Source organism: Acinetobacter sp. ABJ_C1_1, from assembly GCF_044684115.1.
In the GTDB taxonomy this organism is placed as follows: Bacteria; Pseudomonadota; Gammaproteobacteria; order Pseudomonadales; family Moraxellaceae; genus Acinetobacter; species Acinetobacter nosocomialis_A.
Genome location: NZ_JBITPU010000002.1, coordinates 288,358 through 345,385, shown reverse-complemented (window position 1 = coordinate 345,385; position 57,028 = coordinate 288,358). Strand labels below are relative to the sequence as shown.

50 protein-coding genes, 3 tRNA genes and 1 pseudogene (1 of these 54 cut by a window edge) are annotated in these 57,028 nt (G+C 40.5%); 28 read left to right on the top strand and 26 right to left on the bottom strand.

The window, feature by feature from the left end:
• Positions 1-210 (top strand): hypothetical protein (locus tag ACG59Z_RS05765; protein WP_400198313.1); only part of this gene is annotated, 210 nt, incomplete at its 5' end.
• A 45-nt stretch (positions 211-255) separates the two neighbouring features.
• Here the strand turns inward: ACG59Z_RS05765 and fadA are convergent.
• A complete protein-coding gene (gene fadA, locus ACG59Z_RS05760; RefSeq protein ID WP_335864134.1) occupies positions 256-1,428 on the bottom strand; it encodes an acetyl-CoA C-acyltransferase FadA in 1,173 nt (390 codons plus the stop codon).
• 12 nt (positions 1,429-1,440) lie between these two features.
• Positions 1,441-3,594, bottom strand: coding sequence for a fatty acid oxidation complex subunit alpha FadB (fadB, locus tag ACG59Z_RS05755; RefSeq protein ID WP_311070300.1), 2,154 nt, complete (start codon positions 3,592-3,594; stop codon positions 1,441-1,443).
• A 572-nt stretch (positions 3,595-4,166) separates the two neighbouring features.
• Between fadB and lpxO the strand changes: the two genes are divergently transcribed.
• The 8 genes and pseudogenes from lpxO to ACG59Z_RS05715 all read left to right on the top strand — a co-directional run bounded on the left by lpxO (position 4,167) and on the right by ACG59Z_RS05715 (position 11,429).
• On the top strand, positions 4,167-5,081 hold the full coding sequence (gene lpxO / locus ACG59Z_RS05750) for a lipid A hydroxylase LpxO (protein ID WP_004699120.1): 915 nt from the start codon (positions 4,167-4,169) through the stop codon (positions 5,079-5,081).
• 87 nt (positions 5,082-5,168) lie between these two features.
• Positions 5,169-5,295, top strand: a pseudogene (locus ACG59Z_RS05745) (hypothetical protein).
• Positions 5,292-6,335, top strand: a complete 1,044-nt coding sequence (locus ACG59Z_RS05740; protein ID WP_396462679.1) for a DUF1311 domain-containing protein — start codon at positions 5,292-5,294, stop codon at positions 6,333-6,335. The pseudogene ACG59Z_RS05745 and the gene ACG59Z_RS05740 overlap by 4 nt, the downstream one beginning before the upstream one ends.
• Before the next feature lie 227 nt (positions 6,336-6,562).
• A complete protein-coding gene (locus ACG59Z_RS05735) occupies positions 6,563-7,093 on the top strand; it encodes a CHAP domain-containing protein (protein WP_077162870.1) in 531 nt (176 codons plus the stop codon).
• Positions 7,094-7,227: 134 nt separating this feature from the next.
• Positions 7,228-9,027, top strand: coding sequence for an excinuclease ABC subunit UvrC (gene uvrC / locus ACG59Z_RS05730; RefSeq protein WP_400198331.1), 1,800 nt, complete (start codon positions 7,228-7,230; stop codon positions 9,025-9,027).
• A gap of 120 nt (positions 9,028-9,147) precedes the next feature.
• Positions 9,148-9,942 (top strand): thioesterase family protein, encoded by a 795-nt coding sequence (locus ACG59Z_RS05725; RefSeq protein WP_400198310.1) that lies wholly within the window; start codon positions 9,148-9,150, stop codon positions 9,940-9,942.
• Between the two features lie 118 nt (positions 9,943-10,060).
• Positions 10,061-10,648, top strand: coding sequence for a CDP-diacylglycerol--glycerol-3-phosphate 3-phosphatidyltransferase (gene pgsA / locus ACG59Z_RS05720; RefSeq protein WP_002156973.1), 588 nt, complete (start codon positions 10,061-10,063; stop codon positions 10,646-10,648).
• Between the two features lie 169 nt (positions 10,649-10,817).
• On the top strand, positions 10,818-11,429 hold the full coding sequence (locus ACG59Z_RS05715; RefSeq protein WP_400198307.1) for an alpha-ketoglutarate-dependent dioxygenase AlkB family protein: 612 nt from the start codon (positions 10,818-10,820) through the stop codon (positions 11,427-11,429).
• Positions 11,430-11,623: 194 nt separating this feature from the next.
• Here the strand turns inward: ACG59Z_RS05715 and ACG59Z_RS05710 are convergent, their stop codons facing one another.
• Positions 11,624-12,397, bottom strand: coding sequence for an IclR family transcriptional regulator C-terminal domain-containing protein (locus ACG59Z_RS05710; RefSeq protein ID WP_263612792.1), 774 nt, complete (start codon positions 12,395-12,397; stop codon positions 11,624-11,626).
• Between the two features lie 494 nt (positions 12,398-12,891).
• Here ACG59Z_RS05710 and ACG59Z_RS05705 point away from each other — a divergent pair, with 494 nt between their 5' ends.
• The 3 genes from ACG59Z_RS05705 to ACG59Z_RS05695 are packed head-to-tail and all read left to right on the top strand — an operon-like array spanning position 12,892 to position 16,231.
• Complete coding sequence (locus ACG59Z_RS05705; RefSeq protein WP_400198305.1) at positions 12,892-14,991, top strand: FUSC family protein; 2,100 nt, start codon at positions 12,892-12,894, stop codon at positions 14,989-14,991.
• Positions 14,984-15,190, top strand: coding sequence for a DUF1656 domain-containing protein (locus ACG59Z_RS05700; protein ID WP_000503613.1), 207 nt, complete (start codon positions 14,984-14,986; stop codon positions 15,188-15,190). The genes ACG59Z_RS05705 and ACG59Z_RS05700 overlap by 8 nt, the downstream gene beginning before the upstream one ends.
• 39 nt (positions 15,191-15,229) lie before the next feature.
• Entirely contained in the window at positions 15,230-16,231 is a 1,002-nt protein-coding gene (locus tag ACG59Z_RS05695; RefSeq protein WP_001072475.1) for an HlyD family secretion protein, read from the top strand.
• 56 nt (positions 16,232-16,287) lie between these two features.
• On the opposite strand, the gene ruvX is transcribed toward ACG59Z_RS05695, so the two are convergent.
• The 3 genes from ruvX to recN form a co-directional block, all read right to left on the bottom strand.
• Positions 16,288-16,728, bottom strand: coding sequence for a Holliday junction resolvase RuvX (ruvX, locus tag ACG59Z_RS05690; protein ID WP_000127528.1), 441 nt, complete (start codon positions 16,726-16,728; stop codon positions 16,288-16,290).
• The gene (locus ACG59Z_RS05685) at positions 16,728-17,282 is read right to left on the bottom strand and encodes a YqgE/AlgH family protein (protein WP_001979301.1); all 555 of its coding nucleotides are present in this window, start codon (positions 17,280-17,282) and stop codon (positions 16,728-16,730) included. Before ACG59Z_RS05685 ends, ruvX begins: the two co-directional genes overlap by 1 nt.
• 126 nt (positions 17,283-17,408) lie before the next feature.
• Positions 17,409-19,076: a DNA repair protein RecN gene (recN, locus tag ACG59Z_RS05680; RefSeq protein WP_311070295.1), complete on the bottom strand. Its 1,668-nt coding sequence runs from the start codon at positions 19,074-19,076 to the stop codon at positions 17,409-17,411.
• A gap of 114 nt (positions 19,077-19,190) precedes the next feature.
• Between recN and ACG59Z_RS05675 the strand changes: the two genes are divergently transcribed.
• From ACG59Z_RS05675 to ACG59Z_RS05660, 4 genes are all read left to right on the top strand, one after another.
• Complete coding sequence (locus ACG59Z_RS05675) at positions 19,191-20,501, top strand: tetratricopeptide repeat protein (protein WP_400198299.1); 1,311 nt, start codon at positions 19,191-19,193, stop codon at positions 20,499-20,501.
• Positions 20,502-20,577: 76 nt separating this feature from the next.
• On the top strand, positions 20,578-20,904 hold the full coding sequence (locus tag ACG59Z_RS05670) for a pyrimidine/purine nucleoside phosphorylase (protein WP_000099685.1): 327 nt from the start codon (positions 20,578-20,580) through the stop codon (positions 20,902-20,904).
• 101 nt (positions 20,905-21,005) lie between these two features.
• A complete protein-coding gene (gene rlmB, locus ACG59Z_RS05665) occupies positions 21,006-21,755 on the top strand; it encodes a 23S rRNA (guanosine(2251)-2'-O)-methyltransferase RlmB (RefSeq protein ID WP_400198296.1) in 750 nt (249 codons plus the stop codon).
• A gap of 35 nt (positions 21,756-21,790) precedes the next feature.
• The gene (locus ACG59Z_RS05660) at positions 21,791-22,705 is read left to right on the top strand and encodes a DMT family transporter (RefSeq protein WP_311070292.1); all 915 of its coding nucleotides are present in this window, start codon (positions 21,791-21,793) and stop codon (positions 22,703-22,705) included.
• Here the strand turns inward: ACG59Z_RS05660 and coaE are convergent.
• Genes coaE through pilB form a run of 4 tightly spaced genes read right to left on the bottom strand, consistent with a single transcriptional unit; the run spans position 22,702 to position 27,126 of the window.
• Complete coding sequence (coaE, locus tag ACG59Z_RS05655) at positions 22,702-23,298, bottom strand: dephospho-CoA kinase (protein ID WP_400198293.1); 597 nt, start codon at positions 23,296-23,298, stop codon at positions 22,702-22,704. The two genes, ACG59Z_RS05660 and coaE, sit on opposite strands and share 4 nt — an antisense overlap.
• A gap of 1 nt (position 23,299) precedes the next feature.
• A complete protein-coding gene (locus ACG59Z_RS05650) occupies positions 23,300-24,160 on the bottom strand; it encodes a prepilin peptidase (RefSeq protein WP_400198291.1) in 861 nt (286 codons plus the stop codon).
• Positions 24,160-25,386, bottom strand: coding sequence for a type II secretion system F family protein (locus tag ACG59Z_RS05645; protein WP_400198289.1), 1,227 nt, complete (start codon positions 25,384-25,386; stop codon positions 24,160-24,162). Before ACG59Z_RS05645 ends, ACG59Z_RS05650 begins: the two co-directional genes overlap by 1 nt.
• A gap of 27 nt (positions 25,387-25,413) precedes the next feature.
• Positions 25,414-27,126 (bottom strand): type IV-A pilus assembly ATPase PilB, encoded by a 1,713-nt coding sequence (gene pilB / locus ACG59Z_RS05640; RefSeq protein WP_400198287.1) that lies wholly within the window; start codon positions 27,124-27,126, stop codon positions 25,414-25,416.
• 289 nt (positions 27,127-27,415) lie between these two features.
• On the opposite strand from pilB, the gene tpiA reads away from it, so the two are divergent.
• The 9 genes from tpiA (at position 27,416) to ACG59Z_RS05595 (ending at position 34,347) form a co-directional block, all read left to right on the top strand.
• Positions 27,416-28,210 carry a triose-phosphate isomerase gene (gene tpiA, locus ACG59Z_RS05635; protein ID WP_400198285.1) on the top strand — a complete coding sequence of 265 codons (795 nt, stop codon included), beginning with the start codon at positions 27,416-27,418 and terminating at the stop codon, positions 28,208-28,210.
• A 12-nt stretch (positions 28,211-28,222) separates the two neighbouring features.
• Positions 28,223-28,552, top strand: coding sequence for a preprotein translocase subunit SecG (gene secG / locus ACG59Z_RS05630; protein WP_002156913.1), 330 nt, complete (start codon positions 28,223-28,225; stop codon positions 28,550-28,552).
• 56 nt (positions 28,553-28,608) lie between these two features.
• Positions 28,609-28,693 (top strand) — tRNA-Leu (locus ACG59Z_RS05625).
• A gap of 38 nt (positions 28,694-28,731) precedes the next feature.
• Positions 28,732-28,808, top strand: a tRNA-Met gene (locus tag ACG59Z_RS05620).
• 89 nt (positions 28,809-28,897) lie between these two features.
• Positions 28,898-28,974 (top strand) — tRNA-Met (locus ACG59Z_RS05615).
• A 215-nt stretch (positions 28,975-29,189) separates the two neighbouring features.
• Positions 29,190-29,714 (top strand): ribosome maturation factor RimP, encoded by a 525-nt coding sequence (gene rimP / locus ACG59Z_RS05610; RefSeq protein WP_151283486.1) that lies wholly within the window; start codon positions 29,190-29,192, stop codon positions 29,712-29,714.
• Positions 29,715-29,751: 37 nt separating this feature from the next.
• Entirely contained in the window at positions 29,752-31,236 is a 1,485-nt protein-coding gene (nusA, locus tag ACG59Z_RS05605) for a transcription termination factor NusA (protein ID WP_263612804.1), read from the top strand.
• Positions 31,237-31,246: 10 nt separating this feature from the next.
• Positions 31,247-33,946 (top strand): translation initiation factor IF-2, encoded by a 2,700-nt coding sequence (gene infB, locus ACG59Z_RS05600; protein WP_396462688.1) that lies wholly within the window; start codon positions 31,247-31,249, stop codon positions 33,944-33,946.
• Complete coding sequence (locus ACG59Z_RS05595) at positions 33,946-34,347, top strand: ribosome-binding factor A (protein ID WP_002157043.1); 402 nt, start codon at positions 33,946-33,948, stop codon at positions 34,345-34,347. Before infB ends, ACG59Z_RS05595 begins: the two co-directional genes overlap by 1 nt.
• A 56-nt stretch (positions 34,348-34,403) precedes the next feature.
• Here ACG59Z_RS05595 and ACG59Z_RS05590 read toward each other — a convergent pair whose 3' ends face one another.
• From ACG59Z_RS05590 to ACG59Z_RS05520, 15 genes are all read right to left on the bottom strand, one after another.
• Positions 34,404-34,808, bottom strand: a complete 405-nt coding sequence (locus tag ACG59Z_RS05590) for a Na+/H+ antiporter subunit G (protein ID WP_343568488.1) — start codon at positions 34,806-34,808, stop codon at positions 34,404-34,406.
• A gap of 12 nt (positions 34,809-34,820) precedes the next feature.
• Positions 34,821-35,096, bottom strand: coding sequence for a monovalent cation/H+ antiporter subunit F (locus ACG59Z_RS05585; RefSeq protein ID WP_002053531.1), 276 nt, complete (start codon positions 35,094-35,096; stop codon positions 34,821-34,823).
• On the bottom strand, positions 35,093-35,620 hold the full coding sequence (locus ACG59Z_RS05580; protein ID WP_400198279.1) for a Na+/H+ antiporter subunit E: 528 nt from the start codon (positions 35,618-35,620) through the stop codon (positions 35,093-35,095). Before ACG59Z_RS05580 ends, ACG59Z_RS05585 begins: the two co-directional genes overlap by 4 nt.
• A 2-nt stretch (positions 35,621-35,622) precedes the next feature.
• Positions 35,623-37,434, bottom strand: coding sequence for a monovalent cation/H+ antiporter subunit D (locus tag ACG59Z_RS05575; RefSeq protein ID WP_311070251.1), 1,812 nt, complete (start codon positions 37,432-37,434; stop codon positions 35,623-35,625).
• Positions 37,434-37,802 (bottom strand): Na+/H+ antiporter subunit C, encoded by a 369-nt coding sequence (locus ACG59Z_RS05570; protein ID WP_000624229.1) that lies wholly within the window; start codon positions 37,800-37,802, stop codon positions 37,434-37,436. Before ACG59Z_RS05570 ends, ACG59Z_RS05575 begins: the two co-directional genes overlap by 1 nt.
• A complete protein-coding gene (locus tag ACG59Z_RS05565) occupies positions 37,799-40,648 on the bottom strand; it encodes a monovalent cation/H+ antiporter subunit A (protein ID WP_400198275.1) in 2,850 nt (949 codons plus the stop codon). Before ACG59Z_RS05565 ends, ACG59Z_RS05570 begins: the two co-directional genes overlap by 4 nt.
• A gap of 314 nt (positions 40,649-40,962) precedes the next feature.
• The gene (locus ACG59Z_RS05560; protein WP_396519867.1) at positions 40,963-42,345 is read right to left on the bottom strand and encodes an AAA family ATPase; all 1,383 of its coding nucleotides are present in this window, start codon (positions 42,343-42,345) and stop codon (positions 40,963-40,965) included.
• A gap of 23 nt (positions 42,346-42,368) precedes the next feature.
• Positions 42,369-43,871, bottom strand: a complete 1,503-nt coding sequence (locus tag ACG59Z_RS05555) for a UvrD-helicase domain-containing protein (RefSeq protein WP_343568494.1) — start codon at positions 43,869-43,871, stop codon at positions 42,369-42,371.
• 9 nt (positions 43,872-43,880) lie between these two features.
• Positions 43,881-44,654, bottom strand: coding sequence for a bifunctional phosphoribosyl-AMP cyclohydrolase/phosphoribosyl-ATP diphosphatase HisIE (gene hisIE, locus ACG59Z_RS05550; protein WP_263612811.1), 774 nt, complete (start codon positions 44,652-44,654; stop codon positions 43,881-43,883).
• A 173-nt stretch (positions 44,655-44,827) separates the two neighbouring features.
• Positions 44,828-45,214, bottom strand: a complete 387-nt coding sequence (locus tag ACG59Z_RS05545; protein WP_400198272.1) for a VOC family protein — start codon at positions 45,212-45,214, stop codon at positions 44,828-44,830.
• A 26-nt stretch (positions 45,215-45,240) separates the two neighbouring features.
• Entirely contained in the window at positions 45,241-46,554 is a 1,314-nt protein-coding gene (locus tag ACG59Z_RS05540; RefSeq protein WP_400198270.1) for an FAD-dependent oxidoreductase, read from the bottom strand.
• A 121-nt stretch (positions 46,555-46,675) separates the two neighbouring features.
• Positions 46,676-48,295: an ABC1 kinase family protein gene (locus tag ACG59Z_RS05535; RefSeq protein ID WP_400198268.1), complete on the bottom strand. Its 1,620-nt coding sequence runs from the start codon at positions 48,293-48,295 to the stop codon at positions 46,676-46,678.
• A gap of 12 nt (positions 48,296-48,307) precedes the next feature.
• Positions 48,308-48,976 (bottom strand): SCP2 domain-containing protein, encoded by a 669-nt coding sequence (locus ACG59Z_RS05530; RefSeq protein WP_400198266.1) that lies wholly within the window; start codon positions 48,974-48,976, stop codon positions 48,308-48,310.
• A gap of 11 nt (positions 48,977-48,987) precedes the next feature.
• A complete protein-coding gene (ubiE, locus tag ACG59Z_RS05525; protein ID WP_400198265.1) occupies positions 48,988-49,935 on the bottom strand; it encodes a bifunctional demethylmenaquinone methyltransferase/2-methoxy-6-polyprenyl-1,4-benzoquinol methylase UbiE in 948 nt (315 codons plus the stop codon).
• 148 nt (positions 49,936-50,083) lie between these two features.
• On the bottom strand, positions 50,084-50,791 hold the full coding sequence (locus ACG59Z_RS05520; protein ID WP_075383397.1) for an FFLEELY motif protein: 708 nt from the start codon (positions 50,789-50,791) through the stop codon (positions 50,084-50,086).
• 209 nt (positions 50,792-51,000) lie between these two features.
• On the opposite strand from ACG59Z_RS05520, the gene ACG59Z_RS05515 reads away from it, so the two are divergent.
• Positions 51,001-52,419 carry a phosphate--AMP phosphotransferase gene (locus ACG59Z_RS05515; RefSeq protein WP_263612818.1) on the top strand — a complete coding sequence of 473 codons (1,419 nt, stop codon included), beginning with the start codon at positions 51,001-51,003 and terminating at the stop codon, positions 52,417-52,419.
• Positions 52,420-52,441: 22 nt separating this feature from the next.
• Here the strand turns inward: ACG59Z_RS05515 and ACG59Z_RS05510 are convergent, their stop codons facing one another.
• Positions 52,442-52,948: a hypothetical protein gene (locus tag ACG59Z_RS05510; protein WP_400198262.1), complete on the bottom strand. Its 507-nt coding sequence runs from the start codon at positions 52,946-52,948 to the stop codon at positions 52,442-52,444.
• A gap of 170 nt (positions 52,949-53,118) precedes the next feature.
• Here ACG59Z_RS05510 and ACG59Z_RS05505 point away from each other — a divergent pair, with 170 nt between their 5' ends.
• Together ACG59Z_RS05505 and ACG59Z_RS05500 are read left to right on the top strand one after the other, a co-directional pair.
• A complete protein-coding gene (locus ACG59Z_RS05505) occupies positions 53,119-56,754 on the top strand; it encodes an exodeoxyribonuclease V subunit gamma (protein WP_400198261.1) in 3,636 nt (1,211 codons plus the stop codon).
• Positions 56,755-56,757: 3 nt separating this feature from the next.
• Positions 56,758-57,028, top strand: the beginning of a protein-coding gene (locus tag ACG59Z_RS05500; protein ID WP_400198259.1) for a UvrD-helicase domain-containing protein. It continues 3,428 nt past the right edge of the window; only the first 271 of its 3,699 coding nucleotides appear in the window; it begins with the start codon at positions 56,758-56,760; the stop codon falls past the right edge of the window.

Genomic DNA, 57,028 nt, shown 5'->3' with positions numbered 1-57,028 from the left:
AGCCATAAATGTATAATTAATCCTTACCAAGTTAATAAAAAAATATATTTATTGGATGTAGATAATTTAGCAACTTTTTTATTTGATAATCGATTAGAAGCTTATAATAGTGTAACTAAAAATGAATATTTGGAAAGTATTAATGAATTGTTAAAGGATCTTGACTTACTTATTAAGAAATATAAATTTACTAAATATTTTAGAAGATAAAAAAAATCCCCGCATTGAGCGGGGATTTTTTTATCTTGGTGTTAATTAAACACGTTCGATAATCGTTGCAATACCTTGACCAAGGCCAATACACATAGTCGCAAGACCAATTTGAGTATCTTGTTGTTCCATTACGTTTAACAACGTAGTGGTGATACGCGCACCAGAACAGCCTAGTGGGTGACCCAAAGCAATCGCACCACCATTTAAGTTAATGATGTCTTGCTTGTCATAAACGCCTAAGCCTTTCATTACTGATAAGCCTTGAGCAGCAAATGCTTCGTTTAATTCGATAGTTTGAATATCAGCCATCGTTAAACCAGCACGTTTAAGCGCTTTTTGAGTTGCTGGAACTGGACCGTAACCCATGATTGCTGCATCACAACCTGCAACTGCCATAGAGCGAATGACAGCACGTGGTTTTAAACCTAATGCTTGTGCACGCTCAGCAGACATAAGCAACATTGCAGAAGCACCGTCAGAAAGAGCAGAAGAAGTTGCTGCTGTTACTGAACCACCTTTAGGGTCAAACACAGGTTTTAATGCTTTGAACGCTTCAAGGTTTGCATCTGGACGAATAACTTCGTCGATGTCACAAAGGATTTTAAAGCCATTTGCATCGTGGCCTTCAACACCAACGATTTCATTTTTGAAACGACCTTCTTGAGTTGCAGCCCAAGCACGGCGGTGAGATTCAACACCGAAGGCATCTTGTTCTTCACGAGTAATGCCGTTCATACGACCTAACATTTCAGCAGTTAAGCCCATCATGTTAGATGCTTTTGCATAGTGTTTAGATGCTTCTGGGTTAAGGTCGATGCCGTGCATCATACCTACGTGGCCCATATGCTCTACACCACCAATAATGAAGATGTCACCTTGGTTAGTCGCAATTTGTGCAGCAGCAGTATGAAGCGCTTGCATAGATGAACCACAAAGACGGTTCACTGTTTGACCAGCAACAGTTTTAGGCAAGTCAGCCAATAAACCGATGTTACGGCCAATGTTCATACCTTGTTCTAGAGTCTGGTTTACACAGCCCCAGATTAGATCTTCAACTTCATTTACATCAAACTGGTTACGGGCAACGAGCGCACGTACAAGTTCAGCAGATAAACTGTCGGCACGTACATTACGGAACATACCGTTTTTAGATTTGCCCATGGCAGAACGAACGCCATCAACAATCACAACGTCACGTGGATTTAAAGTAGCCATTCACGTCGCTCCTTAACCGTAGAATTTTTTGTTGTTAGCAGCCATGTCGCGCAACATTTGCGGCGCTTCATAAGCCTTACCTAAGTGTGCATATTTATCGCAAAGCGCAACGTATTCAGCAACACCTGTTTGGTCGATGTAACGGCATGGGCCACCACGGAATGGAGGGAAACCTACACCCATAATCATTGCCATGTCTGCTTCAGATGCAGTTGCTACAATCTTGTCTTCTAAGCAACGAACTGTTTCGTTACAGAAAGCAAGCATCATACGGTCAATGATTTCTTGGTTATCAAATTCGCGTTTTTCGCCAGTGACGAACGGAGCAATCACTTCATACGCTGTTGGATCAACAGTTTTTGCTTTCTTGCCTTTCTTGTCGAGTTCGTATTTGTAGAAACCTACGTCATTCTTTTGACCAAGACGCTTCGCTTCATACATTGCTTGGATTGCGCCTTTGTAGTCTGGCTTCATACGGTCAGGGAAACCTTCCGCCATGACTTCAGCACCATGTACACCTGTGTCGATACCTACAACGTCGATGAGATAAGCAGGACCCATTGGCCAACCAAACTTAGACATTACATTGTCAATTTGCTGGAAATCTGCGCCGTCTTTTACAAGAAGGTCAAATGCGCCGAAGTAAGGGAACAATACACGGTTAACTAAGAACCCTGGACAGTCGTTTACAACGATTGGTGTTTTACCCATTTTTTGAGCAAGAACGACTGTTGTTGCAATTGCTTCTTCAGAAGTTTTTTCACCACGAATAACTTCTACAAGCGGCATCATGTGAACTGGGTTGAAGAAGTGCATACCAACGAAGTTTTCAGGACGTTGTAATGCTTTTGCTAAACGTGTAATTGAAATTGTAGAAGTGTTAGAAGCAATGATCGTGTTTTCACGAACATTTTTCTCAGTTTCTGCAAGTACGATTTCTTTAACTTTTGGATTTTCAGTTACCGCTTCGATCACGATATCAACTTCTTTAAACTCATCGTAGCTTAAAGTAGGACGGATACGAGCAAGTGTTTCACCCATTTGCGCAGGTTTCATTTTCTTGCGTTCAACTTGTTTAGTTAACAAGCTGTTTGCTTCTGACATACCTAGTGCAAGTTGTGGGTTACCAATATCCTTCATGATAATTGGTGTGCCTTTGCTTGCCGCTTGGTAAGCAATACCACCACCCATAATACCAGCGCCAAGTACAGCTGCTTGGTTTACAGGGTGAGCACCTTTTTCATGTTGTTTAGATGCTTTTTTCACAACTTGGTCATTGATGAATAAACCAATCAATGCACCAGCTTGTGGAGTAATTGCTGCTTTAGCAAAGCCTTCAGCTTCAACTTTTAAAGCTTCATCACGTGCAAGGCTTGCACCCGCTTGTAATGAATCAAGTAATAATTTTGGAGCAGGGTATTGAGCTGGGTTTGCTTTAGCAAGTACAGCACCTTTTGCTGTGTTGAACGCCATCATTTGTTCAAGCGGGTTCAATTTTACAGCGTCAAGTTTTTCTTGGCGTTTTGCTTTCCAGTTTAAACGACCAGAAATCGCTTGCTTAACCAAGTCAGTTGCAGCATCAAGTAATTTGTCCGCAGCGACAACCGCATCTACAGCACCATCTTTAAGCGCAGCAGCCGGTTTTTTAGGAGCAGCCATTGCCATCCATTCAACCGCGTTATCGATACCAATAACTCGGCTTAAACGAACACTACCACCGAAACCAGGATAAATACCAAGTTTGATTTCTGGTAAGCCCACTTGTGCAGCTTCTGACATCACGCGATAGTCACAAACTAAACACATTTCAAAACCGCCACCCAAAGCCATGCCATTAATAGCAGCAACTTTTGGAAGGTCTAAATCTTCAAAGCTATTGAAGATTTCGTGAACAGGCATAAGCCAGTCAACAATCGCTTTTTCGCCTTGTGCGAAGTTTTCACCAAATTCAGTAATATCTGCACCAACAATAAATGTAGATTTACCAGAAGTTACAACTAAGCCTTTAATATCGTTATTGGCTTTTACAGCCGCGATAGCAGCTTTGAAATCTTCAATTGTTGCACGGTTAAATTTATTGACCGACTCACCTTGTAAGTCAAAGCGGAATTCTGCAATTCCGTCCGCAAGCATTTGGACGGTAATGGCATTGCCAGCGTGGATCATGCCTGATCTCCTTAGTTTTGGAGGACTTCTAAGTTGATGTTATGAAGCGTGTGTACAGCTCCGGTACACATTTATGCTTCGCTAATCTTACGATAACTATATCTAAAAAGAACCCGACAAGTTGTATCAAGCCGTGACGCAAGGGTCATCTTATTTTTTATTGAATTCATACCACTTAAATGCATAAAGAAAATCATATACATAGAGAGCGTATAAAGGCTTTTGTTTTAGTTTAAGTTTTTATTTATGAGAGACTTTAGTCGTGAATTTTCTATATAAAAAATGGCATTTATAAAAAATTGATTTCTTGTCAAAAAAGTCAATTGCCTAGTAATACTGCTTAAAAAACTGAGCTATAAATTCACTAAACTTGGGTTATTTATACCTATAAAAAATAAGTTATGTTTTATATTTTTAAGGGGTTGATACACCTAAATAGGTTCTTTAATTTTTTGCATTCGCTTTTTATAAGTCAATTTTGTTAAAATTTGCGCCAGTTAAATATTCTTCTGGTTACTATTACCTTCGAAAATTAAGGTAATGTTGCCCTAAACTTTTGAAAGAGTAGCAATATGATTAAGTGGATCGTATTAGCGATTTTTGTAATATCTGCATTGTATATCCAACATCGCGGCAAAGTGCGTCACTCGTTTTATCGTCAATTTTTTGACCATTCAACCTTGCTCGCACCGATTAACTTTTTAATGTACATCTTTTCAAAGGTACCGAATCAGCCTTATATCGATACTCAACACTTTAAAGATTTAAAAGTGTTAGATGAAAATTGGGAAATGATTCGAGATGAAGCGAAAGCTTTATATGACCAAGGCGGGATTAAAGCTTCGAGTACCTATAACGACTTAGGTTTCAACTCTTTCTTTAAAACAGGATGGAAACGTTTTTACCTGAAATGGTACGAGTCAAGCCATCCTTCGGCTGCTGAGCTTTGCCCAAAAACGACTGCTTTACTTAAAACATTACCAACCATTAAAGCGGCAATGTTTACCGAACTTGCTCCTGACAGCCGTTTGGTTAGACACCGTGACCCGTATGCAGGTTCACTTCGTTATCACTTGGGTTTAATTACACCAAATGATGATCGCTGTTTTATTGACGTTGATGGTGAAAGATACTCTTGGCGTGACGGTCAAAGCGTTGTGTTTGATGAAACGTATATTCACTATGCTGAAAATAAGACCGATCAAAACCGTATCATTTTCTTCGCGGACGTTGAGCGTCCGATGAAAGTGAAATGGATGGAACGTTTTAATCATTGGTTTGGCCGTAATGTGATGACTGCAGCAAGTTCACCGAATGAAACAGGTGACCAAACTGGCGGTTTAAATAAAGCTTTTGGTTATGTGTACCAAATTCGTATTAAAGCCAAAGCATTAAAAGCTAAAAACCGTAAATTATATTACTTCTTAAAATGGTTCCTCATGCTTGGAATTTTCTTCCTGATTTTTGTACGACCATATGTATTTTAATTAAAACGCCCGAAAGGGCGTTTTTTTATTGTGATTATTTAAATAATTTAGATTTATTTTTATGCATTTAAAACGATGATTATTAGCGTGGGGAGTATTTTATTTAAAATTTTAGGTGAATTTTATATTAATTATTGGGATGATAATGCGACTGGTAAATATATGCCTTTCTTGTACTTAATAAATTTTAAAAATTTGCGTGGAATATAAATGAATACGGTGATGAAACAAGCTTTAGTAATAACTACATTCAGTGCAGCAGTAATATTAACTGGATGTGGTAAATCTAAGCCAGAGCCAAAATCAAAAACAGAAAAAGTTGAGGCAATTTCGGATTGGAGCTGTACGCATCCTGACAATTTAAATCAGATTCAAACCTCTTTGAAAAAAGAATATTTGAAGCAAATCGAACGTAGCTTAAGACAAAGTCAATATCAGGTTGATGCTGATATTCTTAATAAAATTAATCAAGGTTTGAAGTTTGAAATTAAAAATATTCGCACTTTACCGTTAGAAGATGAAAGCCAAAAAAATACACAACTCAGCTGTGAAAGCCAGTTAGTTGTTTCATTTCCTAAAGGTTTACAAAAACGTGCGGAAAAAGCATATGTTGAAGAACTGCGTCACTCTAATGAAGAATCGCAAACGCTTAATGACTATTTTTCGGATAATGAATCATCTTTGACTCTTGAAAATGACCAATTGAAAGGTGAATTTTTCTATAACATTACAAAAACAGATAAAGAGGGGTTGGTGTTTGACTTGCCAAGTCAAAACACTGTGATTGAAGGATTGGTTTTTGTTGCTACTAAAGCTGTGCAATATGCTGCTTATGTTAAAGAAAATGAGTTGATTGACGAAAATATTGAAGAAAATCGACAAATATCTGAACAAAATAATGAAGAGCAGACTGCTTTGGCTCAAGAAGCCATGGATGTTCGTAAAAAAGAATTGGATAGCGACAAAGTGAAGCAAGTGGAACGCTTAAATCAGACTTGGGATAAATTGAGCGCTGAGAAAAAAACTCAATTTAAACAAGATCAATCGGATTGGTTTAAAAAACGTGATGTTGAATGTAAAGTACTGGCACAAAAAAGTGTGGAAGAAATTCCCGAAAAGGACTTAGAAACTTACCAAAAGCAATCCGATTATTGGACTGCTGATATGCGTAAGCAAAATCAGGAGATGCAATATACACAGTGCTTTATTCAAAAAACTGCAGAGCGAACAGTTTATTTAAATAATTTAAATTAATCTGAAATTCTCCATAAGCGCTGGTCAATCGTGTTGAAATAGATGGGATTGACCAATCTTTAGTAAGCTCGAAAGAGATTTTTTTATAGAATAAATTCGATAAATTGTTTTTGTGACTCATTTCACAGTGCTGGCAATTTGTTACAACTATTAAAAGCCAACGCATAATTTTGATTCTACAATTGCTCCGTTTTTTCGAAGACTGGTTAGCGGAAGTAGGTTTCAAAATGGCTCATGCTCATCACGTAGCTCATGCACATGTTCACCACATTAAATTGAGAAAAGAAGAAAGTTCTCAGGGTGACTTAAAAACGAAAGCGATGTTAAACAAAGCTTCGGCTGAGACTAAAAAGCATAGCCGATCAACTTCTAAAAGACATAAAGTAGAAGACCAAAATATCGATCTGCATAAGTTCTCAAGCAAACTTGAAAGCATGTCAGCAAAACATAGTAAAGAAAAATGCGCCAAGAATATCCGTATTGCTTTACAGGCTGCAGGTGCAGATGTTTCAAAGCATCCAGTAGCTGCATCTGACTGGGGGCATACTCTAGAAAAGAACGGCTATAAGAAAATCAAACCAGCATTCAATCGTCCTCAAGAAGGCGATATTTATATTATTGAACGTACCAGTGGTCATACCTACGGACATATTGCTGGCTATACGGGCAATGGCTGGTTCTCAGATTTTCGTCAAAAAACCTATGCGGTGTATAAAGAAAAAGACGTGAAATATAGTTACTATCGTCTCGATTCTTAAAGATGTACGACACATTTTGTCGGTCTACTTTGTCATCCCTTGTCAAATTTAGGTTCTGGCACAGTAAAGCACTTGAAAAGTAAGGATGAAAACATCACATTAGGTATTCAGTATTAAAGCCGTGCATGCCAATAGTGAATCAAAACGCTCGTCCTCATATTGAAAAAATTTTAGCCCATATGACCCAGCTTCCAGGCGTTTATAAAATGCTAGGGAAAGATGGTGAGTTGTTATATGTGGGCAAAGCGAAAAACCTAAAAAATCGGGTATCGAGTTATTTTGTTAAAACCATTGAGCACCCGAAAACTCAGGCCTTAGTTGCACGAATTTATGATATTGAAACGCTCGTTACGCGTTCAGAAACTGAAGCGCTGCTTTTAGAACAAAACTTAATTAAACAACATCGTCCGCCTTATAACATCATGCTGCGAGACGACAAGTCATACGTCTATATCTTTGTATCAGCAGATAAACCTTATCCGCGCATTGCCAGTGGGCGTGGCAAAGGTAAGCACCAAATTGGTAAATTCTTTGGGCCTTATCCAAGTGCTTATAGTGCCCGAGATACCTTACTGGTTTTACAAAAACTTTTTAATGTTCGTCAGTGTGAAAATAGTTACTTCTCACAGCGTAAACGTCCATGTTTGCAATATCAAATAAAGCGTTGCTCGGCTCCGTGTGTAGGCTTGGTTTCAGCAGAAGATTACAAAGAAGATGTGAATAACAGTATTCGTTTCTTACAAGGTGATACCAAAGAATTAAATCAAGAGCTGATTGCGAAAATGGAGCAGGCAGCGGCAGATCTTGAATTTGAAAAAGCTGTTTTTTACCGGGATCGATTATCTTTACTCCGTGAAGTACAGGCACAACAAGCTGTTTTCAAAGTGAAAGGTGAAGCTGATATTTTGGCAATTGCCTATCAGGCTGGCGTGACATGTGTGCAGATTATGCATGTACGTAATGGACGTATGCTAGGCGGTAAAAGCTATTTCCCTGACATGTTAGGCGATGACCTTGGTCAAATGCTAAGTGACTTTATGGCAAACTTTTACTTTCAGGTTGCCGATGAAGTACCAAGCGAACTGATTGTAAATACTGCCTTACCTGACCGTAAAGAGTTGGAAGAAGCCTTAGCACAGCAGTTTGGAAAGAAAGTCCAGATTAAGAGCAGTGTACGAGAAACACGTGCTGAATGGTTAGAACTTGCCGAAATGAATGTTCAACATGCGATTAAAGGGCAGTTGAGTAACCACTTAGAGCTCAATGAGCGTTTCCACCAGCTTGAGCAGGTGGTTGGCCGTCCAGTTGATCGTATCGAATGTTTTGATATTAGTCATACCATGGGCGAAGCGCCGATCGCATCATGCGTAGTGTTCGACCAAGGCGGTGCACGTAAACGGGACTACCGACAATTTGCCATTCAAGATATTACCGCGGGCGATGATTATGCTGCGATGCGACAAGCTTTAACGCGTCGCTATAAAAAGGCGATGCTGCCTGACTTGCTTTTAATTGATGGTGGTAAAGGTCAACTTCATATGGCCATGGAAGTGATGCAAGAGCTTGGGCTTGACGCTTTCATGATTGGTGTATCAAAGGGTGAAGGACGTAAACCAGGACTTGAAACGCTTCATTTTACTGACGGTACAAAAATCCAGTTACCCGAAGATCATAAAGCGCTACATTTAATTCAACAGGTACGTGATGAAGCTCACCGTTTTGCCATTACCAAACACCGAGCTAAGCGTGATAAACGCCGTAGTACCTCAGTTTTAGAGGCAATTCCGGGTTTAGGACCAAAACGCCGTCGAGATTTATTAACACATTTTGGTGGGATTCAAGGTGTGTTAAAAGCATCGGAAAAAGAGTTGACTGTGGTACCGGGATTAGGTGAAGTGATGGCAAGAACGATTTATAAAATTTTGCATGAGTAGCCACGTATTTAAAATTTGAGTGACAAAAGCGCTCGTAAATTAATAGCTGAATGATCATTCACATGATGGTCAAAATAATGAAAGATACTTCCTAATCACGCACATGACTTAGGGATATGCATGTCATTATTACAGCTATTTGAAGATGTAAAACAAAATGAATGGATTGATATACCCGCAGGGTGGTTACAGGGTCGAACGGTTTTTGGCGGCCTTGTTGCTGGGTTATTAATGCAAAAAGCATGCTCCCACATTCAAGATTCAAATAAAAGATTATTAAGTTGTAGTGTTACTTTTGTGGGCCCTGTACAGCAAGGTTCTGCCCGATTGACTATTGAAATTTTAAGAGAAGGGAAGTCAGTCACTACGCTTGAGACACGTTTATGGCAAGATGGTGCAGTACAAACCATTTTGGTCGCAAGTTTTGGGGCACCTCGTGTATCGAGTATTGAGGTAAAACAAGAACCCGTTGCTCCTGTATATGTGCAGCCTGAAAATTTATCTGTTATTCCTTTTGCCAAACATATGCCTGAATGCTTTCAGCATTTCGAAGTGTGTTGGGCTGAGGGTAATTATCCAGTGACAGCAAGTGAGCATCCGGACTTTGGTGGCTGGTCAAGGTTCTCACCAGAGCAACATGAAAATCGTCAACTAACATTGCCTGATTTGATTGTTCTTATGGATATTTGGCCGCCGGGTGTTTTGCCCATGTTTAAGCAAGTTGCGCCTGCAAGTTCTTTAACGTGGCATATTACTTATGTGAACCCAGTCCAGCATCAATTGCTTGACTGGTTTAAATATAAAGTCGTTACAGAACATGCGAGTGAAGGTTATTCCACAGAATATGCATATCTTTGGGACCAAAGTGATCATTTAATTGCAATTTTGCGGCAAACTGTTACGGTATTTACCTAAGCAATCTACTTTCTCGATTCACTTATTTCGTATAAAGTGACTGTTACAGATAGATACAATATTGAAGTATGTGTCTTTGTCTGTTAAAAGATGCGTGAAGACTAAATTGGCGGTGTTTATGACCACAGGGCGAATCCTGAATATCCCAAATATCCTAACTTTGGCGCGTATCGCGCTTATTCCTGTATTTTTGGTGATTGCATATTGGCCGCCTGCAATAGGTATTGGTGAGCACGTAGGAAGTATGACTCGTCATATTATCTTGACTGCAATTTTTGTGCTGGCTGCCGTAACCGATTGGTTTGATGGTTATCTAGCACGAACGTTAAACCAGACTTCAGCATTTGGCCGATTCCTAGACCCGGTTGCAGATAAACTGATGGTCGCAGCTGCACTTATTGTTCTAGTGCAGTGGAAACCTACCATTGCGATGGCTTTTGCTGCAATTGTTATTATTTCACGGGAAATTACTGTTTCTGCTTTACGTGAGTGGATGGCAGAACTTGGTGCGCGAACCAGTGTAGCAGTGTCAACTGTAGGTAAATATAAAACCGCATTTCAAATGATTGCGATTAGTGTATTCCTGCTGAATTGGCAGCCTTTAGAAATGTTGGCTTATGCTTTGTTATATACCGCAGTCATTCTGACTTTGTGGTCAATGTTTATTTATTTAAAAGCCGCGTGGCCATATCTAAAGCAGCCATAAAACCAAATAAGATTCTAAAAAGCCTTTACTTGATAAAGGCTTTTTTTATTGCAAAGTGCCAGAATAGAGTGACTCTCGCAATTGGTGTGGTTAATAAATATCATTGGCAAAAAGGGCGTAAAATGGCATTGTTAGCTTGAGAAATGGCTAAGTAGCAAGGGGAGATTGCATGACACTAGATTTATTTTCTCCAGAACCTTGTACAAATTTATTACCGTATGATGGTGAAGTTCAAGACTACGGATGTATTTTAAGTGCTGAAGAAGCCGAGCAATATTTTCATTATTTGTACCAACATCTGGCGTGGCGACATGATGAAGCGAAGTTATACGGCAAGCATTTTATTACTCCCCGTAAAGTCGCTTGGTATGGTGACGAACATTATCGATATAAATATTCTGGTGTTTTTCGTGATTCTTTACCGTGGGACAGAGGGCTTGCCAAGCTAAAACAGCAAGTAGAGCAGATACTTTCAGAAAAATTTAATTCTTGCTTAGCCAATCTTTATGAAGACGGAACGCAAGGAATGGCTTGGCATAGTGACTCGGATGTGTCCTTAGCCAGAACAACCACCATTGCTTCCTTAAGTTTTGGAGCAACGCGAAAGTTCTCTTTTAGGCATATTCAAAGCAAAGAAAAAGTTGAAATGTGGTTACAGCCAGGTCAACTCATTGTGATGCGCGGTGAGACTCAACAATATTGGCAACACCGTTTAAATCGTTCGACAAAAATTTTACAGCCACGTATTAATCTGACTTTTCGTCAGTTCAAGTTTTCATAAGTTTTTGCTAAAAATTAAGCAAGAAAAAAGCCCATGATGGCAGCATGAGCTTATTCCTCTGAGGGAGAGCCTTCTATTGATGAGCTGCTGATGAAAAGAATCATCAATAGGTGCTAAAATCATAATATGAGAATATTTAGATATTTTCAATGCTCTAAAGTGTAAGAAAACTTTAAATTATCAAAAATATTATTTTAGATCTCACCTTTTTCTGAAAGTTCCATAAAACGCTGCTCAATCAATCCAGCATTTTCTTGCAAAATTTCAATCAGTTTTTGAATATTTAAAAAGTCAAAACGGTTCTTGGATGCCACTAGCGTTAACGCTAAAGGAACTTCTTTACTCGAAAAACGAACGGGTACGGCAAGGCCTGAAACATTAGGGTCAATCTCACCTTGTGAGAAATAGAAGCCTTGTTTCTTTATTTTACGCATGCGTTGAATAAAGCTTGGTTCGTCTAGAGCAAACCCTGACTGCGACAGTTCATGTTTAAAACGTTCATAGTAGTCATGCATGCGCTGTTTACTTAAATGTGACACCATTGTTTTTGGTGATGCCCCAACATATATCGGGCGTGGACAGCCTCGGCCATACGAAAGTAATTCAGTATCTTTAAAAATTTCATGATGAATATCAATACAGTAGTCATCATTTAAATAGGTGAGTAAACAGCAAAGTTCAGTGCGTTCAACAATGTTGCGCATAAACGGCGTACTGATTTGGACCAATGGGTCTGTTGTTCTTGATACATAGTCAAGAACTGCTATTTTTGAGCCTAAAGTGTAATCGCCAGAAGTACCATTAATACGTTTTAATAAGTCGGCTGATACGAGTTCTTTTAGATAACGGTAGCTAGTCGGTTTAGACAAGCCAAGTTCTTCGCAAATAATATCGACATTAATCACTGGTCGTGAAACTGAAAATAAATCCAGTACGGTTAAAATTTTGCCAAAACTTGAAATTGCCATGATGTCTTATTCGTATCCTTAATAAACGGGTCACACTTGAGTTCTTATAACAGAAAAATTGAAGATTTGTCTCAATTCCAAGATAACTACCTGATTTAAATATTTTACGCTCAGAATCAGAAAAGTTCTCTTGATTCGCACATCATATATGATTAACTAAAAACATATCAAATTATCAAATTAAGATATTTTAGTTGACTAAATAACTTTAATTTGAAAAAATTATGCAACAAAATATCTAATCGAGAAATTGGTTTACTCTACCGACTTTTTCGATGTCTCTCCTTTCCTAAGCTTGGTCGTATAAATAGCGGTCAATCTGAAATCATCTCGGCACATTATGCAGAGATGTAGGAAAAATCATTGTATTGAAGGATGCTCTCATTAACTCATTTGTCTATAAGGCAAATGACAAAGTCGTGTTGTCTTTTTAAAAGGCAAGGGGACACTGAGGAGCATGCTCATCAGTTCAAATCTGTATTTGAGATGAGTTCATGTTATTAAAGCAAATACTGGCTTTTCGCCCGAGTAAGCTTGATCTAATTTTTGCAATAAAGACATTTATTGCCGGCATGTTGGCATTATTTGTCTCGTTTGAATTAGACCTGATTAATCCAATGTGGTCGATTGGTACCGTCCTGATTATCGCCAACCCTTATTCGGGTATGGTGTCGTCTAAGTGTGTCTATCGTGTTTTAGGGACGGTGGGTGGTGCCATTGTTGCGTTAACAATAACACCTCATCTGATTAATACGCCGTGGATATTTACGGTGGTGTTATCACTGTGGGTGGGCTTTGCGCTTTATGTATCCTTACTCGATCGGACGCCTCGCAGTTATGCATTTATGCTGGCGGGTTATTCAACTGCAATGATTGCGTATAACGCGATTACTTATATTGATCAGTACAATATTTTTGATATCGCTTTGGCGCGTGTACTTGAGATTTCAATTGGTGTGATTTCCAGTGCTGTAGTTTCGGCAACTATTTTGCCCATGCATATTGGTTCGGCAATTAAGCAGCGTGTAACCAAAACACTCAAAGATACAGAGAATCTGTTTGCAAATTTGTTAAATGCAGATCAACAGCAAAACAATACACAGCTTTTGGCTGCGATTACTCGTGATACCACCGATATTCATGCTTTAGCAGTTCACTTGAGCTATGAAAAAGGTGAGTTGCATGGCATGACCAAGCCTTTGCAAGAAATGCTCCATCAAATGTCGATGGTGGTTGCAAATTTGGTTGCCTTATCTGAACGAATTAAACAGTTGCAAGAACTTAATTTTATTGAAAGTCATTCAGACAAATTAAAACAGCTTTCAGGTCATGTGATTCATTTTCTTGAACAAAAAGACCAGATGACTGATGAAAATGTTTTGCAGTTACCTGACGAGTTTGAAAATGACTTTTTGAACTTAAATGACTCTGCTTCTGAACATCAACAAGTGCTATTGGCTGCCATGAAAATGGATGTCCGCCACTTTATTAGTAATGTTCTAGCTGTAAAAGTTTTATGGCAACGCATCAAGCAGGGTAATAAAGAGATACCAGATAACATTACCCCAATGACAACTAAATATCCAAGTTTGCACCGAGATCATGGCGTAGCCGTCAGAGGCGGTATTAGTGCGGTACTCATTACATTTATTGTGACTGGCGTGTGGATTCTGTCTGGCTGGAAAGCTGGGTTCATGATGGCACAGATCGGTGCAGTAACTGCCTGTATCTTAACGGCCCTAGATAACCCTGTTCCTGTCTTGCGTATTTTTATATGGGGCAGTGTGGCCTCGGCGGTTTTAGTTTTTATTTACGCGTTTGGTATTTTTCCTCATGTCACAACGTTTTGGGAACTTGGACTCGTTTTATTACCAATGTTCTTGTTTGCGGTTTCCATGATGGCGAATCAGGCACTCATGCCAGTCGGGATGGTGCTAGGTATTAATACCATGATGGGGCTGAACTTGCACAATGCTTACAGCATGGACGCAGTGTCTTATTTGGATAGCTCATTTGGTATGGTCATGGGCGTATTGGTGTCATTAGTCGTTATTGATGTTGTGCGTGCCATGTCACCCGATACCAGTGCAAACCGTATTTTGGCTTTACATTACCGTGCGATGCGCCAAGCCATATACATTCCTTATGGTATTGAATTTAAAGTTCACTTACGGGGGATGTTAGACCGTGTTGGTGTCTTAAATACTAAAATGGTTCAGTCAGAAGAGATTAAAAAATCTATTCAACAGGCTTTGGTTGAATCAAGTGCGATCATTGATTTAAGCCGACTACAAGAGCTAGCAAATCAAGTTCCGATATCTTCGGAATTAGCCCATCACATTGGCCGTTTGCAACAAGATTTAGATGAGCTATTTAGAGCTAAAGAAAATGAAAAAGGTGAAAGTGATGTATTGGTACAGCACATTCACCAAACCTTATTTGAACTTAAACAACTTGCTTCAAATATTGAAGATATGACTCTGCGTCAAAGATTATTTATTTCACTAAATAATATTGCTTATAGCATGTGTCATGTTTCATCAAATCAAATGAATGCAGATCGTACGTTTACAGGAGCCACAGCGCATGGGTGAGTTTAATGTCTACGGTATTTACGTGCCTGCTTTGCTCGTCCAAGCCATTTTTGCATATATATGTTTTCGCTGGTTAAGTCCCTTAACCAACAAATGGATTGCACAAGGCTGGATTGCATTACCCAGTATTTTCAATTTGTGTTTTTACCTTTTACTACTTTTGGTGATACACCAAATTTTTGTTGGGTTAGGTGCTTAAAGATGATTGCCAGATTAAAGATTGAGTTAGGTGAGTAAAATGAATCAATTGGAGTTGAAAAAAGTCATCCGTCCAGTGATTTTGATTGTCGCATTAATGATTGCTGTCTATACCATTGTGCATTTATGGAACTACTATAATGCAGCGCCGTGGACACGTGATGGTCGAGTTCGTGGTGACGTTATTCAGGTCTCTTCAGATGTAGCAGGCCTTGTAACGGAAGTATTGGTTCAAGATAACCAGACTGTAAAAAAAGGTCAGGTGCTTTTTAAAATTGATGTCTCTCGCCGAGCTTTAGATGTAGAGCAAGCAAAATCTGATTTGGCAAAAGCAAAAGCGGCCTATGCTCAAGCACAAGCGGGTCTAGCCCAAGCCAAAGCAAACTTGATTAAGTCGAGTACTAACATTAAGTTAGCCGAGAAAAACGCAAATCGTTATTCAAACTTAATGGATGGTGCGATTTCTAAGCAAGAACAAGATCAGGTCTTTGCAACTCGCGATCAATCACACGCGGAACATGAGCAACTCCAAGCTGCTATTCAACAAGCTGAAGCGACTATTAAACAGCAACAGGCACTTGTTGAAGCAGCAACAAGTAATTTACATTTAGCAGAACTCAATATGCACCGTGCGGCTGTTGTGGCGCCAGCAGATGGAACATTATCTAACTTTGATTTGCGTCCGGGTAATTATGTTCAAGTTGGACAAGCGGTTGCAGCATTGCTAGATCGTAAGCAGCTTTATGTTGTGGGATATTTTGAAGAAACAAAATTAGACCGTATTCATATTGGCGATGAAGCAACTGTGCAATTAATGGGTGATAGACAAAAAATTAAAGGCCATGTGCAGGGTATTGCATCGGGTATTGAAGATCGTGAGCGTTCAAGTAGTTCGAAACTGCTTGCAAATGTAAACCCGACATTTAGTTGGGTTCGTTTAGCGCAGCGTGTACCTGTAAAAATTGTATTAGACGAAGCACCAAAAAATGAGTTGGCTTTTGTGTCTGGCCGTACTGCTACAGTACATATTATTGAAAAATAAAAAGCTTAAATTTTTAAACTCAATAAAAAAGCATGTTTGAAACATGCTTTTTTATTTTATGGCGTTAAACCAACAGGATTGCGATACCAGCTCTGAATTAGCAAAGCCGCGGCAAAACTATCGGCTGATAACTTCTTGGCACGACCTTGTTCTTGATAAAAGCCAAGCTCTTCTCTTGCCTCACGAGTGGTGAGTCGTTCATCGACCATCCACGTTTCAATATTGGTTTGATGGCGTAAGCGACGTGCAAACTTACGTGCCCGTGTTGAAAGTTCTGACTCGCTATCATCCATATTCAATGGAAGACCAACAATAAATAAATCAGGCTGCCACTCTTTCACAATTTTTAAAAGTTGGTCCCAGTTGGGAATACCATCTTTCATCACAAAAAGTGGTAATGGGTTAGCACTTTCAATTGCAGACTGACCAATCGCCATTCCCATCTTTTGAGTGCCAAAGTCAAAAGCCATAATTGATTTTGATTGCGTTGCGGTCATTAGGCGTGCCCGATTTCAGAAGCCAGCCATGTACGATCTACACCAATTTTTTTATAGGCTGCATCCCAACGATCATCGTACGGCAAGTTAAAAATCAGATCCATGTCGGCATCACAGATGAGCCAGTCACCACGAGCAATTTCATCTTCTAACTGGTTTTTACCCCAACTCGCATAACCAAGTGCGATTTGGTAACGACCAACACCTTCGTTATGTGCGATTGCATCGAGAATATCTTTACTGGTAGTAATACAGACATTTTCACCCACAGCAATCGAAGAGTGCCATGTTGGTTGGCCAGTATGAAGGACAAAGCCAGCTTCTGGGCGTAAAGGACCACCTTGTAAAACCTCATGCGGATTTACATTGTCTGCATCAATGTCTAAATCATTGAGTAGTTCTTTAATTTGGATGCCAGCAGGGCGATTGATAATAATACCTTGAGCACCTTCTTCATCATGACGGGCAAGATAAATTACAGTATTTGCAAAAAAGTCATCTGCCATTTCTGGCGGGGCAATCAGACAACGGTGAGTCATATATTGTTTGGTCACCTAAGCGGTTCTCCCTCAAAAAATGTCGCTATAGGGTCTCTCGACCCTTTTTATGTATATAGGTTCTTTTTATCAACATACAAGAGTTAATCGGATTTCGCCAATCTTTTTCTCTCATTTTCTTTATTAATTTGAAGAAGCTTGAAATTTAAGTTGACGTAATTGTTTGGCATGCTGCAAGGTTGTTTCATTAATTTCAACACCGCCTGACATACGTGCCAACTCAGAAATAATCTGATTTTCATCGAGTTGTACAATGGTACTGCTTGCCGGATCAGTTTGCTGCTTTTTAACTAACAAATGTTGGTCAGATTGTGCAGCGACCTGTGCTTGGTGAGTAATACATAGCAGTTGGACATGCTGAGCTAAATCGGCAAGTAAACGACCAACCACTTCAGCTGTACCACCACTAATCCCGACATCAATTTCATCAAATACCAAAACTTCTGCCTCGGTCTTTTCAGCATTCATCACTTGCATAACAAGTGCAATACGTGAAAGCTCACCACCCGATGCCACACGTGCCAATGGTTGTGGTGGTATGCCTTTATTGGCAGTAAATAAAAGTTGAATGAAGCTTAGACCTTCTGAGCTTGGTTGCTCTAATGGTTCAAACTTAAACTCAAAGTGAGCCTCAGGTAGCGCTAAAGGTTTTACTTGTTCGGTTAACTGTTTGGCAAGTGGGATAGCTGCTTCACGACGAATATTGTCTAAATGCTGGGCTTTGTCTAAGAACTCTTGATGTGACTTTTCTACTTGTTCTGCAAGAGTTTCTGGGTCTTCAAGTTGATGTAACTGTTCAAGCTCATTTTGCCAAGTTTCATATTCTTCTTTAAGTGTCTCTGGCTGAGTACGATATTTACGTGCTAGACGATGGAAAACTTCCAACTTAGAGTTCAGTTCTTCCATTCGTTCAGGATCAAAACTTTGGCGATCAATAAACTGACGTAAATTTGATGTGGCATCATCAATTTCACTTTGAGCATTGAGTAAAGAATTATAAATTTCAGAAAGCTGTTCACTACGCCCCGCATGAGATTCTAGACGGCGAATGATCGATGACATTTCTTGAGTAATGTTTTGCTCAGCTTCATCAAGCGCATTCAGGCTATAGCTACAATCTTGCATGATATGTTCATGATGACTGAGGCGATCGAACTCTTGCTCGATTTCTTTGTAATCGGTTTGAATGACTTCTTCAAGCTCTTCGATTTGTAGCTCTAAGGTCGCAATACGTTGTAGACGGGTTGCTTGAGCATCTAAAGCTGCTTGGTGTAAACGAATTGTGCGTTGCCACGTGCTATAGGCCTCACGAACATCGTTTGCTTCGACATAAAAATTGTTATAACGGTCTAACCAATGCTTTGGATAAGGTGGTTCAAGTAGCTGTTGTTGGCTGTGCTGGCTATATAATTGAACCAATAAACGACCTAATTCTTTAAGCTCAGAGAGGCTGCTCGGACGTCCATTGACCCATGCTTTACTACGACCAGTTGCGAAAATAACACGACGTAAATGAATTTCCCCAGAGTCATCATCAAGCTCATGATCTTGTAGCCATTTTGCTTCTGGGCTATTGTCCTGATAAGTAAAAACAGCGGTGATATCCGCCTTGTCCGAACCATAGCGGACATAATTTGTATCTGTACGTTCCCCTAAGCAGGCAGAAAGTGCATCCAGTAATAATGATTTTCCGGCACCTGTCTCACCTGTTAGAACATTAAATCCTTGTTCTATATCAATAGCTAAATGATCAGCTAATGCAAAATTGATTAAAGTTAAATGTGTGAGCATAAACGCATCCAACGCGCCAAATTATGGGTTAAAGATAGAGAAGTTTTGAATTTGCTACAAGTGATCTATTATTCTAACTGAAATAATAGAACAGCAAGATTGCGGATCTTTACAATGAAAAAAACATTAAGCTTACCGAAAGCACCAATAGGAATGATGAACCGCCATAAAAAAATTAATCCTGCTGAAATGAATAAAATTTTAAATCAGCATTTTAATGCATTTAAACAGGCTGCTGCACAAGGCGATTATGCCAAAGCTTATCAGCATGTAAAAAAAGCGGTAAATCTAGTACCACAGCATCCGGGAGCATTATCTGATTTAGCTTATACTGAGCTGCGGTTACGCCGTTATGAAGATGCATATCAACATTATATGCAAGCCATTCAAGCAAGTGGTTCTAACGTTAATACAAATCTATACGATGGATTAACTGAAGTTTGCCATCATTTAAATAAAAAGGAAGAAAAGATTAAATTTGGGCGTTTAGCTATTTCAACAAAAAAAGAACTCACAAAGAATGAGCCTGCTTTAAATATACCCACTTATAAGCCTGTACCCTTTAGTTCCAATCCACAAGAAAACATTATTGCTTTTTCTTTATTTGGAGCAAATCCGCGTTACTGTGAAACTTCAATTTTAAATACTAAGCTCGCTCAAGAAATCTATCCTGAATGGACTTGTCGGTTCTATTTAGATGATACCGTTCCTGAACTTGTGCAGCAGCGTTTACAAGCAAATGGCGCACAAGTGGTACAGGTGAGTGCCTCACAGAAACAATTATCCGGCTTATTTTGGCGCTTTTTAGTTATGGATGATCCAACCGTTAAGCGCTTTTTGATACGTGATGCTGACTCTATTGTGTCTTATCGTGAAAAAGCTGCCGTCGATGCTTGGCTCAAAAGTGATGAATGGTTTCATTTAATGAGAGATAGCTACTCTCATACTGAATTGATTTTGGCGGGTATGTGGGGTGGATGCTCAGGTATTTTTCATAATATTGAAGCACATATCAGAGATTATGTTGCTACTGGAAGGTATCCGGACAATCGAGTCATAGATCAACATTATCTGCGTTATTGTATTTGGCCGACTTTAAAACAAAGTGTGCTTGTACATGATAGCCAGCAATTTGATGAAAATAGTGCCGATTTTCTGGTTTATGAGTCAGCTTCAATGCAAAATGACCCAGACAATTTTCATGTTGGCATGGATAATGGTTCACCAGTGGTTACAACTGCTGTTACTCACCCAACAGCAGAGAAAGTTTATTGGGTTTTACTCGATGAAAATCACGATGAAGTTTGCAGATATGATGCAATAGTGTCGAAGAGTCGAAATATTGAAGTAAATTTACCGCACGCTTTTGCTAAAAAAATTCAGTTACAGCAGTGGAAATTACAAGTCTATCCATATGAAAACTGATTGATTAGTTATTTAGGCACAATTAAACTACATTCATCATAATTTATATAAATGCGGCATTATCTGGAGAGTGTGCATGAGTTCAACCCAATTTGATCATGTAACGGTCATCAAAAAATCAAATGTTTATTTTGGTGGAGCATGTATCAGCCATACCGTGCAATTTGAAGATGGAACGAAAAAAACATTAGGTGTTATTTTGCCGACTGAGCAGCCTTTAACATTTGAAACACATGTTCCTGAGCGTATGGAAATTATTTCAGGTGAATGTCGCGTTAAAATTGCAGATAGCAATGAAAGTGAATTGTTCCGCGCTGGTCAATCATTTTATGTACCAGGCAATAGCGTTTTTAAAATCGAGACTGATGAAGTACTCGATTATGTTTGCCATTTAGAAGGCTAAGAAATTCCTGTTTAAATCGGGTACACTATGCCCAAAGAAATCCTGTGAAGTTGGCTTTGCAGGATTTTTATTTTTTGCTCAAACGTTGTTAGAGGTCATTCATGGCAAAACCGGAATATTATTATGGCGTTCACTCAGTGGAGTCATTGTTAGAACTTGAGCCGGAGCGCGTGCTGACCTTGTTTACATTGAAGGGGCGCGATGATCAACGTTTACAAAAGATTTTACAATTGGCTGAGCCTTTTGGAATTAGCGTACAAAAAGCAAGCCGTGAAAGTCTTGAGAAGCTTGCAGGCTTGCCATTCCACCAAGGTGTAGTTGCAGCAGTACGTCCGCATCCGACGTTAAATGAAAAAGATCTAGATCAGATTTTGGCTGAAACTCCAGATGCCTTATTGCTGGCATTAGATCAGGTGACTGACCCACATAACTTAGGCGCTTGTATTCGTACAGCCGCTGCAATGGGTGTTCAGGCCGTGATAGTGCCTCGTGATCGTTCAGCAAGTTTGACCCCAACTGCTCGTAAAGTGGCAGCGGGTGGGGCCGAGAAAGTTAAGTTCATTCAAGTAACAAACTTAGCTCGTACATTAGCCCATCTTAAAGAAACCACTCATACCCGTGTCATTGGCACCATGCTTGATGAAAGCGCATTACCAATTCAAAAATGTGATTTCTCTGGCCCAGTCGTGATCGTAATGGGAGCTGAAGATACGGGTTTACGCCCAATTACTCAGGCACAGTGTGATCATAAAGTTTATATTCCAATGTCTGGAAACTTGCAGAGCCTAAATGTAAGCGTGGCAACAGGTATGGCACTTTATGAGGCTTGCCGTCAGCGTTCTAAGGTATAATTGAGCTGCCTTTCTCGTTTTAAAGCAGTCTTAGTATGTCTCCCCGTAAGCAAGGGTATTTCTTTGTATTGGTAACCATGTGCATTTGGGGTGGGTTTACGCTTTTTGCCCGTTTAAATGCACAGTGGCATATCAGTGCTTGGGATATTGCTGCACTGCGCTTTGCTATTGCTTTTCTAATTTTGATGCCTATCTTAATTTATAAAAAAGATCTCGCTTTTTTATGGAGTAAGCATGCGGTTATTTTGGCGCTCATTGGTGGAGTCATTTATTGTCTTACCGTCTACACCGCGTTTCTTTATGCCCCTGCTGCACATGCTGCAATTTTCTTAAATGGTTGTATTCCAATTTGTACTGCAATTGCAGCATACATTTTATTTAGACAACCATTTGATAAGCATACATGGGTGAGTCTGGCAATTATGATCACTGCCTTGGCTCTCATGAGTGTGTTGATGTTGCAAGGTAATGCTTCTGCTTTTGGCCTGGGGGATTTGCTTCTTTTTATTAGTGCGATTTGGTGGGGTATTTTCACTGTATTACTTAAACAGTGGAAACTTTCCGCATGGCACTCTATGGCAAGTGTTGCGATTTGGTCTGCAATTATCTATTTACCCATCTATGCTTTATTTCTGCCTAAGCATTTTATGGAAGTTAGTCCTGTTCATTTAGCGATACAGGGCATTTTCCACGGTGTATTTGTCGTTATTATCGCAACTTTGACTTATGTTGCTGCCATTCAACGACTAGGCGCTTTTAAAACGGGAAGTATTGTGACTTTGGCGCCGTTTATTGCTGCTATTTTAGCTGTACCTTTACTTGGCGAGTCATTAAGCCCATCGATTGTGGTGGGCTTAGTAGGTATGGGAATAGGTGCTTTACAGCCTTGGCGTTGGTTTAGGCAAGATAGCTTGGCACAAAAGATTCAGCAGCAAAATAAGCAAGATTAGTTGGCGCGCTTCAAATAGCTTTGATGTAAAGGCTCTAATTGCTGATATAAATGTTCGAGTAATCCGTCATTAAACACAATGTCATTGGCAAGTTCACGTTTACGCTCGCGTGGCATTTGTGCAGCAATAATTTTCTGGATTTGTTCTTGGTTTTGCCCATCGCGCTGACTTGCACGTTGAATTTGAGTTTGTTCGCTCGCATCAACTAATAGGGTGTGATTAACTAATTCATGCTGGTTGGTTTCAAAAAGAAGTGGTGAAACTAAAATCACATAGGGACTTTTGGGATTTTGTAGCTGTTGAATAATAGATTGACGGATTGCAGGATGGGTAATTTGTTCGAGTGTGTGGCGCGCTTCTGGATTTTGGAAAATATATTCACGTAAGGCGCGGCGGTCTAAACTACCATCGGGTTGAAGTACCCAGTCTCCAAAAGTTTGCTGAATTTTTTGAAGAGCAGGTTGGCCTTTTTCAACCACTTCACGCGCAACAATGTCGGCATCGACGACTTGGATTCCCTGGGACTCAAACCATTGTGTTGCAGCAGATTTTCCACTACCAATTCCACCTGTGATTCCCAGAATAAAAGCCATCTTAACCTCCCAAATAAATTTTCATAATCTGATCACCCCATAAAAAGGCAACCCAACCAGCAATCGCAATATATGGACCAAAAGCAAAAGGCTGATTTTCATTACGTAACTTTAATAAAATGATGCCAATAATTGCACCTAGTAAAGATGACAATAGCACAATTAACGGCAGCATCAATGGCCCCATCCATGCCCCTAAAGCTGCAAGTAACTTAAAGTCGCCGTAACCCATACCTTCTTTGCCGGTAATCACTTTAAAGAGGTAATAGACAATCCAAAGACATAGAAAGCCGATAAGGTAGCCCCAAATGGCTGAGTTTGGTGAGGTATAAATATTAAAGGTATTAATACCTAAGCCAAGGGCAGCTAAAGGTAAGGTAAAGCGATCAGGCAAAAGTTGTGTATCAAAGTCAATAAAGGTGAGGGCAATTAGTATCCATGTGAGGACTAGGCCGAAAAGCATTTGTACGGTTGGGCCAAACACCATAACCACCACCAGTGAACATAGCATGGTGAGTAGTTCAATCGCTGGATAGCGAATGCTGATCGGGTGCTGACAGTGTCCACATTTTCCTCTTAGCATTAACCAGCTTATGACAGGAATATTTTGATACCAAGGAATCTGTTGATGACATGAGGGGCATGAGGAAGCAGGTTTGCTTAATGTCAGTTTTTCATGGTCAATAATCGGTTGTTCTGGATTGAGGAGCATTTGACATTCTTGCTGCCAGTCTTGCTCCATCATCTTTGGAGTACGATAAATCACTACGTTCAGAAAGCTACCAATACATAGACTCACAAGTGCAACAGCAATATAAAGAGCAGTTAAGTTTTGAATAAAATAAGCAATGATTTCTTGCATTATACAACTGAGCCCATTTGGAAAATTGGAAGATACATAGCAATTACTAGACCGCCTACCAGTACCCCTAAAATTGCCATAATTAAAGGTTCCATCATTGCAGTTAAGCCATCAACGGCATTATCAACTTCATTTTCATAATAAGTAGCCACTTTATCGAGCATGCTGTCTAGTGCACCAGATTCTTCACCAATTGCAACCATTTGTATAGCCATAGAAGGAAAACGGTTAGATAAACGCATGGCAAACTGAAGTTGCTGACCTGTTGCGACATCTTCACGAATTTTCATAACGGCTTTTTCATAGATGACATTATTGGTTGCACCAGCAGTCGACTCAAGCGCATCAATGAGTGGAACACCTGCTGCAAATGTTGTGGCAAGCGTACGGCTATAACGGGCAATAATTGCTTTATAGACCAGGTTCCCAAAAATAGGTAATTTAAGCGTTAGTTTATCTAAACCATCACGGAACTTTTTACTACGTTTTTTTGCTTCTAGAAAGGCGACAATAATTGCGCCAAATACAATAATCATGATGAACCAATATTCTTGCATCCATTTCGACATATTCACGACCATTTGTGTGAATGCTGGTAATTCTGCTCCAAATGAAGAAAACAGATCCTGAAAAACGGGTACGACTTTAACCATCAAAATAATAGTCACCACAATCGCTACTACAATAACCGTTGCAGGATATTTCATTGCTTTCTTGATTTTCTGCTTGAGCAATTCACTTTTTTCTTTGTAAATTGCAACGCGGTCTAGCATGGTTTCAAGTGCACCTGATTGTTCACCAGATTCAACAAGTGAACAAAACAAATTATCAAAATGTTGAGGATACTTTCTTAAAGCTGAAGCAAAGGTACTGCCACCTTCAACTTCACCTTTAATACCAAGTACTACCTCACGCATAGCTGGGTTTTCCAAACCTTCAGCGACAATTTCAAAGCCTTGTACCAGCGGTACACCGGCTTTCATCATGGTCGCCAGTTGTCGGGTAAAAATAGTAATATCAAGCGTTGATACTTTTTTCTTGAATAAACCTTCAAGAATATTTTTACGTTTCTCACGTATGGTTCGAACAGTCACCCCTTGTTTGCGTAAGGTTACTTTAGCTAAAGCCATATTTTTAGCTGGAAGTTCCCCCTTAATTTTTAAGCCCTTACGGTCAACCCCTTCATAAGCAAAAGTCGGCATCATTTGTGCCTTTTTGACAGCCATTAGATTATCCTTATTTTAAATAGTGTCTTATTCACTGGTCACACGGTTGACTTCTTGTAGAGAGGTCACCCCTTGCATTACCTTTTGTAAACCTGAACGACGTAGATTATTAAACCCCAGTTTTTCAGAAGCAGCCGCGATTTCTAAAGCATTGCCATCTTCCATAATAATCTTGGAAATTTCAGGTGTAACTTTCATTACTTCATAAATACCGACACGGCCTTTATAGCCTTCACGACATTCAGAACAACCTACCGGTTGAAAAACGCGAAAGTCTGGATGTGCTAAATCTTGTTCGGTAAAACCCATTTCTAATAAGCTTTGTTTAGGAATGTCAGCAGGTATTTTGCACTGAGAGCAAAGACGTCGTGCCAAACGCTGTGCAATAACTAGGTTTACTGATGTTGCAATATTAAAAGAGGGGACCCCCATATTGCGTAGACGGGTTAGCGTTTCTGGAGCACTGTTAGTATGCAGTGTTGACATCACCATGTGACCCGTTTGTGCAGCTTTAATTGCGATTTCTGCTGTTTCCAAGTCACGAATCTCACCCACCATAATAATATCAGGGTCTTGACGTAAAAAGGATTTAAGCGCGGCGGCAAAAGTGAGACCTACTTTGGGGTTCACGTTAACCTGATTAATACCTTCAAGGTTAATTTCCACTGGATCTTCGGCAGTAGAAATATTAGAACTTTCAGTATTTAAAATATTTAAACCTGTATATAAAGATACAGTTTTACCAGAACCTGTTGGCCCAGTAATTAAAAGCATACCCTGTGGTTTATCTAAAGCTTCCATAAATAAAGCTTTTTGTTCTTCTTCGTATCCTAATGCATCAATCCCCAGCATTGCACTTGATGGGTCAAGAATACGAAGAACTAACTTTTCACCAAATAAGGTAGGGAGTGAGTTCACACGGAAATCAATTGCTTTAGTCTTTGATAGTTTGAGTTTGATACGACCATCTTGTGGAACACGTTTTTCGGAAATGTCCATTTGAGACATGACTTTCAAACGTGAGGCCAAACGGTTCGCAAGTTGTAAAGGTGGATTGGCAATTTGACGTAACACGCCATCGACACGATAACGTACCCGATATGATTTTTCATACGGTTCAAAATGTAAATCTGAAGCACCCATACGAATGGCATCAATGAGCAACTTATTAATATATTTAACAATGGGTGCTTCATCACCTTGTGGTGTTTCTTCTTCATCCTCTTGAGTGGTAGGGCCATCAAGACTGACATCAAGATCAAACTCTTCATCATTAAAGTCAAAGCTGCTTTCTTCTGCAAAATGCTGACCTAAAACTTTTTCGAGTTTATGGTGCTCAACAATGACAGGTTCAACCATCAGTTTGCTGTTAAAACGGATCGCATCAATCGCTTCAATATTGCTTGGATTGCTGGTCGCGACATATAAAATTTGCCCTCTTTGAATAAGGGGCAAAATCCGATGTTTTAAAATCAGTTTTTGATCGACCAGATCTTTAGGAATCTGAGATGTGTCATATACATCTAGATCAAAATATGGTTCAGCAAACTCAGCAGAAATTGTTTCAGCCAATAAAGAAGGGGAGAGATGAACCTCTTCAATTAAATATGCGACTGTATCCTGCTTAGCTCTCTTTGCTGCATCTAATGCATTTTGCATGGTCGCTGCCGACACATGCTTTTCTTCGACTAATCGCCGAAAAAACCCCGTAAATTTTGGAGATGTATGTAATGCTGACATCTGCCTGCCTATGCTAATGTGTTTATAATTGGTATATGAAAAATTATACTTTTGTTATGTAAAATTACTACCTTATAAAATGTTGCTCTAGTCCTACTCAGACTGTTAAAGCTTGAACCAGTCGAAGTTTTTATAGATTAATTTTTAGAATGTTTAAGTTTGAACCCTTAGAAAGTTTTTTTAATTTCAAAGAGTAGAAAAGATATAAGTAATCCCATTAAAGAAAAGTATCTGAAATTTGTATAAATGCGTGTAGAATGTGCTGCATTTTTGATGAAAGGTGAGCAGTATGTCGGGTTCGACGATTACGCCTTGGGTAGTTGGCAACTGGAAAATGAATCCAATGCGTGCTAACGCCAACCAACTTATAGAAGAATTTAAACAATTATTGCAACAAAACCAAATTGCAGATGAAAGCTGCCATGTGGGCGTTGCCCCTGTTTCTATTGCACTTACAACAGTACAGTCGCAATTGCAGGATGCTGCAAGAACAGTATATACAGTTGCGCAAGATGTATCGCGTGTTGCAGGTACAGGTGCTTATACTGGTGAAGTTAGTGCAGAATTATTAAAAGATAGCCAAATTAATTTCGTACTGGTCGGGCATTCTGAACGCCGTGATATTTTTGGCGACAACGTTGAAATTTTGAAGGCGAAACTCCAAAATGCATTAAATGCGGGTTTGACTGTCATTTATTGTGTGGGTGAAAGTCTTGAACAGCGTGAGCAAGGCCATGCAGAGCAAGTTGTTTTACAGCAAATTTGTGATATTGCACCTGTAGTGACTGCTGAACAATGGCAAAACCAAGTCGTGATTGCTTATGAACCTATTTGGGCAATTGGTACGGGTAAAACAGCTTCTCCACAAGATGCACAAGCGATGCACGCTAAAATTCGTGAAGGCTTATGTCAGCTTACTTCAGCAGGTGCAGATATTGCTATTTTATATGGTGGTAGTGTAAAAGCTGAAAATGCTGTTGAATTAGCTGCATGTCCAGACATTAATGGTGCGTTGGTTGGTGGTGCTTCATTAAATGCAGCATCTTTTTATCAAATTGTACAAGCCTTCGCGCAAAGCAAATAACGAGGATAGGGTATGCACTCTTTTGTACTTGTTGTACATATTATTTTAGCTGTACTGATGATTGCATTGATTTTAGTGCAACATGGTAAAGGCGCAGATGCTGGTGCTTCTTTTGGTGGTGGCGGTGCAGCAACTGTATTCGGTGCATCGGGTTCGGGTAATTTCCTTACTCGCTTGACTGCTGTTTTAACTGCATTGTTCTTTGTAACGAGTTTAACTCTCGCTGTTTTTGCGAAAAAACAGACGACGGAAGCTTATAGCTTGAAAACTGTACAAACAACAGCACCAGCTCAAACAACATCGCCTGAAACTTCACCAAATGCACCAAAAACGGGTCAATAATTCGAAATAGGGCTTTCCTTTTGCAGTTGGAAGGACTAGAATGCGTCCCACAAGCTGCGGTGGTGGTGGAATTGGTAGACACGCTACCTTGAGGTGGTAGTGCCTTCGGGCGTGGGGGTTCAAGTCCCCCCTTCCGCACCAACTTTGAACCAGAAAGTTGAGTGCAAGCAGTTTATTGATGCGGGATGGAGCAGTCTGGTAGCTCGTCGGGCTCATAACCCGAAGGTCGTTGGTTCAAATCCAGCTCCCGCTACCAATTTGATTAAGGTGCAACTTAATCAAGCGAATATTGGATAAGTTTACATTGACTTTTTTCGATATTTGTATATAATTTTTGCACGTTGATGCGGGATGGAGCAGTCTGGTAGCTCGTCGGGCTCATAACCCGAAGGTCGTTGGTTCAAATCCAGCTCCCGCTACCAAGTTTCTTAAAAGAGGCTCACAGACAGGTGGGCCTTTTTGCACAGTGGACTATTGTTTTCTGTGCTACATAGGGGCGATTAACGCCCTTTTTTATTGGTTATCGTATCGCTATCGTGTAGTGTCGACATCAATTGGTCAAATAGTCATGCTTCACTATAGTAGGTCTGTGTCGGTTAAAACAACCGATTGAATCGCACGAGAATGACGAGAGTAAATGAAATTATCAAATAAATCCCAAGCATTGTATGACATGATTGCTCCAGCAGTGCAGGCATGTGGTGTTGACCTGTGGGGAATTGAATTCCTTCCACAAGGTAAACGTTCATTATTGCGTATTTATATCGATAGACCGGTTGATGAAAATGCTGAACCAGTGATTAATGAAGATGGTGAAGTAGAACAAGGTCGTGGTATTGGCGTACAAGATTGTGTACGAGTTACACAACAAGTCGGCGCGATGTTGGATGTTCATGATCCGATTTCAGGTGAGTATTCTTTAGAAGTTTCTTCACCAGGTTGGGATCGCCCATTTTTTCAACTCGAACAATTGCAAAGTTACATTGGACAACAAGTTGCTTTGCGTTTAATTGCAGCAGTAGAAAATCGCCGTAAATTTCAAGCAAAACTCCTTGCTGTAGACCTTGAAAATGAAGAGATTCAGGTTGAAGTTGAAGGAAAGCATGTGCTTGATATCGACAGCAACAATATCGATAAAGCAAACTTGATCTATCAAGATTAAATTTATTTAAATTATATAAGAAATCGGTAGGTGACTTATGGGCCGCGAAATTCTTACCGTTGTAGAAACGGTTAGTAATGAAAAAGGTGTTAGTCGTGAAGCGATCTTCGAGGCTTTAGAACAAGCTTTAGTTGCTGCAACGAAGAAAAGATTTTACGAAGGTACGCATGCTGAAGAAGCTCAGCTTCGTGTAGAGATTGATCGTAAAACTGGTGATTACCGTACGTTCCGTCAATGGACTGTAGTGGCAGATGAAGATCATGAAATGCCAGCTTGCCAAGATGCGATTTCTGACGTTGATCCATCTAAATGGTCAATTGGTGACGTGCGTGAACTCGAAGTAGAATCTATTGAGTTCGGTCGTATTGCTGCACAAATTGCAAAACAAGTTATCGTACAAAAAATCCGTGAAGCTGAGCGTGCTTTAGTTGCTGATGCATACGAATCTAAAGTGGGTGAGTTGATCTACGGTGAAGTGAAAAAACAAACCAAAGATGGCTTTATCATTGACTTGGGTGATAACGCAGAAGCTTATCTTGCTCGCGAAGAAATGATTCCTAAAGAAATCCTTCGTCCAAAGCAACGTGTAAACGCTATCTTGTATAATGTTAACCGTGAAGGCCGTGGCGCACAGTTGTTGTTATCACGCGCTAAGCCTGAAATGTTAATTGCTTTGATGAAAAAAGAAATTCCTGAAATTTCTGAAGAAATTATTGAAATTAAAGCAGCAGCACGCCAACCGGGTGTTCGTGCTAAAATTGCAGTTAAAACAAATGATCACCGTATTGATCCTGTAGGTGCATGTATTGGTATGCGTGGTACGCGTATTCAAGCCGTACAGCAAGAGTTAAACGGTGAACGTATTGATGTAGTGGTCTGGTCTGATGATCCAGCTCAATACATTGCTAGCGCATTAGAACCAGCTGATGTTTCAGGCATCGTGCTTGATGAAGATGCAAGAAGTGCCGATATTATTTTTGCAACCAGCGATCAATTAGCTCGTGCGATTGGCTCACAAGGTCAAAACGTTCGTTTAGCTTCTGATTTAACTGGCTACAAACTCGACATGATGCTTGAAGAAGAGTATCGTGCTCGTCAGCAAAATGAAGCTCAGCAATATCTCGACATGTTTGTATCACGTTTAGATATTGAAGAAGATTTAGCAATGGCATTGGTAGAAATGGGCTTCACTTCTTTAGAAGAGATTGCTTATGTTCCTGCTGAAACTTTTGACGAAATTGAGCTTGATGCTGAATTGGTTGAGTTATTGCAAAGTCGTGCAAAAGAAGCAGCTCTTACTGATGCTTTGAAACAGCAAGAAAATATTCAAGAACCGAGCGCAGACCTTCTCACAATGGAAGGCATGACTTCTGAGATCGCTTACTCGCTTGCCGCTCGCGGTATTATTACCGTTGATGATTTGGCAGATCAGGCTACTGACGATATCTCTGATATTGAAGGTCTTGGTCATGAAAAAGCTGGTCAATTGATCATGAAAGCTCGCGAATCATGGTTTAACTAGGAGATGAAATATGACGGACAAGTCGATTAAAGAGTTAGCTCTCAGTGTAGGACGTCCTGTTGAGAAGCTCCTAGAACAGGCTCGCGAAGCAGGTTTGCCTCAACGTACAGCAGACGACATTATTACCACTGAACAACAGGACACTTTAGTCAATCATTTGAAAAAAGTGCATGGTCAGGAAAGTGGTAACACAGGAAAAATTGCGTTGAAACGTAAAACAACCAGTACCGCTAAAGTTGCAAGTACTTCAGGTAAAGCAAAAACAATTAACGTAGAAGTACGTAAAAAACAGGTTTTTGCTAAACCAAATCCAGAACAAATTGCAGCAGAAGCTAAAGCGCGTGCAGAAGCAGACGCTAAAGCACGTGCAGATCAACAAGCGCGTGATACTGCAGAGCAAAAAGCGCGTCTTCAAACAGAGCAAAAAGCAAAAGCAACTTTAGATGCGATGCGTGCTGCTCACCAACAAGATAGCGCTGCACAGTCAGCTCCTAAAGCTGCTGTTGTAGTGAAAAAACGTGGTGGTGGTACAGTAAAACCTGCACCAAAACCAGCAGAAACATTAGAGCAAAAGAAAGCGCGTGAAGCTCAAACAGCTCAGTTAAAAGCAACTGAAGAAGCTGCACGTCGTAAAGCGGCTGAAGAAGCTCAGCAACGTACGCTTGAACAAATGCGCAAAATGGCATCTAAATATTCAAATGACGATGCTACTACCACAATTCGTGTAATTGATGATTCTCCACTTGCTTCAGGTCTTGTTGGCCAAGCTTATGAAGATTCATTCAAGCAAGAAGACCGTGAAATTAAACGCGGTGGTGCAACTACTAACCCGCGTGCTGGTAAGAAAGGCGGTCGTCGTGGTCAAGAAGAGCAAAGCTTCGTTAACCATAACAAACGTGGTTTAAAATCAAGCCAAGCAAATAAGCATGGATTTGAAAAGCCAGTTAAAAAGCAAGTCTACGATGTAGAAATCGGTTCAAGTATTGTTGTTGCCGATCTTGCTCAAAAAATGGCGATTAAAGTACGTGAAGTTATCAAAACACTTATGAAAATGGGTGAGTTGGTTAACCAAGATCAAGCTATTGACCAAGATACAGCGGCACTTGTTGTAGAAGAAATGGGACACAATCCTGTTCTAGTTTCTGATACACAAGCGGAAGATAACTTGCTTGAAGCGGCTGAAGAAGCACGTGGTGAGCAAACAACTCGTCCACCAGTTGTTACTATCATGGGTCACGTTGACCATGGTAAAACATCATTGCTTGACCGTATCCGTCGTTCGAAAGTGGCGGCTGGTGAAGCAGGCGGTATTACCCAGCATATTGGTGCGTATCACGTTGAAACAGACAAAGGAATTATTACATTCCTTGATACACCGGGACATGCTGCGTTTACTTCAATGCGTGCACGTGGTGCTAAAGCAACAGATATCGTGGTATTAGTTGTTGCGGCAGATGATGGCGTAATGCCACAAACTGCAGAAGCAATTGACCATGCTCGTGCAGCAGGTACTCCAATTATTGTTGCAATCAACAAAATGGATAAAGAATCTGCTGATCCAGACCGTGTGTTAAATGAATTAACAACGAAACAAATCGTTCCAGAAGAATGGGGTGGTGATGTTCCGATTGCTAAAGTTTCTGCACATACTGGACAGGGTATTGATGAACTCCTTGATTTAATTCTTATTCAATCAGAATTGATGGAATTAAAAGCATCTGCTGAAGGTGCTGCGCAAGGTGTTGTTATTGAAGCGCGTGTTGATAAAGGCCGTGGTGCAGTAACTTCTATTCTTGTTCAAAACGGTACATTAAATATTGGTGATCTTGTTCTTGCAGGTTCATCTTATGGTCGTGTCCGTGCAATGTCTGATGAAAACGGTAAGCCGATTAAATCAGCAGGACCATCTATTCCAGTAGAAATTCTGGGTCTTCCAGATGCTCCAATGGCAGGTGATGAAGTTCTTGTTGTAAATGACGAGAAGAAAGCACGTGAAGTTGCCGATGCTCGTGCTGACCGTGAACGTCAAAAACGTATTGAACGTCAAAGCGCGATGCGCCTTGAAAATATCATGTCGTCAATGGGCAAAAAAGATGTTCCTACAGTGAACGTTGTTTTAAGAACAGACGTACGTGGTACTTTAGAAGCATTGAATGCTGCTTTATATGAACTCTCTACTGATGAAGTAAAAGTTCGTGTAATTAGTTCGGGTGTTGGTGCGATTACAGAGTCTGATGTGATTCTTGCTGAATCTTCAGAAGCTGTATTGTTAGGCTTCAACGTTCGTGCTGATACAGCTGCTCGTCAGAGAAGTGACCAAGATGGTATCGACATTCGTTACTACAGCATCATCTATGAATTGATTGATGATGTGAAAGATGCCATGAGCGGTAAACTTGCTCCTGAACACCGTGAAACAATCTTGGGTGTTGCTGAAGTACGTGAAGTATTCCACTCAAGTAAGTTTGGTGCAGCAGCAGGCTGTATGGTACTTGAAGGTACATTACATCGTAATAAACCGATTCGCGTATTACGTGATGACGTGGTTGTGTTCCAAGGTGAGCTTGAATCATTACGCCGCTATAAAGATGTGGTTGAAGAAGTTCGCGCCGGTATGGAATGTGGTCTTGCGGTGAAAGGTTATAAAGACATCAAAGTACAAGATAAGATCGAAGTATATGATGTTCAATTGATTAAACGGAGTCTTTAATGGCGGGTAGCCAACGCTTAAAGCGAATGGCGGATTCAGTACAGCGTGAGCTGTCTGATCTAATCCGTCAGGAGTTAAAAGATCCGCGTCTGGGTGGTCTAGTGACCATCTCAGCCGTGAAAGTCAGTGCTGATATGGGATATGCTGAAGTTTACGTTACCGTTATGGGGCGTGAGCTCGGTGACGAACAAAGTGAAGCAGCGAATAAAGAAACTTTAGATGTATTGAATAAAGCTTCTGGTTTCTTGCGTCATGAACTCAGTCGTCGTATTAAAACCCGTATTACACCTCGCTTACGTTTCCATTACGATAAGACGAATGCATATGGTAACTATATGTTTGGTCTTATTGAAAAAGCGGTACAAGATTTACCGGAACGTAAGTCAGATGACGAAGAGTAATTCGTACTCAAAATAAAAAAGCCACCTTTGGGTGGCTTTTTTATTTGTTCAAATTTTTATTCCTTAGGAGGTTCCATTGGAGGTTTGCTTTGTGAAAAGCGCTGTCCGATTTTGTAACGATCCCATGGTAATGGGCGTTCAATAGCTTCAGGAACTTCACCACTCAGCGAGCGTAAGCGTAAATGTAGCGCTGCTTGAGCAATTAAATTGGCTGAAACAGGTGCCGTAATAAAAGCCAAAAGTGTAATAAGTAATTCGGCAAAACCAAAGCGACCTTGGAAAGCAAAAAAGATCATTGAAGCAATTAAAAAGCTACCTAAGCCTAATGTGCTCGACTTGGTAGGTGCATGGAGTCGCATAAATAAATCGGGTAGGCGTACCATTCCGATTGAACCGACCAACATAAAGAACGAGCCAAAAACTAGAAAGATCGAAACAATAATTTCCATTGTAAATTGCATTTTGACCTCCCTTTAATCGATCACATGGCCAGTGGTGAAATAACGTGCCAAAGCAGCTGTCGAAACAAACCCTAGCATGGCAACCAATAAAGCCCCTTCAAATAAAGAGGTGGTGGTCCAATAAATACCTAATACCACAATCAGGCAAGTTGCATTTAGAAAAAGAGTATCGAGTGCTAAAAGGCGGTCTACAATTGATGGTCCCATTACCATCCGAAAAAGACACAGCAACATAGAGATCGTGATGGCAATCAAGCTAATGCCAAGTGCATAAGGTAGGATGGTCATGTGTTGTCCTCCGATTTGCTTTTCACATCAAAAATTTCCATGAGTGGAGCCTCATAGCGTTGTTTGATGTCTTGCACATCACTTTCAGTATTTTCTGTACTGAGCGAGTGTACCAAAATGTCACCACGCTCTTGATCAATACCAGCAGAGACTGTACCTGGTGTTGTGGTAATAATCATTGCCAGTAAAGAATTTACTTGCTCATGTTCTGTTTCTAGCGGTACACGGTACCATTTTGGATGCAATTTTTTTGGTGACCCTAACACCAGCTTAGCAACGCGAAAATTGGAAATAATAATATCCCACAGTACAACAAAACATAGTTTTACTGCTGGTTGCCAATGAATGTGCGGTGTTCTAGTAATAAAAGGTCGAACTAATCGAGGAATCACAAGCCCCAAAATTACAGCCATAAGTAGGTCGCTCGCATCAAGACTATGCGAGAGCATTAACCAAAAGATGATAATTAAAAAAGAAACAAATGGATGCGGGAACCAGCGGTCAAGCAATTTAGATAGTTGCATTGTTATGGCTCCATAGGTTTCAGTTGACTTTCATCAGCAATGGTTGGTGTTTGCAATTTTTCTTGCTGCTGAATTTGGCGATGTTTATATTCAGAAATATGTACACCGTTGAATGTGTCTTTAGAAATAATGTCCGGAACGAGGTAGGCATTATGATCTTCAACTTCTCCACCGTATTTTGTTTCAGGTAAATAAGTTGAGTCATAAGGCTGGACACTAATGACTTCACCATTTTGATCAGTCTTAAGAATAGATTGCTGATATAAGGCATGATTTTGAATTTGCTGAGCAGTACTTGTGGTGTAGTGCAACACAGGTGAAGCAAACACGACATAAGCCACTAAACCTGCAAGCAAAATATAAATCACTGAATCATTACGTGGCGGTGCTCGTTCAGGTAAAGCACGATAAATAATATACGCAGGATTGATTGGGTCTTCCTCTGGTGGTGAAGCACGCCAGAATAAAATAAATCCGACTCGTGTTAACGCAATAATGCTTAATAGACTGACCACAAGCACAATACCAATGACCCAGCCTTGATATGCAGTTTCAACAGTCGCTTGTAAAATAAATACTTTACCAAAGAAGCCACTAAAAGGTGGTAAACCTGCGAGCATCATTGCAATTAAGAAATAAGTCAGCATCGCTGCTTTTTCTTGCTTAATTCTTGGCGCAATTTTTAAATGGTCTTTAAAGTCACCACGCTGTGACGTCATCCAGCCACAGAACAAGTAAAATGCTGCACCAATCAGTGTACTGTGAACTAAATAGAATAGTGCTCCTGACCACGCTTGTGTATTTGACATAGCAATGGCAGTCAATAATGTGCCAATCGAAGACAGCACCATAAAACCAACAAAACGTCTAAGGCGATCTGCACCGATTGCTCCAATCACACCGTATAGAGACGTAATTAAGCCAATTGGAAGTAACCAACTTTTAAAGATTTCTTGGCTAAGTACATCGTTAAATACCGTTCCATTGACACGCAAAATGGCATAGATGCCTACTTTGGTCATAATGGTAAAAATCGCTGCGACAGGTGTACTTGCAACCGCATAAGTTTTTGGTAGCCAAAAACCAACTGGTAGCATGGCCGCTTTAATACCAAACACGACAAATAAGAGTAAGGCGCCAGCGACTGCTAATTTATGCTGGTCTGCATCTAAAGTTGGTAAAAGGCGTGAAACGTCAGTCATATTTAGACTGCCTACACTGCCATAAATCATACCAAGGCCAATTAAGAATAGAGCAGAGGCTAAAAGGTTGATAATGACATAGTGTACGCCAAGCTGAAAACGCGGTTTGCCTTGTCCATGTAGCAACAAGACATACGACGCCATGAGCAAGATTTCAAAGAAAACAAATAGGTTGAATAAGTCGCCTGTCAGAAATGCTCCGCATAATCCCATTAAAAGAAAATGGAATATGGCGTGGAAATAGCGACCTCTGGTATCCCAGTTTTCACTGGCATACCATAAAACTGGAACTGCTAATGCATAGGTTAAAACCAGCATAAATGCAGAAAGTCGGTCGAGTACCAGCACAATACCAAACGGTGCTGACCACTCGCTTAACTGGTAAACCGTGATTTGACCAGTATTTGCAACGATTAGATAACTAATCGCAGTGACTAAACCAGCAATTGCTGAGACGAGGCTAATGCCACGACGCCAAGGTTGTCGCCAATCTTCTTTTAATGCACCGGCGCCAGGGTTACCTAAAAGCAATAAGATAAAACCAGTGAATGCCGGGATGAGGATACTGAAAATTGGTGTATTAGCTTGCCAAAAAGATAAAAAATCAAACATCACGGCTCATCCTCACGTGGGTCGTATGTTGGAGAAATATCTTCTTTAGCATCAACGTGGTCACTACCTGATTCATAACGGCTGCGTAAAGCCAGTTGTACAATAAACGCTGTGGTCGCAAAACCGATAACGATTGCAGTTAAAACAAGTGCTTGTGGAAGTGGATCTGTAATATTGGTGGTTTCAGTCAGGATTGCTGGTGAGCTCACTTGCAAGCGACCCATCGCAAACAAAAATAGGTTAACTGCATAACCGAGTACGGCTAATCCCAATACCACAGGGAAGGTACGTGCACGTAAAATGAGATAGATGCCTGTCGCAACAAGTAGCCCAATGGCAGAGGCCAGTAAGAATTCTAAACTGATCATGATGATTTCTCCCCATGAGGTACAGGACCAGACATACTCGAATGGCGAGAGTCCCCTAATACAGAAATGAGTAGCATAGTGGCACCTACCACTGTGATATACACACCCAAATCAAAGCTTGCTGCTGAAGCCAGATGTAGTTTTCCTAAAACTGGTAACTCAACATAGACGTGCGCACTGGTTAAGAATGGACGTGCCCAGAACCATGCAGCAATACCTGTTAAGCCTGCAATTGTTAAACCGGAACCAATCCAGACCTCATAAAGACGACCCGATTGTGCTTTTAACATTTGTTCTGCTTGGTCTTGACCTAAAGCAATGTACTGAATAATAAGTGCCATTGAGGTAATTAAACCTGCAATAAAACCACCGCCAGGGTAGTTATGTCCACGCATAAAGATATAGACACTTACCACCAGCGCTAAAGGTAACACCCAAGAGGCTGTAATGCGGAACATGAGCGGAGATGGGTTAAAGCGATAGGTGAGGCCTTGTGTCATGGTGGTGCCGTGTACGCGCATGCCATCCATAAGACAGAGCGCGCCAATCGCAGCAATCCCTAGTACGGTAATTTCACCAAAGGTATCGAAACCACGGAAGTCAACTAAAATGACATTTACAATGTTAGAGCCGCCGCCAAGTGGTAAAGATTGCTGAGCAAAGAACCATGAAATCGAATTATGGTCACGCGTTAAAATGAGCCACGTAATCCAGCCAATACCTAAGCCACCAATGATTGCTAAAAATGCATCTCTCAAACGTCTAGAGCGAGTAGACTCATAAGGCGTAAGCTGTGGTAATAAAGATAAACTCATCAACAAAAGTACAGTCGTAACCACATCTACCGTAATTTGGGTGAGTGCTAGGTCAGGTGCTGACATAGTAACAAATACCATAGTAACCACGAGACCAATTGCACCACTAATGAGTACAGCTTTAATGCGCTCATGGTGGAACCAGAGCATCATCCAGCAACCCGAGAATAAGGTCAGCCAAAGAACAACTGCAATCCATGGTGCATGTGTGAGTTCGCGTGTACCTGTGGTAAGGCCTTGATTGAGTAAAGGCAAAGTGACCAGAATGATGCTAAAAGCAATCATTAAGAACAGGTAACTTTGTAGTGAACCATTCTCAGTTTTTTGTTTGATTTTACGACTAGTTAATAGCAAATGTTTTAAGAACAAATCAAATAAAACACGACCTTGTAAACGACCAAGTCGTGGATCGAGGTCGATTTTACGAATCATGCCATCTTTTGCTAAAGCAAAATAGAAAAGCGTGCCACCAATCAAAGCAATAATACTCATCACAAGAGGAGCATTAAATCCATGCCAGATTGCAAGATGAGTTCCTGCAAAATCAGGTTGCATTAGACTTGCACGTGTCACGCTATTAACTAAAGGCTCAACCAGTAGGGCAGGGAAAATACCAACAAAAATACATAACGTCGCAAGTAATATGGCTGGTGCTCGCATGCCAATCGGTGGTTCATGGGCATTTTTATTTGGTACTTGTTTACCCAATGGACCATCAAAAAATACGCCGTGCACTAAACGAATTGAATAACTGACTGCAAAAATACCGGCAAGCGTTGCAATAATACTTGCAAAAATAACAGCCGATCCTGAAAGGTTCGCCAACAGTTCGGTAAAGAACATTTCTTTAGAAATAAAGCCATTGGTCAGTGGAACACCTGCCATTGATGCCGCGGTAATCATGGTGAGCGTTGCGGTAAATGGTAACAGCTGCCAAACACCACTTAATTTTCTAAGATCACGTGTACCTGTTTCATGGTCAATAATCCCTGCAATCATAAACAGGGCAGCTTTAAAGGTAGCATGGTTAATAATATGGAAAATTGCCGCAGCAACCGCTAAAGGTGAACCAATACCTAATAAGCAGACAATAAGACCTAAATGACTAATAGTGGAGTAAGCCAATAACCCTTTTAAATCTTCTTTAAAGATGGCAAAGCATGCAGCCATACAGAGTGTAAATAGGCCGACGAACGTGACAATGTTGTGATAAAGCGCGGCACCAATAAAGATAGGTAGAAGACGTGCTAATAAGAAAATACCTGCCTTAACCATGGTTGCAGAGTGCAAATAAGCCGACACCGGAGTGGGTGCTGCCATTGCATTGGGTAACCAAAAATGGAAAGGGAACTGAGCACTTTTAGTAAAAGCACCGAGTAAAATAAGCAAAAGCATCGGAACGAAAAGATGATGACTTTGAATAAGGTCTTTCATTCCGACAATATCATTAATTTCGTAGGTTCCTGTGATTTGTCCTAATAAGACAAATCCACCTAGCATGGCGAGTCCACCCATACCTGTAATGGTAAGTGCCATACGCGAGCCACGTTGAGCAGCTTCGTAATGACTCCAGTAACCGACTAATAGGAAGGATGAAATACTGGTAAGTTCCCAAAACACTAATAAAATAATTAAATTGTTAGAAAGGGAAATACCCAGCATTGCTGCCATAAACAGCATGAGTAATAAATAGAGTTTACTTAATGAATTTTTAGGGCCTAGATAATAATAGGCATAAATATAAATGAGTGTACCGATACCGGTAATAAGAAGAGAAAATAATAAACCAAGGGCATCAAGTCTAAAGCTTAGATTAATTCCTAATTGCGGTAACCAATCCCAACTTTGTTGAATGCTTGCACCACCAAGCACAGTTTTAGCCTGAGTCAGTAATAAACCAAAACTGGTTAAACTGACTCCGATCGCCCCTAAAGCCGTTACTCCACGTGAAAACCGTTGAAGCAATGAAACAAGGGTGGTGCCTAATATTAACGGTAATAAGATAATTATCGGTAGCACACTCGTATCCATATATAATTTAGACCGAAGCCTAAAGGTGAAATTTTAATTTCAGAATAGATAGGAATTCAAAGAGATTTCCAAAGCTTATATTCTGAAAACCCGACCAAATTAGAAAAATAAAGCGAGAAACAAGTTGTATTGCGCAACTTGAATAATAAAAACGCAAAATGAAATTTATTGTACACTAAAAAATCATTAAAAATCTGATGTTATTACATGCGGTAACAACATCTAGTGATTTTTCAGCTCAAAAAACAGATTTCATCGTATATTTAGCGAATCCGGTTTTTATTATAAAAATTGAGCTATATGGATAATAAATTTTAAAGAGATGAGGTTTCTTCCGAAGTATCTCCTGTATGAATCATACGTAATAATTCATTTTTTTGTTGTTCATTTAAGCTTTGGATTTGCTGATACAAATTGTCAATTTGAGTGGTTGTAGGTTCGGTATCAAGTGGCAATGGATCTATATGCGGCGCTAAAACTTCATCTCGGTGCAAGAGGGTGTAAAGGTGTTCAAGCTGCTGCTGAGCCGTATTTAAATCAAGTTGGCTTGCTTTGCCATGTTCTAATTTAAGGCATTGATAAGCAGTTGCATGTTCAAGTAACTCTTCACGGCTTCCAGTCACTATAATTTGTAAACGCGGAAATGCCTGATGAAGTCGATTTAAAATTTCTGAGCAATGCAGAGCATCTAGTTGTGAATCGATCTGGTCAATTAACAAAATTCCTTCGCCTTCAAGGCAAGGGTCTAAGCTCAATGGGTTGAGCAAACAAAGTCTGCGAACCACATCGCCTACGAGTGCAATCCATGTTTTTGTGGTATTGGAAAGTTGTTGAAAGGCTAAAGCTTCACCCTTGTAATGTGCCATAAGTTGAAGACGTGGATGATATTGTAAATAGATGTCTTCAAGTTCTGGAAAAATAATCTTTAATGCCGATTTCAGCGCATATAAATTTGGTGAAGGCAGTTGTTTAGGCTGCCCTGTCAATTCGATTTGAAGTTGACGCAAAAGTTCTTCCTGATTTTGTGGGTTTGATTGTCGGGAAATAATTCGTTGTACAACATGAGCTGCTTGTGCATTTTCAATATCGCTAATTTCACGTAGCCATTCAAAAAAACGAGCAAAGGTGGTAAACGGGATTAAGCTAATTTCATAAGCAGAAATAGACTGAGTAATCCCTGGCAGGTTTTTATTCAGCAAATTTATATCGTTAACAAATCGCTCAGATGGGTAGTAAGCAAGTAAGGGAAGGCCTTGAAGTGGGTCTTTTCTTGTGACTTGATGATAAAGGGTAATGGTTTGATCGAGCTGCTGAGTTTCAACTTGACTAATTCCTACGCCAGTTGCATTTAAGGTTTTAAATAGTTTCCAGCTACAAACAGATGTATCGGTTTGCTGTGCGGATGTGGTTTCAGGCAGTTGCCCGAACTCTGAGGGAATATGAATGCTGACTTCTATTTTAGACTGTAACCGAGAATGGGTAATGTCTTGATCAGGCATAACTACGCCCGGGGTACGAACATCTTTCAAGCGAGCAGGAAACCACGTTAAAGCATGGTAAATATGCTTGAGTAGCATACTTTTACCGGTTGCCTGCTCACCTAAAATTAAAGTAATCGGTTGTTTATCATATTGAAACTGGATCTTTAGGTCATGAAACAGAGCAACATGTTTAAATTGGATGGATTCAAGTCTCATAGGCTCACCTAATTATGAGCGCTTCAACCAACCGACTTACGAAGACTTAAAGGCGCCCTTACTTTTAATTGTTGTATCAGATCATAAAGATGATGGATGTTTAGACTTACTTTAGCACGAGTACAGGCCACGTAAAGTAATCTTAATTCCTCATCTGTAATCTTGTGTTCTAAGCCATTAATTTTAAATTGATAGTCATCTTCAATATGAACACGATTCCACTCTAGTCCTTTTGCTTTATGGGCGGTTGAGATGACATAGTCAGCTTGCTCAAGGGGAGTAATTTTAGCAAGCGCTTTTTTTAATGGATCAGTACCGTGATCATCTACCAGTTTAACCAAAGGTTTGATGTCACTTCCTTCATTGGTTTCACAGTATTCATGCACATCATGCCATGAGTTAAACCATGCTAACTCGGGAACGTCTGTAACTCGTTTTCCTTGCTTCAAGAGGCTTGCGGCATCTACAAAACGGTTTAGTTTTTGATGATCTGCCTGCAAACTTACTTTATCGCCGTGAACTAAGCCTGCTAATAAAAGCTCCATTGCGCGAGCATTGGTACGACACAAAATCGCATCACGCATTTTGGTATGTGGCTTATTGACTACACTCGATTTTTGGTTCGGATTACCAAGCAGAGGAACAGTCTCATTTAAACCACCTAACAACGCATTGGCGACATCGGCAATCGCCTCTCCAAAACGGAAAGAAGTCGTTAAGCGAGACTCTGGCAAAGGCAGTTGTTGCATGGCATTAACTGCACCGCGCCATGCGTAGATTTGCTGATGTGCATCGCCTACATAAATAACCTGTGTACTTTTTTGACGAAGTAAGATACCCAACATTAAAGGATCAGCATCTTGTGCTTCATCAAATAAGACATAATCGGCCGGAATATTAGGCTCAGACAATGCCCAAAGTTTGAGGTAAATATCGTGACCAATTCCGGCTTGATGATTTGGATCGATAGACTCTAACCAGCGCCGTTCTACAGCTGGGTAAAGGTGAGTTTGAAGTGCAGTAATATCGTCTGGATGTAACCAGTTTGGCGCCTGAATGTGTCGAGGAGCTGGGTATTGTGAGCTAGTCGAACAGAAATAACTCACCGCATTGGCGACAAGACTTGCGAGGCGACTTGGCATTAAGACGTATTTTTCATAACGTCCGCCCATCATGCGTCGTAACGTAATTGGTTCTAGTCGATATTCTTTGGCAATAAAGCTTGGACTTAAGCGAGGTAGGCGTAATTTATCAGTCACACCACGTGGCACACTGCGAAATGCGAGTGAATGGAAAGTACGGCAGTCTACATTGCGATGAAATTTGTTTTGAGCTTCACCAGCAATGGCTTTGTTAAAAGCCAAATACATACCGCGCCGTTCAGGCATGGCATCGCTAATCATTTGTAATGTAGTAGTTTTACCTGTACCCGCATAGGCAATCACTTTAAATGATTGCCCAAGACGTCCGTTATCTATGGCAATTGCTTGCTCATAGGTGGCTTTAGGTTTTTCGATATTCGACACTGAGTGATTTTAAACCTTGTTACGGTTAGCTTTTTCAACTAAACCAGATAAACCCTGACGACGAGCTAATTCGTCAATAATAAGTTGTGGATTAAGATCGAAATAACCCAACATGACAATGCTATGGAACCACAAATCGGCAGTTTCATAAATCAAGTCATTTAAATTGCTTTCTGTATTTTGAGCAGCGTAGTCTTTCGCTGCAATAATAGTTTCTACGCCTTCTTCGCCAACTTTTTCTAAAATTTTATTGATGCCTTTTTTGTAGAGGCTTGCCACATATGAAGTGTCTGCTTCTGCTTGCTTACGCTCTTGCATCAATTGCCCTAAGTGAGCGAGTACATCCACTTGTTCAGTAGTATGAGCATGATCGTGGCTTTCAGTTTTAGCTTTGTCACCATAAATTGCAGTAGGGTCTTTTAATTGTGCATCGACAATTTCCCAGCCCTGTGGGGTAAGTTTACGGTAGAAACAAGACTCACGACCTGTATGGCACGCGATACCGCCGTGTTGCTCAACTTGTAATACGATTACATCACCATCGCAGTCTAAACGAATTTCATAAACCGTTTGGAAATGGCCTGATTCTTCACCCTTGTGCCAAAGTTTTTGGCGAGAACGAGAAAAGTAAACAGCTTGATTTTTTTCTGCTGTGAGCGCAAGTGATTCACGGTTCATCCACGCCACCATCAAAATGCGTCCGGTTTGATGATGTTGAGCAATGGCAGGGATAAGACCTTGTTCGTTAAATTTTACTTCATCGAGCCATTGCGTGTTATTCATGAGGAATCACCAAAGAAATATAAACTATAAATTGATTTCAATCAGATGCTAAAAATAGCTTGTATAGTGTACGGCATCAACGTCGCTTTGCGGAAAAATTCTTTGTCCTTTTTGTCTTTGTCAGCGTAATGAATAGCTTGTAACGATTACCAACCGGTATCTTATTCAAATGACTAAGGCGTGAGGATATTTGAAATCTCAATCAAATTTTGATCTGGATCACGAATATAAACTGAAAGAATAGGGTGCACCGCACCCGTACGTTCCACAGGACCTTCTTCAATTTGAATATTTAATTGATTAAGGTGTGCAACCACTTCTGAAATAGGGGTATCTGAAATAAAACACAGGTCGGCAGATCCAGGAGTCGGCTGTAATGCCTTAGGTTCAAACTCGTTACCTTGCTGGTGTAAATTTATTTTTTGATTTCCGAACTGTAGGGCCTTTCTATCACCTTTAAAAGTGATGACCTCAAACCCTAATACGGGTTGATAGAAATTACAGGTAGTTTCAATATTTGAGACGGTTAAAACAAGGTGATCAAGATGGCTGATCTTCATGTGTTACTCACTATTATTTGGTTGGGTTAATAGTCAGACAGAGATTCATTTTTTAAATGAAACGCACTGCTTTCTTTAGGTGCTTGAGCGACTTGATCATAATCAAGTTGCTGAAATGAACCTGTCTTTAATCCCGAAATTGTGATTGCCATTTCTTTTCGAAAATAAGGAATTTGATACATCCAAGGGAAAACTAAATCTCTTAAGCTTCCCGCCCACCAATGGTCAGATTGATAAAGTGGTGTTAATAAGCGACTAAGAAATTGATAAAACTGGGTGGATGAACGACGAAGCTGGTGGTAGTGCTGCCAGAGCAGGGACCAATCAATGTTTTGATTCTTTTTAGCTTGTTGTAGGGATTGAGAAAAAGCCCAAGCATCTAATAATGCCATATTGGCCCCTTGTCCTAACTGTGGACTCATTGCATGAGCGGCATCGCCAATCACCCCAATTCGTCCTTGACCAAATTGAGTCATGACGACATCACGGTAGTTTGCAGATAGCCATTTAGGCTGAGTTGGACTGTTATACAAAATCTTTTTTAGCCATTCTGCAACTGTGGGCCAACGCTCCGAGACTTGCTTTAACCAAGCTTGTTTCGCCTGTTCATCTTGCAAAAAGCTTTGTAATTGGGAGGTAGGTAAGCTCCAAAATATACTCGAAAGGCGCTGTTGAGGTTCTGTGGGAACTGCTCCTGTAGGAAGAATTCCCATCATAATTTTCGAGCGATCATAAAATTGATGCAGAATTTCAGCATCTAATACTTGGCACTCAGGCACGATACTCCATGCCGCACCCCACGGATAGGCTTGGTCAACCTTTACCCATGCTTTGGGGCGTAGCTGGCTACGAGCACCATTGGCAATGAGTAGGCCATCAAAGCAAGCATCAAACTTTTGGTTTTGATGACTGCCGAATATCCGAACTTCATCGTTATGTTCTTCAAAGCTTTCAACAGAATGGTTCATGCACCAAGTAATCTGGCTTGAATACTCGCTAAGCTTTTGAGTGAGTACATGACATAAAGTGGCTCGGTGTATACCTAGACCATAGAGGTTTGCTGATGCTTCGTGATAATGACTATTAACTAAAAGGCGCTTGTCTGGAAGCTGTCCTTCTAGGCCTGTGACTCTCGCACCTAATATTAAGGCTTTGTCGAGTACACCTAAATGTTCAAATACAGCTAAGCCTGCGGGTTGTAGTAATAACCCAGCACCTACCGGAGATAACTCATCAACTTGTTCAAAAATAGTTACTTTATTGCCTTCTCGGGCAAGCAAAATGGCAGTGGCTAAACCTGCGGTACCTGCACCAATAATGGCAGAATGAGGTGTTTTCATTGTTTGTTCTTTTCAAGCATTTATGAATGCTAATTTAGCAATGAACGAACAAGCGATCTATATTTTTAAAAATTAAAGTTAGCCATAAAAAAATCCCTTGCACTAGCAAGGGATTTAGAACTTATTTCAATATGCGCCAAAGCGCTAATAAGCTACTCAGCACAATTAAAATAATGGAAACAAACCAAGGGCTAATAATCGCAATGGTGAGCAAAATCAGCATGCTACTACCGAACATCCAGCTACGGCGTTGCTGATGTTCCATTTGCAATCGAAGTTGCTGCATTTCACGGAGCTGACGGTCTTGCCATGCAGACTGATTTTTTAAGCCATTTAAACTGTCAATAATTAAGCTTGGAAAATCCTGAGCACCTAAAAGCAGGTCGGGAAGTTGCTGACCTAGCTCTTTGACATTTTTAACTGGGTTCATATTGGACTTGACCCATTCTGTCAAAATTGGTTTTGCCAATTTCCAGATGTCGAGCTGCGGATAAAGATCGGTACCTAAGCCTTCTACATGCACTAAAGTTTTGAGTAGCAGCATGAGTTGTGGCGGGATTTCTAAATGGAAGCGACGCGCAATATCCATCACTTGAATTAAGATACCTGCAAAATCAAGTTGATCCATTGGTTTAGAAACCATTGGTCCAACAGTACGGCGCATCTCACGTGCTAAAGCGTCTTGGTCTGTACCCGGTGGAATCCAGCCAGCTTGGTGCACAATTTGAATAAGCTGCATAAAGTTGCTGTTCATTACAGCAAGCAACATGCGGGCAACTGTCATTTGGTCGTGTTTAGATAGCTCACCCATAATTGCACAGTCCAGTGCAATAAAGCGTGGATTGCTTGGATTGATGGTTTCTACAAAGACATTGCCGGGGTGCATGTCGGCATGGAAAAAGTTATCGCGGAATACTTGCGTAAAGAAAATGGTTAACCCTTTTTCTGCAAGTTGTGCACGGTCCATGCCTAAACGGTCAAAGGTTGCCGTATCTGAAATAGGCACACCAGTAATACGCTCAGCCACCATGACATCTTTGGTGTCCATGTAGACTTCTGGCACATACATCATGGATGAACCAGTAAAATAATGGCGCATACGACGGGTGTTATCTGCCTCAATACTCAAGTCCAACTCATTTAAAATGATCTGGCGGTAGTCTTGAATAATTTCAGTGAGATGCAACGCGCGAGCAGCTTCTAGGCGACTTTCTAAGGTATTGCCTAGCCAAGCTAAAATTTCAAAGTCTTGTAAAATCTGGCTGCGAATGTCTGGGCGAGTAACTTTAACAACAACTTCACGACCATCATGCAGTGCTGCTGTATGTACTTGTGCAATTGAAGCAGCAGCTAATGGTTGGTCATCAAAGCGAGCAAATAGTGTATTTACGTCTGCTTTTAAAGAATCTTGAATACGTTGTTTGGCAACATTGCTATCAAAAGGTTTGACTTGATCTTGAAGTAAGACCAATTGAGCGAGTATTTCAGGTGGAATCAGGTCGCGTCGAGTAGACAGTAACTGCCCAAGCTTAATTGCAAGCGGGCCCATATCTTCTAAAGCTTCTTTAAGCTTCAATGGGTTTTTGCGTTCACGACTCGACCATGCAGCTGGATGCATCTTAATAATATTTAATGCACGTTGAGCTTTAACAGGTAATTCATCCGCAGGGAACAACGTATCGAGTCTATAGTGCGCTGCAATACGCCAAAGTTCGAGTAAACGTGAAACGTGCGGAATCATATACAGTCTTACCTAGTCTTGAGTGGGTTGTAGTTGTGCATTGAGCTGCTGTAGCTTAGCTTCTAGACGGTCAATGTCTTGATTAAGCTTACGCGTAGCCTGATTTAAATCGTCCATTTCCCAACGTGGGGCAAATAAACCACTGTCTTCTTTTAAGGCATCTTCAGCAAAAAATAGATGGCTTTGCACGGAGCGTTTTAAATGCTTTGGTGCAAGTTGAATCTTGCCAATTTCATGAGCGAGTTGAGGGCCAACCCATTTTGATAAGTGCGCAGCTAAATCAGGTTCAGCTTGCTGCATAATTCTTTGAATATCCTGTAATAGGTGATAATCACCTTGAAGCGGGATATTACCAATCTGGTCTGGATCGCTGACCAATAGTTTGATCAGTTCAACCACATCTTTGACATGCAAAGTGGCTGTTGCTTCAGAAATTTTAAATTGTGGATCAAAAGGGCGTTGTTCAAAAATAGAAGGTTTTTCGCTGTGCCCAGTTGCAGTAGGTTCAAGACGTACTTTTTCTTGGTCAAAGAATACATCGACAGAAAGTTGCGGGCTATCGATGACCACACGCAACATTTTGCTCTGTAACTGATTGAGCTGAATGCGAGTTAATGCATCCAGATCGATCAGATGATGAATGATACGTTCGACTGCACCGAGTGCCAAAATCGACCACATATCGCTATCCCTTACAGTTTGAAACCGCGGTGAACAGCAACAATACCGCCAGTCAGGTTGTGATAGTCACAGTTCTGGAAGCCAGCATTTTCCATCATACCTTTTAAGGTGCGTTGGTCTGGGTGCATACGAATTGATTCAGCTAAATACTTATAACTTTCTGAGTCATTGGCAACCAATTTACCCATAATCGGTAAAGCAGTGAATGAGTAAAGGTCATAAAGTTTTGAGAATGGCTCAAATACTGGTTTAGAAAACTCAAGAATCAGTAAACGACCACCTGGCTTAAGCACACGGAACATAGAAGCAAGTGCAGCATCTTTATCTGTCACGTTACGTAAACCAAAGCTAATGGTGACAAGATCAAAACTGTTGTCTGCAAATGGCTCTAATGTTTCTGCATTGGCAAGAACGAAATCGACATTAGTACAACCAGCATCAATCAAACGATCACGACCAACATTCAGCATAGATTCGTTAATGTCTGAAAGTACCACATGACCTTGAGAACCAACTTCACGGCTAAATACTTTTGCTAAGTCGCCTGTACCGCCAGCAATATCTAACACATGTTGACCACGGCGAACACCAGACATGTTAATTGCAAAGCGTTTCCACAAACGGTGGATACCAAATGACATTAAGTCATTCATCAAGTCATATTTGCTTGCAACCGAGTGGAATACTTCTGCAACTTTTTGAGCTTTATCTTCAGTTTTAACAGTTGAGAAACCAAAGTGAGTTGTTTCACCAACGTTGCCAGTATTGCTAGCACCACGTGGTAAATTGTATTTCGGTACAGAACCGCTAACAGGTGTATCTGTTAAGGTTTGCTGTAAAGTTTGTTGTTGCCCTTGAGGAGTACCTTGCGGTAAAGGTGAGCTTAGGAATGGGCTAACTTTGTCTGAACTTTGTGCCTGCTCAGTTGGAGATGTTGGCTTTTGGTTTTCGTTAGACATATTGTCTCTCCTAGACTCAAACTCAAGTGAAACGGAATAAGTTCTGCATGATGACAGATTTTGTCTATTTTTACAGGCATCATCATGCAAATATAATGAATAAAATCTCAACTTCGCGAGGTTGAGTTTTTTCTATGTGCCGACCTTATCACACTCTAAACGGATTCGGATGTCCTGAATGTACTTTTTCAACAATCTGACGTTCTTTTTCCGTAAAAGTCTTAATAAAAGCCTCAGCCGATTTTAATGGTTTCATTGCGCTAAAACCATCCTGAATAAAATCATACATCAATTCGAAGTGGTATTTTTGAGCAATACCTTTACACATTTTAAAAGCAGTAAACATCATAAATGAACGCATGTATTTATCTAACGCTACCCCTAAGTCATCAAGAAGGGCAAGTTGCTGGTAACGAGCTTCTGCCTGATCAAGCTTGATTAAGGTTAAACGCATGATCTCGTCAGTGAGTACTGTATCGGCAGGGTAGTCTTCAAGAAGCTGCATTGCTACTTGTTCATCAAGTTGAGTTGCAAGTACAGCCAGACTTACCGATTTTGTTCCTGTTTTAATTGCATTTTCAGGTAGGACTTTTTCGGCTTTATGCGCATATTTCAATAAACGTTCAATTTGTGCTGCAAGTGCATCAAACTCTGGACCACCATATAAACGGTTTAAAAAATACTCTGACATGAGCTTGTGCTCTGGCAAATTAAAAAAGTCGTGATGAGTATCTTTCATCCGCTCTTTTAGCCATGTTTGTACATCTTGCAAACGTTGGGCAAGCACTGGATTATCGTGATAATTAAATGTTTTATATTGTTGTAAAAGATCATCAAAAGCAGCGAGTTTAGACATTTAAGGCTCTAATATTGGGCTATTTGCAAAAAATCATAAGAGGCATTGTAACCTTCTACTATGGCGAGTAGATGTAAAAAAAATGATTTATGCGTCAATTTTTAGACAGAATTTTGGCGCAATGACATAATTTGTATAGCAATTCATCATCTAAGCGCATAAGTTAAATAACGACGAAATTAAACAATAAAAGATTAGAGCAGTGGACTATGAGTGAACAACAACCAAAATTTGAAATTCGAGATGAGGAACAGCTTTCAGTCGATTTGATTGAAGCACAATATGCTTTAAAAGATAGTCGGGGCAAAAAAAATGCTAAAAGTACACTCATTTTAATGAGTGGTATTGAACTGGCTGGAAAAGGCGAGGCTGTTAAGCAGCTTCGAGAATGGTTAGATCCAAGATATTTACGCGTAAAAGCAGATGCACCGCGTGTGCTGACAGATACCGAAGCTTTTTGGCAGTCATATTCAGAGTTCATTCCAACTGAAGGCCAGATTGTGGTGATGTTTGGCAATTGGTATAGCGACTTGTTGGTTACCGCAACGCATGTGTCGGAACCTTTGGATGATGCTCGTTTTGATGCCTATGTGGAAAACATGCGGGCGTTTGAACAGGATTTAAAAAATAACTATGTCGATGTGATTAAGGTTTGGTTTGACCTTTCGTGGAAGTCACTGCAAAAACGTTTAGATAAAATAGACCCTTCTGAACAGCACTGGCATAAGCTTCACGGTTTAGATTGGCGCAATAAAAAACAATACGACACTTTGCAAAAGTTACGCCGCCGTTTTACCGACGACTGGTACATTATTGATGGTGAAGATGAAAAACAGCGAGATCAATTTTTTGCCCAATACCTTTTGCAACATATGCGTGAATTGCCTGAACATGAAAGTGAAGTCAAAGGTAAATGGCAGCAGGCAAAGATTCCTGAAAGTTTGTTAAAACCTTCTAAAGAACAGCTCGATAAAGCTGATTACAAAAAAGAGCTCGATAAACTCAGTAAAAAAATTGCCGATACCATGCGTTTTGATAAACGTAATTTTGTGATTGCTTTTGAAGGAATGGATGCTTCGGGTAAAGGGGGTGCCATTAAACGAATTGTGAAAAACTTAGACCCGCGTGAATATGATATTCATTGTATTGGCGCACCTGAACGTTTCGAAGCAAGGCATCCTTATTTGTGGCGTTTTTGGAATCGTATTAATGAAGCTGAAAAAATTACAATCTTTGACCGTACTTGGTATGGTCGAGTGCTGGTAGAACGAGTTGAAGGTTTTGCATCGCCTTTAGAGTGGCAAAGGGCATACGACGAAATTAATCGCTTTGAAAAAGATTTATTTGATAGTGAAACCATTGTGGTAAAAATTTGGCTTGCGATTAGTAAAGATGAGCAAGAGCAACGCTTTAAAGCCAGAGAAGAGACACCGCATAAACGCTTTAAAATTACCGCAGAAGACTGGCGCAATCGTGATAAGTGGGATGACTATTTGAAAGCGGCAGCAGATATGTTTGAACGAACCAGTACCGAATATGCACCTTGGCATATTGTTGCCACTGATGATAAATATACTGCGCGTTTAGAAGTGTTAAGAGCTATTTTAAAACAGCTGAGAGCAGATTAAACTCTCAGCCGTGAATTTGATTTTAGTTTACAACCGTGCCACGACTTTTTTGTTGAATACGTTTAGCAAGGTTGTAGCTATCAGTAAGATGCGTTTGGGCTATTTTCTTCATCATAAAATAGCCTAAACCTGCTGCAACAATTTGCCCGCCTAATGGTATAAATTTAGTCACTTGCTTGGTGACAATTTTTCCAAAGAAACCATTAAACGTTTTTTTAACGGTGGTACGCGCGACCACAAAACCTGAAAATTGAAAGCCACGTTTACGCAATTCATCCCAATGAATGGTTTTTGTTTTTGGATCATAGACGCTGACATGTTCAGGTGCTAAACCAAAGCGGGCATTAATATCGGGAATAAGCTGTGACAAAATTCCCAAATCTACTACCACGTCAAAAAAAGGAATGGGTACAATTGCTGCACCAGCAGAGACGTAAGCTCTTTTTTGAATGAGCTCGTGACACTCATCGCGAATTTGTTCCAGATTTAGGCTAGGATCAATATAGTCAGGAATGTTATCAATTTTCATAATGTTTACCTGTAATGGGTTCCTTAAGGGTGCCTTCCAAACACAAGGCAAGTGACACCTAAAGTTAGATTATGCTGTGTTTAAACCAACGTGACATAGTCAGATTCAGTTGTATAGTAATGAATGTTTATGATTTTGTGCATAAATTATGCGAGTAGGATATGAAATAAATGGGCATCCATGTTATTCAAAGTCAACGTATTGATGTGTTGTTGCAGGGCGTACTGGCATCTACGTCCCAACCTTCAACGCATCCTTTACAGGTTTTGAAAGCCCAGCATTTTATTGTGCCAAGTCCTGCGGTAGAGCAATGGCTGATACAAAAACTTGCAGAACAACAAGGAATGAGCGCCAATTACCAGTTCCATCAACGTGTTCGTGGTTTCCAGTGGTATGCCTATCAACAGGTCCTCACAGCGCATAAGGAACAGGTTCGTAAGGCCAATATTCCACGCTTGATTTTTAAATGGCGTGTACATCAGGCATTACAAGAGTTTATTCAGCCTGATGAAATGAGTATAGATGACTCACATCCATTACATTCTATTGTTCAACGTATTTATGACAGCGCAGATCGGCTTGAACAAGGGATTGAGAAGCAGCTAAAAAAACAAAAAATGTTGTATTGGGTTGCCGAGCAGGTTGCCGATTTATTTAGTAACTACATGGTTTATCGGGGACAATGCCAACGTGGGTGTGAAAATACCTGTACTTGTCCAAATAACTGGTTAGCAGCGTGGGTACAAGGCCGAGCGCTGGATATCGAAAAGTATATTGCGCAGAAAGATAAAGAAATTTCTGCTTTTACTTTGCAGCAAACACAAGAATTAGAACGTTGGCAGCGCTGGTTGTGGCAGCAGCATTTTCATGATGATTTTATGCAAATGCAGCAAATTGACGAGCTGTTTTGGCAGGAATTAGACCATCCTGAGCGCCAGAAGAAAGCACTGTCTCGTTTGCCGGAGCAAATAGTCGTTTTTACTTTGCTAGATTTACCGCCTAGCCAGCTTCAGTTTTTGCGCCGTTTAGGACAATACATTGATGTTTTGATTTTGCACTATAACCCTTCACAGGAATATTGGGCCGATAGTGTCGATCCCCTGTGGAAACAACGTTATGACTTAGGTGTGAAAGAGCGTTTTATTGCGAAAAATCCTCAAGCGACTGATGCTGAAATTGCCGATTTCTTTGATAAATTTACGCTTAACTTTAATGCTGAGGCACGTGAGTCAAGGCATCCGCTTTTAACAAGACTAGGCAAACAAGCCCGCGACCACTTCTCATTACTTTCGAACTTGTCTACAGGTGAAGAAGGTAAATGGGTGGATGCCTTTGTAGATGATTTTCCTGAGAGTCTACTTGGCAAAGTTCAGTCAGATATTTTGCATCTGGTAGAACCACAGCCTAAACAATACGAACTTGCACCGAACGATGACTCCATTCAAATTCATGTTTGCCATTCAACATTGCGCCAACTTGAAGTATTGAAAGAGCAATTGATTGGCTGGTTGGCTAAACCACATGAACAGCCGCGTCGTCCAAATGATATTCTGGTTTTAGTACCTAACTTGGCAGAAGTTGAGCCTTTAATACGAAGTGTTTTTCCTGCTACAGCAACCGAGCAAGGTGTCCATTTACCCGTAAAAATTGCTGGTATTGCGTCACTCGATGCACTCAATGCATGGCGTGCCGTAATTGGCCGAATTCACCTTATGCAAGGGCGATTTAGCTTTGATGATTTCGCTGACTGGCTTGGTTTACATGCGACGCAGCAGCGCTATGCACTTGAATATGCTCAAGTAGAGCGAATTTTAAACTTACTTGCCGATGCAGGGTTTAAACGTGGTCTTGATGCAGAGCATCTGAAACGTAGCTTATGTGACGGTGATGATGATTATCGATATAGTTTTAAATTTGCTTTAGAGCGGTTAGCGCTCGGTATCGCAATTCCCGAACATGCTACATTTAATCAGGTACTCAGTTATGCCAAGGTTCAACCAGGCGATTTTGAGCTCATTGGTACGCTCATTCAGATTTATCAAGATTTAAATGAGCGCCGTGACTGGCTCATTATGCATGAGCAAAGAAAAGTTCATACCGTTGAATACTGGCTACAAGTGCTGTCGCAAGATATTGTCGAGTTTGAACAGGCCGGTGTTGCTGCTTTAAAAACTGCTCGGGAAATTGTGAAAAAACAAGAGCGTATGTTAACGCTCGCAAGCTACTATGCCGAGACAGAAACAGGCACCTTACGTAAAATCACCTTGCCTTTGCCTTATATTCTAGATGAGATTCAGCGAACTTTAGAAAATCAGACGGCTCAAGCTGAACCGACTGGACAGATTACCTTTGCTCAGATTGGACAAATTCGTCCCTTACCTTATCGCTTAATTGTGATGTTGAACTTGGATGCAGGGCAGTTTCCAAACCGTGATACGCATGTACCATTTGATTTGATGGATGCCTTACGTCAACAATTAGGTGATCGTTCCCGTCTTGAGGATGACCAAGGTGCTTTCTTAGATGCCTTACTTTTAGCTCAAGAAAACTTATGGCTGTTTTATAATGGCTTTGATGTCAATGACGGTGAAGTGAGAGATCCTTCTAGTATTCTTCAAGAGTTCCGTGAACATCTTGCGCTTATTGTAAAACCGGAGCCAGATGCACCCGATCGAGAAGTGATTGAAGGTATTGAAATTCCGTCTCAATTAAAACAACTCTACCATTTACATTATTTACAGCCGTTTGACCCTAAAGGTTTTATGGCTGAGAACAGTTACATTCGTTACCAAGATCACTGGTTTAATGTGGCAATGCAAATTCAGCAAGCATCTGGTGTTCTTAAGCCTTGGGCGAATACATCTTATCCTTTAGAAATACCTGACATGTTGGTTTTAGATAGCCATCAGTGGATACAAGATGTGACTTTCCCTGCACGACTTTATTTAAAAACTTTAGGTGTAGAAAACTTGGGAAGTGTGGGGGAGCTAGATCAGAACGAACCTTTGCTTTTAGATGGATTAGGCCGTTATACCATTCGACATTTTTTACAGCAAAATGAACAACAGGCACAGCCTGAGGCTCTACTTGATCAGTTGCCTGTAGGCAAAGTTCAGTACAGTGCTTGGCAACAGGGTATTTTTGAACAGGAATGCTTGCTTGAACGCCTTCATCATTATGCTCCAGCAGTCACGCAAACCACTCAGCGAAGCTGGCGAATTGCCAAACAGCTGCACATGAATATTACGGTGCCTAAATCTGAAACTCTGGATTGGGTCAGCATGGAAGCATCAAGTGCTCGGGCAAAAAGACGTGCAAAAGTCTGGTTAGAGTACCTGCTTTGGTTGGCCTATTTAAATGAGGGAAGTGCAGGAGCTGAAAGACGCCGTATAGTGGTTTTTAGTGATCAAACCGTAATCTGTAAAGGTATTAGTTCGGAGCAAGCTCGGCAGTATTTACAACCGTGGTTTAAGATCTGGCGTTATGCTCAACAGCAACCACTGGTGCTACCAGCAGCTTTAATGCTAAAGCCTCTGGAAAAAGCCAAGGTATATCAGTGGGAAACAACAAATCCGACAGAAAAAATAAAACTGGATGAGAAGAGTTATGCCGAGCTGTTAAAATACTGGAATGAAACAGGGTCATTTACCGCTATCGATATGACACAAAATGAAGCGTGTAAGTTGCATAAGGACTGGCGTTTCATTTTGCAAGAACAAGATGCACAAGCATTGCTTCAACATGCTTGTGATGAGTTTGCCTATGACCTGTATCATCCGGTTTTTCAATTTCAACATTCGGAGTAAGGCATGAACTCAAGAGTACAGGTGTCTTATCAACCTATTATTGATATTGAATTTAGCGGATTGCATTTAATTGAAGCTTCGGCGGGCACAGGGAAAACCTATACGCTGTCGAGTTTAATGGTGCGTATTTTTCTTGAGAAATATTTACCGCGCCAAGTCATTGCGACCACCTTCACCCGTGCTGCTGCAGCTGAGTTAAAAAGCCGAATTCGTGCGCGTTTGGTCGAAACTTACCGCTATTTAGATGCCAAGCGGAGTTTGACCGAAAAAGAGA

Bases quoted from the DNA above. Each gene is read 5' to 3' on its own strand.
- fadA (WP_335864134.1), bottom strand. From the start codon at position 1,428: ATGGCTACTTTAAATCCACGTGACGTTGTGATTGTTGATGGCGTTCGT.
- fadB (WP_311070300.1), bottom strand. From the start codon at position 3,594: ATGATCCACGCTGGCAATGCCATTACCGTCCAAATGCTTGCGGACGGA.
- lpxO (WP_004699120.1), top strand. From the start codon at position 4,167: ATGATTAAGTGGATCGTATTAGCGATTTTTGTAATATCTGCATTGTAT.
- ACG59Z_RS05740 (WP_396462679.1), top strand. From the start codon at position 5,292: ATGAATACGGTGATGAAACAAGCTTTAGTAATAACTACATTCAGTGCA.
- ACG59Z_RS05735 (WP_077162870.1), top strand. From the start codon at position 6,563: ATGGCTCATGCTCATCACGTAGCTCATGCACATGTTCACCACATTAAA.
- ACG59Z_RS05725 (WP_400198310.1), top strand. From the start codon at position 9,148: ATGTCATTATTACAGCTATTTGAAGATGTAAAACAAAATGAATGGATT.
- pgsA (WP_002156973.1), top strand. From the start codon at position 10,061: ATGACCACAGGGCGAATCCTGAATATCCCAAATATCCTAACTTTGGCG.
- ACG59Z_RS05715 (WP_400198307.1), top strand. From the start codon at position 10,818: ATGACACTAGATTTATTTTCTCCAGAACCTTGTACAAATTTATTACCG.
- ACG59Z_RS05710 (WP_263612792.1), bottom strand. From the start codon at position 12,397: ATGGCAATTTCAAGTTTTGGCAAAATTTTAACCGTACTGGATTTATTT.
- ACG59Z_RS05705 (WP_400198305.1), top strand. From the start codon at position 12,892: ATGTTATTAAAGCAAATACTGGCTTTTCGCCCGAGTAAGCTTGATCTA.
- ACG59Z_RS05700 (WP_000503613.1), top strand. From the start codon at position 14,984: ATGGGTGAGTTTAATGTCTACGGTATTTACGTGCCTGCTTTGCTCGTC.
- ACG59Z_RS05695 (WP_001072475.1), top strand. From the start codon at position 15,230: ATGAATCAATTGGAGTTGAAAAAAGTCATCCGTCCAGTGATTTTGATT.
- ruvX (WP_000127528.1), bottom strand. From the start codon at position 16,728: ATGACCGCAACGCAATCAAAATCAATTATGGCTTTTGACTTTGGCACT.
- recN (WP_311070295.1), bottom strand. From the start codon at position 19,076: ATGCTCACACATTTAACTTTAATCAATTTTGCATTAGCTGATCATTTA.
- ACG59Z_RS05675 (WP_400198299.1), top strand. From the start codon at position 19,191: ATGAAAAAAACATTAAGCTTACCGAAAGCACCAATAGGAATGATGAAC.
- ACG59Z_RS05670 (WP_000099685.1), top strand. From the start codon at position 20,578: ATGAGTTCAACCCAATTTGATCATGTAACGGTCATCAAAAAATCAAAT.
- rlmB (WP_400198296.1), top strand. From the start codon at position 21,006: ATGGCAAAACCGGAATATTATTATGGCGTTCACTCAGTGGAGTCATTG.
- ACG59Z_RS05660 (WP_311070292.1), top strand. From the start codon at position 21,791: ATGTCTCCCCGTAAGCAAGGGTATTTCTTTGTATTGGTAACCATGTGC.
- coaE (WP_400198293.1), bottom strand. From the start codon at position 23,298: ATGGCTTTTATTCTGGGAATCACAGGTGGAATTGGTAGTGGAAAATCT.
- ACG59Z_RS05650 (WP_400198291.1), bottom strand. From the start codon at position 24,160: ATGCAAGAAATCATTGCTTATTTTATTCAAAACTTAACTGCTCTTTAT.
- ACG59Z_RS05645 (WP_400198289.1), bottom strand. From the start codon at position 25,386: ATGGCTGTCAAAAAGGCACAAATGATGCCGACTTTTGCTTATGAAGGG.
- pilB (WP_400198287.1), bottom strand. From the start codon at position 27,126: ATGTCAGCATTACATACATCTCCAAAATTTACGGGGTTTTTTCGGCGA.
- tpiA (WP_400198285.1), top strand. From the start codon at position 27,416: ATGTCGGGTTCGACGATTACGCCTTGGGTAGTTGGCAACTGGAAAATG.
- secG (WP_002156913.1), top strand. From the start codon at position 28,223: ATGCACTCTTTTGTACTTGTTGTACATATTATTTTAGCTGTACTGATG.
- rimP (WP_151283486.1), top strand. From the start codon at position 29,190: ATGAAATTATCAAATAAATCCCAAGCATTGTATGACATGATTGCTCCA.
- nusA (WP_263612804.1), top strand. From the start codon at position 29,752: ATGGGCCGCGAAATTCTTACCGTTGTAGAAACGGTTAGTAATGAAAAA.
- infB (WP_396462688.1), top strand. From the start codon at position 31,247: ATGACGGACAAGTCGATTAAAGAGTTAGCTCTCAGTGTAGGACGTCCT.
- ACG59Z_RS05595 (WP_002157043.1), top strand. From the start codon at position 33,946: ATGGCGGGTAGCCAACGCTTAAAGCGAATGGCGGATTCAGTACAGCGT.
- ACG59Z_RS05590 (WP_343568488.1), bottom strand. From the start codon at position 34,808: ATGCAATTTACAATGGAAATTATTGTTTCGATCTTTCTAGTTTTTGGC.
- ACG59Z_RS05585 (WP_002053531.1), bottom strand. From the start codon at position 35,096: ATGACCATCCTACCTTATGCACTTGGCATTAGCTTGATTGCCATCACG.
- ACG59Z_RS05580 (WP_400198279.1), bottom strand. From the start codon at position 35,620: ATGCAACTATCTAAATTGCTTGACCGCTGGTTCCCGCATCCATTTGTT.
- ACG59Z_RS05575 (WP_311070251.1), bottom strand. From the start codon at position 37,434: ATGTTTGATTTTTTATCTTTTTGGCAAGCTAATACACCAATTTTCAGT.
- ACG59Z_RS05570 (WP_000624229.1), bottom strand. From the start codon at position 37,802: ATGATCAGTTTAGAATTCTTACTGGCCTCTGCCATTGGGCTACTTGTT.
- ACG59Z_RS05565 (WP_400198275.1), bottom strand. From the start codon at position 40,648: ATGGATACGAGTGTGCTACCGATAATTATCTTATTACCGTTAATATTA.
- ACG59Z_RS05560 (WP_396519867.1), bottom strand. From the start codon at position 42,345: ATGAGACTTGAATCCATCCAATTTAAACATGTTGCTCTGTTTCATGAC.
- hisIE (WP_263612811.1), bottom strand. From the start codon at position 44,654: ATGAATAACACGCAATGGCTCGATGAAGTAAAATTTAACGAACAAGGT.
- ACG59Z_RS05545 (WP_400198272.1), bottom strand. From the start codon at position 45,214: ATGAAGATCAGCCATCTTGATCACCTTGTTTTAACCGTCTCAAATATT.
- ACG59Z_RS05540 (WP_400198270.1), bottom strand. From the start codon at position 46,554: ATGAAAACACCTCATTCTGCCATTATTGGTGCAGGTACCGCAGGTTTA.
- ACG59Z_RS05535 (WP_400198268.1), bottom strand. From the start codon at position 48,295: ATGATTCCGCACGTTTCACGTTTACTCGAACTTTGGCGTATTGCAGCG.
- ACG59Z_RS05530 (WP_400198266.1), bottom strand. From the start codon at position 48,976: ATGTGGTCGATTTTGGCACTCGGTGCAGTCGAACGTATCATTCATCAT.
- ubiE (WP_400198265.1), bottom strand. From the start codon at position 49,935: ATGTCTAACGAAAACCAAAAGCCAACATCTCCAACTGAGCAGGCACAA.
- ACG59Z_RS05520 (WP_075383397.1), bottom strand. From the start codon at position 50,791: ATGTCTAAACTCGCTGCTTTTGATGATCTTTTACAACAATATAAAACA.
- ACG59Z_RS05515 (WP_263612818.1), top strand. From the start codon at position 51,001: ATGAGTGAACAACAACCAAAATTTGAAATTCGAGATGAGGAACAGCTT.
- ACG59Z_RS05510 (WP_400198262.1), bottom strand. From the start codon at position 52,948: ATGAAAATTGATAACATTCCTGACTATATTGATCCTAGCCTAAATCTG.
- ACG59Z_RS05505 (WP_400198261.1), top strand. From the start codon at position 53,119: ATGGGCATCCATGTTATTCAAAGTCAACGTATTGATGTGTTGTTGCAG.